Annotated in this window: 50 protein-coding genes (1 of these 50 running past the window's edge); 29 read left to right on the top strand and 21 right to left on the bottom strand. The window is 43.8% G+C overall.

Features of this window, described 5'->3' with window-relative positions; genetic code table 11:
- Both yidC and QUF07_RS01495 read left to right on the top strand, forming a co-directional pair.
- Nucleotides 1–766: the 3' portion of a membrane protein insertase YidC gene (gene yidC, locus QUF07_RS01500; RefSeq protein ID WP_054748995.1), read on the top strand. 71 nt of this gene lie to the left of the window's left edge; the window shows 766 of its 837 coding nt (coding positions 72–837); its start codon lies off the left edge, out of view; the stop codon is at nucleotides 764–766.
- A 169-nt stretch (nucleotides 767–935) separates the two neighbouring features.
- Nucleotides 936–2,267 carry an enolase C-terminal domain-like protein gene (locus QUF07_RS01495; protein ID WP_289426648.1) on the top strand — a complete coding sequence of 444 codons (1,332 nt, stop codon included), beginning with the start codon at nucleotides 936–938 and terminating at the stop codon, nucleotides 2,265–2,267.
- 105 nt (nucleotides 2,268–2,372) lie between these two features.
- Here the strand turns inward: QUF07_RS01495 and QUF07_RS01490 are convergent, their stop codons facing one another.
- The gene (locus QUF07_RS01490) at nucleotides 2,373–3,335 is read right to left on the bottom strand and encodes a cation diffusion facilitator family transporter (RefSeq protein ID WP_217162232.1); all 963 of its coding nucleotides are present in this window, start codon (nucleotides 3,333–3,335) and stop codon (nucleotides 2,373–2,375) included.
- 233 nt (nucleotides 3,336–3,568) lie between these two features.
- On the opposite strand from QUF07_RS01490, the gene jag reads away from it, so the two are divergent.
- The 4 genes from jag (at nucleotide 3,569) to QUF07_RS01470 (ending at nucleotide 8,917) form a co-directional block, all read left to right on the top strand.
- Nucleotides 3,569–4,279 carry an RNA-binding cell elongation regulator Jag/EloR gene (jag, locus tag QUF07_RS01485; protein ID WP_217162207.1) on the top strand — a complete coding sequence of 237 codons (711 nt, stop codon included), beginning with the start codon at nucleotides 3,569–3,571 and terminating at the stop codon, nucleotides 4,277–4,279.
- Between the two features lie 218 nt (nucleotides 4,280–4,497).
- Nucleotides 4,498–5,892, top strand: a complete 1,395-nt coding sequence (gene mnmE / locus QUF07_RS01480) for a tRNA uridine-5-carboxymethylaminomethyl(34) synthesis GTPase MnmE (RefSeq protein WP_217162209.1) — start codon at nucleotides 4,498–4,500, stop codon at nucleotides 5,890–5,892.
- A 33-nt stretch (nucleotides 5,893–5,925) separates the two neighbouring features.
- A complete protein-coding gene (gene mnmG, locus QUF07_RS01475; RefSeq protein ID WP_217162211.1) occupies nucleotides 5,926–7,857 on the top strand; it encodes a tRNA uridine-5-carboxymethylaminomethyl(34) synthesis enzyme MnmG in 1,932 nt (643 codons plus the stop codon).
- Nucleotides 7,858–8,269: 412 nt separating this feature from the next.
- Complete coding sequence (locus QUF07_RS01470; RefSeq protein WP_217162213.1) at nucleotides 8,270–8,917, top strand: SDR family NAD(P)-dependent oxidoreductase; 648 nt, start codon at nucleotides 8,270–8,272, stop codon at nucleotides 8,915–8,917.
- A 78-nt stretch (nucleotides 8,918–8,995) separates the two neighbouring features.
- Here QUF07_RS01470 and QUF07_RS01465 read toward each other — a convergent pair whose 3' ends face one another.
- Nucleotides 8,996–10,207 carry a multidrug effflux MFS transporter gene (locus tag QUF07_RS01465; protein ID WP_289426647.1) on the bottom strand — a complete coding sequence of 404 codons (1,212 nt, stop codon included), beginning with the start codon at nucleotides 10,205–10,207 and terminating at the stop codon, nucleotides 8,996–8,998.
- Between the two features lie 179 nt (nucleotides 10,208–10,386).
- Between QUF07_RS01465 and lepB the strand changes: the two genes are divergently transcribed.
- Nucleotides 10,387–10,974: a signal peptidase I gene (gene lepB / locus QUF07_RS01460; protein WP_289426646.1), complete on the top strand. Its 588-nt coding sequence runs from the start codon at nucleotides 10,387–10,389 to the stop codon at nucleotides 10,972–10,974.
- A gap of 243 nt (nucleotides 10,975–11,217) precedes the next feature.
- Here lepB and QUF07_RS01455 read toward each other — a convergent pair whose 3' ends face one another.
- On the bottom strand, nucleotides 11,218–11,856 hold the full coding sequence (locus tag QUF07_RS01455; protein ID WP_289426645.1) for a histidine phosphatase family protein: 639 nt from the start codon (nucleotides 11,854–11,856) through the stop codon (nucleotides 11,218–11,220).
- Nucleotides 11,857–12,185: 329 nt separating this feature from the next.
- Here QUF07_RS01455 and QUF07_RS01450 point away from each other — a divergent pair, with 329 nt between their 5' ends.
- The 3 genes from QUF07_RS01450 (at nucleotide 12,186) to QUF07_RS01440 (ending at nucleotide 14,103) form a co-directional block, all read left to right on the top strand.
- Entirely contained in the window at nucleotides 12,186–12,734 is a 549-nt protein-coding gene (locus tag QUF07_RS01450; RefSeq protein ID WP_289426644.1) for an RNA 2'-phosphotransferase, read from the top strand.
- An 854-nt stretch (nucleotides 12,735–13,588) separates the two neighbouring features.
- Nucleotides 13,589–13,843 (top strand): type II toxin-antitoxin system Phd/YefM family antitoxin, encoded by a 255-nt coding sequence (locus tag QUF07_RS01445; RefSeq protein ID WP_217162223.1) that lies wholly within the window; start codon nucleotides 13,589–13,591, stop codon nucleotides 13,841–13,843.
- Nucleotides 13,840–14,103, top strand: a complete 264-nt coding sequence (locus QUF07_RS01440; protein ID WP_217162225.1) for a Txe/YoeB family addiction module toxin — start codon at nucleotides 13,840–13,842, stop codon at nucleotides 14,101–14,103. Before QUF07_RS01445 ends, QUF07_RS01440 begins: the two co-directional genes overlap by 4 nt.
- 113 nt (nucleotides 14,104–14,216) lie before the next feature.
- Here QUF07_RS01440 and QUF07_RS01435 read toward each other — a convergent pair whose 3' ends face one another.
- The 3 genes from QUF07_RS01435 to QUF07_RS01425 all read right to left on the bottom strand — a co-directional run bounded on the left by QUF07_RS01435 (nucleotide 14,217) and on the right by QUF07_RS01425 (nucleotide 16,711).
- On the bottom strand, nucleotides 14,217–14,828 hold the full coding sequence (locus QUF07_RS01435) for an anthranilate synthase component II (RefSeq protein ID WP_217162228.1): 612 nt from the start codon (nucleotides 14,826–14,828) through the stop codon (nucleotides 14,217–14,219).
- Nucleotides 14,812–16,290 carry an anthranilate synthase component I family protein gene (locus tag QUF07_RS01430; RefSeq protein ID WP_217162230.1) on the bottom strand — a complete coding sequence of 493 codons (1,479 nt, stop codon included), beginning with the start codon at nucleotides 16,288–16,290 and terminating at the stop codon, nucleotides 14,812–14,814. Before QUF07_RS01430 ends, QUF07_RS01435 begins: the two co-directional genes overlap by 17 nt.
- Before the next feature lie 274 nt (nucleotides 16,291–16,564).
- A complete protein-coding gene (locus QUF07_RS01425; RefSeq protein ID WP_217165386.1) occupies nucleotides 16,565–16,711 on the bottom strand; it encodes a hypothetical protein in 147 nt (48 codons plus the stop codon).
- Nucleotides 16,712–17,466: 755 nt separating this feature from the next.
- Here QUF07_RS01425 and aroF point away from each other — a divergent pair.
- Both aroF and aroB read left to right on the top strand, forming a co-directional pair.
- A complete protein-coding gene (aroF, locus tag QUF07_RS01420) occupies nucleotides 17,467–18,483 on the top strand; it encodes a 3-deoxy-7-phosphoheptulonate synthase (protein WP_217165388.1) in 1,017 nt (338 codons plus the stop codon).
- Nucleotides 18,480–19,559, top strand: a complete 1,080-nt coding sequence (gene aroB / locus QUF07_RS01415) for a 3-dehydroquinate synthase (protein WP_289426643.1) — start codon at nucleotides 18,480–18,482, stop codon at nucleotides 19,557–19,559. The genes aroF and aroB overlap by 4 nt, the downstream gene beginning before the upstream one ends.
- A gap of 78 nt (nucleotides 19,560–19,637) precedes the next feature.
- Here aroB and QUF07_RS01410 read toward each other — a convergent pair whose 3' ends face one another.
- The 9 genes from QUF07_RS01410 to QUF07_RS01380 all read right to left on the bottom strand — a co-directional run bounded on the left by QUF07_RS01410 (nucleotide 19,638) and on the right by QUF07_RS01380 (nucleotide 25,643).
- Nucleotides 19,638–20,051 carry a protein-export chaperone SecB gene (locus QUF07_RS01410; protein WP_217165392.1) on the bottom strand — a complete coding sequence of 138 codons (414 nt, stop codon included), beginning with the start codon at nucleotides 20,049–20,051 and terminating at the stop codon, nucleotides 19,638–19,640.
- A complete protein-coding gene (locus tag QUF07_RS01405) occupies nucleotides 20,051–20,611 on the bottom strand; it encodes a transcriptional regulator (RefSeq protein WP_217341718.1) in 561 nt (186 codons plus the stop codon). The genes QUF07_RS01410 and QUF07_RS01405 overlap by 1 nt, the downstream gene beginning before the upstream one ends.
- 696 nt (nucleotides 20,612–21,307) lie before the next feature.
- Nucleotides 21,308–21,397 carry a putative holin-like toxin gene (locus QUF07_RS14095; protein WP_347339397.1) on the bottom strand — a complete coding sequence of 30 codons (90 nt, stop codon included), beginning with the start codon at nucleotides 21,395–21,397 and terminating at the stop codon, nucleotides 21,308–21,310.
- Between the two features lie 348 nt (nucleotides 21,398–21,745).
- A complete protein-coding gene (locus QUF07_RS01400; RefSeq protein WP_217341719.1) occupies nucleotides 21,746–22,087 on the bottom strand; it encodes a type II toxin-antitoxin system RelE family toxin in 342 nt (113 codons plus the stop codon).
- The gene (locus QUF07_RS01395) at nucleotides 22,084–22,395 is read right to left on the bottom strand and encodes a type II toxin-antitoxin system Phd/YefM family antitoxin (RefSeq protein WP_217341720.1); all 312 of its coding nucleotides are present in this window, start codon (nucleotides 22,393–22,395) and stop codon (nucleotides 22,084–22,086) included. Before QUF07_RS01395 ends, QUF07_RS01400 begins: the two co-directional genes overlap by 4 nt.
- Nucleotides 22,396–22,757: 362 nt before the next feature.
- Nucleotides 22,758–22,862, bottom strand: a complete 105-nt coding sequence (locus QUF07_RS14090; protein WP_217341721.1) for a putative holin-like toxin — start codon at nucleotides 22,860–22,862, stop codon at nucleotides 22,758–22,760.
- A 288-nt stretch (nucleotides 22,863–23,150) separates the two neighbouring features.
- Nucleotides 23,151–23,255: a putative holin-like toxin gene (locus tag QUF07_RS01390; protein WP_217341722.1), complete on the bottom strand. Its 105-nt coding sequence runs from the start codon at nucleotides 23,253–23,255 to the stop codon at nucleotides 23,151–23,153.
- Between the two features lie 266 nt (nucleotides 23,256–23,521).
- Entirely contained in the window at nucleotides 23,522–24,397 is an 876-nt protein-coding gene (locus QUF07_RS01385; RefSeq protein ID WP_289426642.1) for a DUF5776 domain-containing protein, read from the bottom strand.
- Nucleotides 24,321–25,643, bottom strand: coding sequence for a leucine-rich repeat domain-containing protein (locus tag QUF07_RS01380; RefSeq protein ID WP_289426641.1), 1,323 nt, complete (start codon nucleotides 25,641–25,643; stop codon nucleotides 24,321–24,323). Before QUF07_RS01380 ends, QUF07_RS01385 begins: the two co-directional genes overlap by 77 nt.
- A gap of 309 nt (nucleotides 25,644–25,952) precedes the next feature.
- On the opposite strand from QUF07_RS01380, the gene QUF07_RS01375 reads away from it, so the two are divergent.
- Nucleotides 25,953–26,234, top strand: coding sequence for a type II toxin-antitoxin system Phd/YefM family antitoxin (locus QUF07_RS01375; protein ID WP_289426640.1), 282 nt, complete (start codon nucleotides 25,953–25,955; stop codon nucleotides 26,232–26,234).
- Nucleotides 26,235–26,406: 172 nt separating this feature from the next.
- Nucleotides 26,407–26,733: a hypothetical protein gene (locus tag QUF07_RS01370; RefSeq protein ID WP_217342251.1), complete on the top strand. Its 327-nt coding sequence runs from the start codon at nucleotides 26,407–26,409 to the stop codon at nucleotides 26,731–26,733.
- Between the two features lie 197 nt (nucleotides 26,734–26,930).
- Here the strand turns inward: QUF07_RS01370 and QUF07_RS01365 are convergent, their stop codons facing one another.
- Nucleotides 26,931–27,227, bottom strand: a complete 297-nt coding sequence (locus QUF07_RS01365) for a type II toxin-antitoxin system RelB/DinJ family antitoxin (RefSeq protein ID WP_249778638.1) — start codon at nucleotides 27,225–27,227, stop codon at nucleotides 26,931–26,933.
- Nucleotides 27,228–27,672: 445 nt separating this feature from the next.
- Between QUF07_RS01365 and QUF07_RS01360 the strand changes: the two genes are divergently transcribed.
- The 10 genes from QUF07_RS01360 (at nucleotide 27,673) to QUF07_RS01315 (ending at nucleotide 44,058) form a co-directional block, all read left to right on the top strand.
- Nucleotides 27,673–28,674: a hypothetical protein gene (locus tag QUF07_RS01360; RefSeq protein ID WP_217342253.1), complete on the top strand. Its 1,002-nt coding sequence runs from the start codon at nucleotides 27,673–27,675 to the stop codon at nucleotides 28,672–28,674.
- 38 nt (nucleotides 28,675–28,712) lie between these two features.
- Nucleotides 28,713–28,901: a hypothetical protein gene (locus tag QUF07_RS01355; protein ID WP_217342254.1), complete on the top strand. Its 189-nt coding sequence runs from the start codon at nucleotides 28,713–28,715 to the stop codon at nucleotides 28,899–28,901.
- 30 nt (nucleotides 28,902–28,931) lie between these two features.
- Nucleotides 28,932–29,792 carry an SseB family protein gene (locus QUF07_RS01350; protein WP_217342255.1) on the top strand — a complete coding sequence of 287 codons (861 nt, stop codon included), beginning with the start codon at nucleotides 28,932–28,934 and terminating at the stop codon, nucleotides 29,790–29,792.
- A 20-nt stretch (nucleotides 29,793–29,812) separates the two neighbouring features.
- Nucleotides 29,813–30,001, top strand: coding sequence for a hypothetical protein (locus tag QUF07_RS01345; RefSeq protein WP_217342256.1), 189 nt, complete (start codon nucleotides 29,813–29,815; stop codon nucleotides 29,999–30,001).
- A 22-nt stretch (nucleotides 30,002–30,023) separates the two neighbouring features.
- Nucleotides 30,024–36,329: a MucBP domain-containing protein gene (locus QUF07_RS01340; protein ID WP_289426639.1), complete on the top strand. Its 6,306-nt coding sequence runs from the start codon at nucleotides 30,024–30,026 to the stop codon at nucleotides 36,327–36,329.
- A 270-nt stretch (nucleotides 36,330–36,599) separates the two neighbouring features.
- Entirely contained in the window at nucleotides 36,600–41,330 is a 4,731-nt protein-coding gene (locus tag QUF07_RS01335; protein ID WP_289426638.1) for an MBG domain-containing protein, read from the top strand.
- Between the two features lie 201 nt (nucleotides 41,331–41,531).
- Entirely contained in the window at nucleotides 41,532–42,923 is a 1,392-nt protein-coding gene (locus tag QUF07_RS01330; RefSeq protein WP_289426637.1) for a hypothetical protein, read from the top strand.
- Between the two features lie 59 nt (nucleotides 42,924–42,982).
- On the top strand, nucleotides 42,983–43,282 hold the full coding sequence (locus tag QUF07_RS01325; RefSeq protein WP_289426636.1) for a hypothetical protein: 300 nt from the start codon (nucleotides 42,983–42,985) through the stop codon (nucleotides 43,280–43,282).
- Complete coding sequence (locus QUF07_RS01320; RefSeq protein WP_289426635.1) at nucleotides 43,261–43,581, top strand: hypothetical protein; 321 nt, start codon at nucleotides 43,261–43,263, stop codon at nucleotides 43,579–43,581. Before QUF07_RS01325 ends, QUF07_RS01320 begins: the two co-directional genes overlap by 22 nt.
- Nucleotides 43,582–43,752: 171 nt before the next feature.
- Nucleotides 43,753–44,058, top strand: coding sequence for a RelB (locus tag QUF07_RS01315; protein ID WP_217341863.1), 306 nt, complete (start codon nucleotides 43,753–43,755; stop codon nucleotides 44,056–44,058).
- Between the two features lie 97 nt (nucleotides 44,059–44,155).
- Here QUF07_RS01315 and QUF07_RS01310 read toward each other — a convergent pair whose 3' ends face one another.
- The 4 genes from QUF07_RS01310 to QUF07_RS01295 all read right to left on the bottom strand — a co-directional run bounded on the left by QUF07_RS01310 (nucleotide 44,156) and on the right by QUF07_RS01295 (nucleotide 49,477).
- Nucleotides 44,156–44,416: a type II toxin-antitoxin system RelB/DinJ family antitoxin gene (locus QUF07_RS01310; RefSeq protein ID WP_217341864.1), complete on the bottom strand. Its 261-nt coding sequence runs from the start codon at nucleotides 44,414–44,416 to the stop codon at nucleotides 44,156–44,158.
- 262 nt (nucleotides 44,417–44,678) lie between these two features.
- Nucleotides 44,679–46,163 (bottom strand): glycosyltransferase, encoded by a 1,485-nt coding sequence (locus tag QUF07_RS01305; protein ID WP_217341865.1) that lies wholly within the window; start codon nucleotides 46,161–46,163, stop codon nucleotides 44,679–44,681.
- A 103-nt stretch (nucleotides 46,164–46,266) separates the two neighbouring features.
- A complete protein-coding gene (locus tag QUF07_RS01300; RefSeq protein WP_289426634.1) occupies nucleotides 46,267–47,976 on the bottom strand; it encodes a hypothetical protein in 1,710 nt (569 codons plus the stop codon).
- Nucleotides 47,951–49,477, bottom strand: a complete 1,527-nt coding sequence (locus QUF07_RS01295; protein ID WP_289426633.1) for a helix-turn-helix domain-containing protein — start codon at nucleotides 49,475–49,477, stop codon at nucleotides 47,951–47,953. The genes QUF07_RS01300 and QUF07_RS01295 overlap by 26 nt, the downstream gene beginning before the upstream one ends.
- A 667-nt stretch (nucleotides 49,478–50,144) precedes the next feature.
- On the opposite strand from QUF07_RS01295, the gene QUF07_RS01290 reads away from it, so the two are divergent.
- Nucleotides 50,145–50,387, top strand: a complete 243-nt coding sequence (locus tag QUF07_RS01290) for a hypothetical protein (RefSeq protein WP_289426632.1) — start codon at nucleotides 50,145–50,147, stop codon at nucleotides 50,385–50,387.
- Between the two features lie 286 nt (nucleotides 50,388–50,673).
- On the opposite strand, the gene QUF07_RS01285 is transcribed toward QUF07_RS01290, so the two are convergent.
- The gene (locus tag QUF07_RS01285) at nucleotides 50,674–51,261 is read right to left on the bottom strand and encodes a type IV toxin-antitoxin system AbiEi family antitoxin domain-containing protein (protein WP_289426631.1); all 588 of its coding nucleotides are present in this window, start codon (nucleotides 51,259–51,261) and stop codon (nucleotides 50,674–50,676) included.
- A gap of 317 nt (nucleotides 51,262–51,578) precedes the next feature.
- Between QUF07_RS01285 and QUF07_RS01280 the strand changes: the two genes are divergently transcribed.
- The 4 genes from QUF07_RS01280 (at nucleotide 51,579) to QUF07_RS01265 (ending at nucleotide 57,065) form a co-directional block, all read left to right on the top strand.
- Nucleotides 51,579–53,006 carry an APC family permease gene (locus QUF07_RS01280; RefSeq protein ID WP_217341870.1) on the top strand — a complete coding sequence of 476 codons (1,428 nt, stop codon included), beginning with the start codon at nucleotides 51,579–51,581 and terminating at the stop codon, nucleotides 53,004–53,006.
- A gap of 528 nt (nucleotides 53,007–53,534) precedes the next feature.
- Nucleotides 53,535–54,989: an NADP-dependent glyceraldehyde-3-phosphate dehydrogenase gene (locus tag QUF07_RS01275; protein WP_289426630.1), complete on the top strand. Its 1,455-nt coding sequence runs from the start codon at nucleotides 53,535–53,537 to the stop codon at nucleotides 54,987–54,989.
- Between the two features lie 388 nt (nucleotides 54,990–55,377).
- Nucleotides 55,378–56,136, top strand: coding sequence for an NADP-dependent (R)-specific alcohol dehydrogenase (locus tag QUF07_RS01270; protein ID WP_217341872.1), 759 nt, complete (start codon nucleotides 55,378–55,380; stop codon nucleotides 56,134–56,136).
- 158 nt (nucleotides 56,137–56,294) lie between these two features.
- Nucleotides 56,295–57,065, top strand: a complete 771-nt coding sequence (locus tag QUF07_RS01265) for a hypothetical protein (protein WP_289426629.1) — start codon at nucleotides 56,295–56,297, stop codon at nucleotides 57,063–57,065.
- Nucleotides 57,066–57,671 lie beyond the last annotated feature (606 nt).

Genomic DNA, 57,671 nt, shown 5'->3' with positions numbered 1-57,671 from the left:
TAGCAATGCACCAATCACCAATCACAGTACTGGTATTTGGGATGGTTGGGTTGTTCTAAACTTCTCACGGGCAATTATTTGGTTGTCCAAGTTCTTTAGTGATAACTATGGAATGGGAATTATTATCTTTACCATTCTGGTCCGAATTGTCATCTTGCCACTGATGGTTTACCAAACCAGAAGTATGCGAAAGACCCAGGAAGTTCAGCCGCAACTGAAAGCTTTGCAGAAGAAATATTCTTCCCGTGATGCTGAAACGATGCAAAAGCTTCAGGCTGAGCAGAAGAAACTTTATGCCGAAGCTGGGATCAACCCAATTGCTGGTTGTTTGCCACTGATTGTGCAGATGCCAATCCTGTTTGCTTTGTATCAAGCAATCTGGCGAACCCATATTTTGAGAAGTGGGACGTTCTTATGGCTGCAACTTGGTCATCCAGATCCATACTTCATTTTACCAATCCTGGCGGCGGTCTTTACGTTCATTTCATCCTGGTTGGCGATGAAGGGTCAACCGGAATCAAATTCGATGACCACGATGATGACGGTCGGAATGCCGTTCTTTATTTTGATTATGGCCGTTAGCTTGCCATCCGCCTTATCACTCTACTGGGTGATCACCAACGCCTTCCAAGTAGGGCAAACGCTGGTTATTCAAAACCCATGGAAGATTCGCCGTGAGCGTGAACAAAAACAACGTGAAGAACGTAATCGTCAGCGAGCAGTTCGAAAGGCGATTAGAAGAGCAAAGAAGAGTAAGAAGAAGTAGACTGACTCATTTAAATGAATCGATTCAATTAAACACAAATCCCGTCTTGGCGCATGGCCTTGGTGGGATTTTTTAAGTGGCATTCAATTAACCGGTTACATTTTCCGGTCGAACGGGTAAACTGAACTTATTAATGTGAGTGATTGTATTGATCAAAGGAGTGAAATCAATGACGGTTCCAATTATTCGGAAGATGGACGTGTATCCAGTTGCTGGTTATGACAGTATGTTACTAAACTTGAGTGGTGCTCACGGACCGTTTTTTACCAGAAACATTGTGATTTTAACGACTGATAGAGGCGTGCTGGGCGTTGGCGAAGTTCCTGGTGGCGAAAAGATTACCCAGGTATTAATCGAATCGAAATCATTAGTGATCGGTAAAAGCCTCGGTGAGTATAAGCAAGTGCTGCAAATGATGCGAAAGAAATTCAGTAAGCTGGACGCTGGTGGCCGCGGTAATCAGACGTTTGATCAGCGGATCATGATTCATGCGGTTACGGCGGTGGAGACAGCTTTCTTGGACTTGCTTGGAAAATATCTGCACGTTCCCGTTGCTGCATTGCTGGGGGATGGCCAGGTTCGCGAAAAAGTGGCCGTACTCGGTTATTTATTTTATGTCGGTGATCGAACCAAGACAGATTTACCATATTTGCATGACGATCAAAATGATGATTGGGGCAAGATTCGGCGGCAACCAGCGATGACGCCCCAGGCAATTGTTCGCCAAGCTCAGGCTGCCTATGATCGGTATGGGTTTAAGACCTTTAAGCTAAAGGGTGGCGTGTTTGAAGGCACAAAAGAGGTTGAAACCATTAAAGCTCTGCACGAAGCCTTTCCTGAGGCTAAATTAGATCTTGATCCAAATGGCGGCTGGTCTCTGAAGCAGGCGTTGACCTACGCCAAAGAGTTGAAAGGAATTTTGACCTACATCGAGGACCCTTGTGGGGCAGAAGCTGGTTTTTCTGGTCGAGAAATTTTAGCTGAATTTCAAAAGACCACTTTTTTGCCGACTGCAACGAACATGGTTGATACGGATTGGCGACAAATGCGCCATGCCATCACGTTGAACAGCATTTCAATTCCGTTGGCTGATCCCCATTTTTGGACGATGGCCGGGTCAGTTCGAGTGGCCCAACTATGTGATGAGTTTGGGCTTCATTGGGGGATTCATTCCAATAATCACTTTGATATCTCATTGGCGATGGCTGCCAATGCCGCTGCAGCTGCAGCCGCTCCTGGTGACATCTATGCAATCGACACGCACTGGATTTGGCAAGATGGGCAATATCTGACAAAGAATCCGTATCAAATTAAAGATGGTCAATTAACGGTTCCAGCGACTAATGAAGGGTTGGGGGTGGCAATCGACCTTGAGGCTGTTCGGAAGGCGAATCAGCTGTACGAGGATCATCATCTTGGGGCCAGGGATGACGCGGCAGCGATGCAGTATTTGATTCCTGGCTGGCAATTTGATCCACATCGACCGGCGTTCGTCCGATAGAAACGTAAAACCAAGAAACGATCAAGCACCTACCCAGAGCTTTCAACTGCTGGATAGGTGCTTGTTTGTATTTAAATTAAACGATCGATGAAATCATGCTCATTTCTAATCCACGTTGGCTGGATTATCTCGCAAACTCACAGGATAGGCCATGACATCGGCGTCCAAAATATCGTATTGCGCCATCAGGGCATGTTCGACTTTTTCGCCGATCATAAACGCCGTCTTTAAGTTTGTGTCGTCATCTAGGTAAACGCCGATCTTCATGACAACTTGGTCCCCAAGCCACCGGGGTTCAATTCCTTGAACGGCGATCACACCGGGAACTTCACTAATGGTTTTGCTATACGTTTCGATTGACGACGGGTCAAATCCTTCTGTAAGCCGCATAATGGTTGTCTTGAAAATTAAGATTGACGCGTGCAAAATCAAGAAACCAACGACAATTGTGGCGACCCCATCAAGCCAATGCGCCCCTAAATACGCACCACCGATGGAAAGAAAAGTACCCAAACTTGTCCAAGCATCACTCTTTAAATCTTGGCCAGAAGCTTTTAGGGCTTGATTATTAAGTTGAGCACCTTTCAATGAGTTGTACTTGGCCAAAATTGAAATGACGATGGCGGATAGCAAACTGATCCCCAACGACCAACTATTTGGCTGAACGGAATGTCCCTCAAGGAAATTGCGAATGGCGAACCCGCCATCGACTAAAATTTGAAGGCTGACCGCAAACATAATTGTGGCAGATAATAGGGCGGCAATATTTTCGTATTGCCAGTGGCCTAGCACGTGGTTGGAGTCCGGTGGCCGTCTGGAAACCCGTAAGCCAATAATTAAGATGGCGGCACCACAAACGCCAGTGAGGTTATTTAATCCATCGGCAATCAAAACGGTAATATGGTTCCAATACCCAATGATTAATTCAGCGGTCATGATAACTGAGTAGGCGGTCAAATTTGCCAAAGTGATCTGTTGGGCTTCTTCAAGTTTACTAAGCCGGTGCTGTCGATCTATTTGAATGTTTCGTCCTGCATCATACTGATTGATATTTGCCAATATTGACACTCCCCAAAACGAAAACCAATCGATTGTTCTCTCTTTCATTAAATTCTCAAGTAGAGGTGATTACAGTCTATTATACCGACTTCATGAAGATTTGGTTAAATGGCGATTGCAAACATATCAATTATTTTAAAGTTTCCGATTAGTTTGCGTTTTTTATCGGAAACCATTTATAAACGTTGACTTTTATGCTAGTATTAATTGGTTAAATCCATTCAAATAAAAGGGAGTTTATTATGTCAATTTACTCTGGAAAAAACATCCAAGACGCCGTAGAACAAGGACTCAATGCATTATCACTCACTCAGGACCAAGTTGAAGTAACTGTTGTTCAACAACCTAAAAAAGGATTTTTAGGATTCGGTCGCAAACCAGCTCAAGTGCAAATTACTAAAAAAAGTCTTTTTAACCCTGGTAATAAAGGGATGAACGTTCAATCAGAAACCAAACAACATCATTCTGAATCAAGTGAACCAGCTGAAAAAGTCATTGATTTAGAGGATGTTTCGCAACAACTTGCCAATTATTTAAGTGATGTCATCAAGGCAATGGGATTTTCGTTCAAATTAAAGTTGGATATTCAAAATAAACATTCAATCTACATCGATATTGATACTGACCAGGAGAGCCGTTTAATCGGGCGTCATGGTCGGACGATTAATGCGCTCCAAAACTTGTCCCAAATTTTCATTAACCGACTCGGCGCCAACAACGTTGATGTCGAGTTAGATACCGCAAATTATCGTTCCAGAAGAAGCGATGCCCTCAAACAATTGGCTGAAAAAACAGCTCGAAATGCGATTGCAAATGGCAAGCCGGTTTACTTAAACCCGATGCCTTCTTTTGAGCGCAAACAAATCCACAATGCGTTAGCTGACAATGAGTATGTCATGACGTACTCTACTGGCAAAGAACCTCACCGAGTGATCGTTGTAGCGCCAAAGTAAGCAGTTTTGTTACAAGTCCAAATTTCGATTGACAAATCACTCACTTTAAAATATCATGAAGTTAATCATTCTTATCTTAACTAGGTAAAGTAGTCAAAGTGCTTTATCCATGCTAGTTCTTTTTAGTGTGGAGTGGCGCTTTTTTTGTGCGCTGATAGTTATTTTGTGGTTTAATATCTTACTATTAGCATTGTTTTGATGCGGGAGGAAGCTTAATCATGGTTTTAACAACAACAGAATTTGATACGATTGCGGCTATTTCGACACCGCCTGGTGAAGGTGGCATTTCAATCATCCGGATTAGTGGTGAAGAGGCGTTTGACGTTGCTAAAAAAATCTATCGGGGAAAGAATCTTGATAAAGTTGCCAGCAATACGATTAATTACGGGCACATTGTTGATCCGCAAACCAACGAGGAAATTGATGAGGTAATGCTCTCTGTCATGAGAGCTCCGCACACTTATACCGAAGAAGATATTGTCGAAATTAACTGTCATGGCGGGATTGTGGCAACTAACCGCATCCTCCAGCTGGTTTTGAGTACCGGAGCCAGGATGGCTGAACCAGGGGAATTTACGAAGCGGGCCTTTTTAAATGGCCGAATTGACTTGTCTCAGTCTGAGGCGGTGATGGATTTGATCGAGGCTAAAACCGATCGGTCCATGAAGGCCGCTATTAGCCAGCTGGACGGTAATTTATCCCATTTGATTAAACACTTACGGAAAGACATTCTGGACGTGCTGGCTCAAGTTGAAGTGAACATTGATTATCCAGAGTACGATGATGTGGAAACGATGACCAGCAAGCTCTTACGAGAAAAAGCCAATGACGTCCATGCCAGAATTGTTCAGTTATTAAGTACTGCCAAACAGGGAAAAATCCTCAGGGAAGGATTGGCGACTTCGATTATTGGCCGGCCTAACGTTGGGAAATCCAGCCTGTTGAACAATTTATTACACGAAGATAAAGCGATTGTGACGGATGTTCCGGGAACGACGCGGGATGTGTTGGAAGAATACGTCAATGTTCGTGGTGTGCCATTGAAGCTCGTCGATACGGCTGGAATTCGTGATACGAAAGACAAGGTCGAAAAAATTGGGGTTGATCGTTCTCGAAAAGCGATTGACAGTGCTGATTTGGTGTTGCTGGTTTTAAACGCCAGCGAAGCCCTTACCGACGAAGATAAAAAATTATTGGCGGCGACAAAAGACAAACAACGCATCATTGTGTTAAATAAAACTGATTTACCCGTTAAATTAGATTTACAAGAAATCAAGGCAATGGCGAATGGCAAGAATGTCATTTCAACATCAGCCATTAAAGCTAATGGACTAGACCGATTAGAAGAATTGATTGCCAATATGTTCTTCAATGAGGGCATCGAAAGCAGCCAAAATGACATCATGGTGACTAATGCCCGCCATATTGGCTTGTTAAATCAGGCAAAGGGTGCCCTGGAAGATGTAATCAAGGGACTCGATGCTGGGATGCCGGTTGATTTGGTTCAGATTGATATGACCCGTTGCTGGGATTTCTTAGGTGAGATCACTGGAGACAGTTATCAAGATGAACTTATTGATCAATTATTTAGCCAGTTCTGTTTAGGAAAATAACGTGTTTCATGTGAAACATATGGAGGAATTCTGTTGAAAAGTTTACGAGTAAGCGATGTTAAACAAAAATATCGCGCAGAAGATTATGACGTGATCGTCGTCGGAGCTGGCCATGCAGGTTGTGAGGCCGCTTTGGCTGCTGCCCGGATGGGGAATAAAACGTTGCTGCTGACAATTAACTTGGACATGGTGGCATTCATGCCATGTAACCCATCTGTCGGGGGACCTGCAAAGGGAACGGTTGTCCGGGAAGTTGATGCATTGGGTGGCGAAATGGGCCGTAACATCGATAAGACCTACATTCAGATGCGGATGCTCAATACCGGTAAGGGGCCGGCCGTTCAGGCATTACGGGCCCAAGCAGATAAGCATGCCTATCATGCTGAGATGAAGCATACGATTGAAAAAGAACCCAACTTAACTTTGCGTCAGGGAATTGTTGATTCCTTAATTGTTGAAGACGGGGTCTGCAAGGGCGTCGTGACCAATACTGGTGCAAAATATCAAGCCAAGGCAGTTGTGATTGCTGCAGGGACTGCTGCCCGTGGCAAGATTATCATCGGTGAATTGATGTATGCATCAGGTCCCAATAATTCCCAACCGGCTGAAAAATTATCCGGCAACCTCGAAGAATTGGGATTTGATCTGGAACGATTCAAAACTGGGACCCCACCACGAGTTGATGGGACGACCATTGATTATTCCAAGACCGAGGAACAACCTGGAGACGAGAAACCTCATCATTTCAGTTTTGAATCAGCCGATGAGGACTACTTAGCAGTTAAGGACCAACTATCATGCTGGTTAACTTATACGAACGAAACCACTCATAAGATTATTCGCGATAATCTTGACCGCGCCCCAATGTTTACTGGCGTGATTGAAGGCGTTGGCCCTCGTTACTGCCCATCGATTGAAGATAAAATTGTCCGGTTTGCGGATAAGAGTCGCCATCAATTGTTCTTGGAACCTGAAGGCCGTAAAACGGAAGAGTGGTACGTTGACGGTTTATCTACTTCAATGCCTGAAGAGGTTCAGCAACAGATGATTCATACAATTGCTGGTTTGGAAAATGCACAAATGATGCGGCCAGGCTATGCCATTGAATATGACGTTGTTGCCCCTTATCAGTTGAAGCCGACTTTGGAAACCAAAGTGGTTAAAAATCTATTTACGGCTGGTCAAACCAATGGCACTTCTGGTTATGAAGAAGCCGCCGGCCAAGGGTTGATTGCTGGCATTAACGCTGGCCGAAGAGCTTTGGGTAAGGGACCTTTCGTTCTGAAACGAAACGAAGCTTACATCGGGGTGATGATTGACGACTTGGTCACCAAAGGAACTAAGGAACCCTATCGGTTATTGACTAGTAGAGCTGAGTATCGGTTGTTGTTACGAACAGATAACGCTGATATGCGATTAACTGAGAAGGGCCATGAAATTGGCTTGATTTCAAATGACCGTTACCAAAAATTCTTAGTCAAAAAGCGGGCAATCGAAGCTGAATTAGATCGACTAAGCCAAATTCGGATTAAGCCATCTGATGAAGTCAATGCTTTTGTTCAGGAGCATGGCGACAAGCCGTTGCAGGATGGCGTTATTGCTGCGATCTTTTTGCGACGACCATACGTGGATTATCAAACGTTGCTCAGATTTATCCCAGCAGCGGATCAACCCTTGGATCGCCACGTGATTGAACAAGTTGAAATTCGGACAAAATATGCGGGTTATATCAAGAAGGCTGAACAAAGCGTTGCCAAAATGAAGAAGATGGAAGCTAAAAAGATCCCTGATCGAATTGATTACGATGCAATCGACGGTATCGCAACAGAGGCACGCCAAAAGTTGCAGAAAATTCACCCAGAAACCATCGCTCAAGCTTCAAGAATTAGTGGGGTTAATCCTGCTGATATTGCAATTTTGAGTGTTTATATCCAACAGGGAAAGATTACAAAATTGGCTGAGTAAGCCAAGGGGTAAGATTGGGACGAAAGGCGCTTTGACCCAGAATTTAAGTGAAAAAAGTAATGCATTCTGGTTTTGGAATGCATTACTTTTTTTTGCTTAAATTCTGGGATCAGCCGTTTGTCGCAAGTTTTATCAATATAAAAAGGGAAACCAAGTTGTATTTATAAGCACACTGCCGACTAACGTTAGATTGTTTTTGTATCTTTTAAAATCTTTCATTCGCTTACTTTTTAAAGGACATTTACGAACCGACGCCACCAAATAAAAGTCGAAATAGAAACTTCTGCTTCGAATGATGACCCTTATTCTCGCATTCTCACTTAATTTGCAAATCAAAATTTCCCCTCACTAATAACAATAGAGTTATTATAAAAATGCAGGTCAGGACATAGTACCATAGGGGGAAATGATGATGAGTGATAAAGTTGCAATTGTGACCAATGCGACCAGTGACATTGGTTGGGCAATTTCAAAACAATTAATGGCAAATAAAATTCGGGTGATTGGTGCTGGTGATAATGAAGCTGTTTTGGGGGACGCCAGTAAACACTATGAGTTGTTTGATGGGCAAGTTGTTGATCCAATCGAAGAAGACGCCGTTGAAAAATTTGTAAAGCAGGCCACTGATAAATACGGGGAGATCGATTACTCTTTTCAAATTGCGGTTCCCTATCAAGCGGGGCTCATTATTGATGAGCAATTGACCGATTGGAATTTCATGATTGATTTGGCGTTAAATGGTGTTTTTTTATTCATCAAGAACGTTGGTCGCCAAATGAAGAAACAAGGAAGCGGCCAGATTGTTAACATTGCGTCGATGGACGCGCACGTTCAGTCGTATTGCAGTGAAGATTATGCGGCGATCAAATCAGCCATCAATATTTTTACAAAAAGTGCCGCGTTAGAGTTGGTGCCCGCCAATGTACAGGTGAATTCGATTCTTCCAGGAATTGTTGACAGCTATCCAGCGATCGATGAACATTCATTGGATCAAGCAGAAACACTGTCGGTGAAACGACCGGCCAGACCGGAGGAAATTGCGGGCCCAGCGATTTTTTGACCAGCGAGGAAGCCAGCTATATCAATGGCACCACCTTAGTCGTTGATGGTGGCTGGGAGATCACTGGATATCCGGATGTCAGGATGTAAAATGATGATTTTGAGATTCGCCATGAATTGAAAAGAACAATATCATACTGAATAACATGCAGCCCATGATTGCTAAAGCCATCGGCAGGTAGGTGTGACTACCCATCACGCCAACCAGTGGTGACATAATGCCGCCAATTGCGTTTTGGGACAAGCCCAGTAATGCGGATAGGCCGCCATTGTTTCGTAACGATAGGTTCATAATAATTGAGGTGGTGAGGGTGAAAAGCATCCCGAACTGGGTAACCGTGAGAAAGATGAGGACGATGACTACCAGCAAATTGTTAAAGAATAGGGCACTCAGAGTGAGTAAGATGGTCGTTAATACGGTTGTTGCCAGAACGAATTTTGCCTGGATTATTTCTGGGAATCGCGCCGCCAATCCGCCGGGGATTATTGAGCCGATGGCGATACCAATACCATTCAAAGCATAAAGAAGACTGAAGTTTTGAACGGACATATGAAAGAAATTTTGGAAAACGAAAGAAGAGGCCGAAATATAACTAAATAAACCGCCAGATACTAAACCGGTTGCCAGAATCAAACGCACAAATTTAGAATTCTTAAGAAAACCAAACATCTTGACAACCGATTCCAGGGGATGACCAGTAATTCGTTTTTCAACCGGTAAGGTTTCTTTGATTCCGAGCCAAAGTGCGATTACTAAGATAAAACCAATTGCGGCTAATAGAATGAAAATACCTTGCCAGCTGACAAATTGAATCATGAAACCGCCAATTACAGGTGAAATGACCGGGAAAATTCCGTTGACAGCTGAGAGCATGGAATAAAACTTGGTTAACAAAGAACCAGAAAACATATCCGAAGCAATTGCTCGGGAAAGGACCTGGCCGCTAGCACCCGCAAGTCCCTGGATAAATCGCAACAGGATGAGTAAATAGACCGAATTGCTCATTGCAATCAGGAGTGAAACCAGCCCGAAAATGAAGAAGCCTACCATGAGTGGCTTCTTGCGACCATATTTGTCACTTAACGGTCCTGAAATTAGTTGTCCCAGCGCCAACCCCAGTAGACAGGCACTTAAACTCATTTGAATGAGGGATGCTGGTGCTGCTAGATCATGGGTCATTTCTGGTAGGGCGGGTAAATAAAGATCGATTGATAATGGCCCGGATGCACTAATTGTCCCTAAAATGAAAATGAGCCAGATCCGTTTTCCTAAAGTTGATTTTGTTTTCATAACATCACCTCATTTATCACAATACAGATTTAATTGAGCGAAAATTTTTAAATTTGTGGTTACTAATCCGTTAATTATTGCCTAAAATGTTGTCATGATAGGAAAGTATGCTAAAATTAATGTCGACTGCATTCTAGTAAAAATATTCGAATTACTGTAGTCCTTAAAGGAGCCTTTTGATGAAAGTAATCAGAGAAATTGCAAGTTGGGTCATTCCAATTGTTGTCGGCCTGGCAATTGCCTACGTTGTTCAATTATACGTATTCACAATGGCGCGAGTCGATGGGCCATCAATGGAACCCAACCTTATTAATAATGAACGATTGGTCGTTTGGAAGCAAGCCAAGATTAAACATCTGAGTGTCATCGTGTTTGATGCTTATGGCGAAGATCCAACGGCAACCAAACCCAAGACTGACTACGTAAAGCGGGTAATCGGGCTACCAGGTGATACAGTTTCCAGCAAAGACGGTAACATTTACGTAAATGGCAAGGTTGTTCCCCAGAAGTTTATCAGCATGAAGGAACGGACGGCCGGAACCGGTAACTGGAGCTTAAAGACCTTATCCAAGAGTTGGGATAAGAATACGCATGCTACTAAGGTGCCAAAGGGTGAATACTTCGTCTTAGGAGATCATAGAAGTGTTTCAAACGATGGTCGTTACTGGGGCTTTGTCCCTAAGAAGAAGATTGTCGGCGTTGCTAAGACCCTCTTCTGGGAAACCAATAAAACTAAACGAACCAATGTGAATAATTTGGGCTATTAAACAGTGACAGGGTGATGAGCTCTGGGCGATCCTCAAACCTAAAGGAAGCAGCCAATGATGAACATTTTTTGTTCATGGTTGGCTGTTTTTTTAGAAATTAGGGTAAAGAAACGAAAGCACATTTTTAAGATCATATCTAAAAATGCTCCCCAACTCATTTAAAAATTCTTCAAACAAATAGCTGAACACTCTCTATCAAATACATAGGGATGCCCAGCTACTTTAGTTAGATGTTAGAAATCCTTATTTAATATCATCGATAACAACTGGCTCATGAGTCACATCCAAAACCGTGATGCTGCCATTTTTTGGCTGATCCGCCACAGCCCCGTTCGCAGCGTAAATTGTCGCTAAGTTACGCAAATACGTTCCGTGGGTGACAACAACTGCATTTTCGCCATCATCAAGTTCTTCAGCGAGTCGGGCCACTGCAGATTTGATTCGAGCTTCAATGTGGGCGGCTGTTTCTGCTTCGTGAAATGGATCAGCATCATGCATAAAATCGCGGACTTTCAACAAGCTATAGTGTTTGATTAGTTCTTCTTGATTCGAATAGCCAAGTGGCCGGGCGATCACATTCCACGTCTGGACGCTATCAACGCCTTCAAATGAGCCAAAATAGATCTCGCGCACATCTTCATGAACTTCGCGAGTAATGCCATTAGCGTGTTTATTTTGGGCTAGAATGCGGTCTAACGTGTGGATTGCGCGTAACATGTCGGAACTGACCGCTAACTGAAAGCGGATGTCGGCGAGCCGGTTACCGGCAGCCGTTGCCTGGGCTTCGCCTTTTTCGGTTAAGGGCGAGTCCACCCAGCCCTGCATTCTGCGAAACCTGTTTAAAAGCGTCTGCCCATGGCGAACAAAATAAATTCTTTTCATGATGTATCCTCTCAAAATCAGCTTTAATAATTCGATTTTATCATATCTAAATCAAAAAAATTCGAATTTTAAGTTCCGTTTAAGGTAGGGAAGATATAGTATAGACAATCAAATATGACGAACAGTCATATTGGTTACAAGCTCACTGCACCCCCTCAGGCAGTGACTTGCCCAAAGTTTTACTAACTAACCCCTCAACATAGAATCACCCCTCAATATATGCGATTACTTGACACACGGAATCCCAAATTTCCGTGTGTTTTTGGGTTGCAGGTCAATTAGGCATATAATGTCACTAGTTAATTGCACAAGATTGAAGGTTCTTACATATGGATCATCACTTAACCAGAATTAGTAAACGAATTTCATTCACCCTACGTCACCATCCCGATAAGATTGGGATTAACTTGGATCAATATGGTCGAGTTGACTCTGATTCGTTCATTCGCCACTTTAATCAGCACTACGGCACACCAATTAGCGAAGCCCTCATTCGAAAGATTATGCGCCAAAGCGACAAACAGCGCTATGCGATCGAAGGTGGTACAATTAGGGCATTATATGGGCACAGTATCCCCGTCAAACCACTGACGCCACCCAAAACGCCTCCGGAAGTTTTGTATCATGGAACCACTCACGTCGCGGCAAGGTTGATTGTTGACGAAGGATTGAAAAAAATGGATCGTGACTTCGTGCACCTTTCCGCTAATTGGCGAATGGCCCTTCAGGTGGGAAAACGCCGAGATCCAAAGCCAGTCATTTTTCAAGTAGCTGCTCAAAAAGCTACCAAGGACGGCATTTTGTTCTACCCAACCGAAAGTGGTGTCTGGCTGGTGGCTGCGATGCCTGCAACATATTTAAAAATCATTCATCAGTAAATGACCGGTTAATCCGGTGGAGGAAACTATGGCAGACCAATCAGAAGGACCCAAAAAAGTAACCAAAATTCCTAGATCAGTTCAAGGCAATTGCCCGAAGTGCCACCGGCCAATGCAAATTAGTTATGGCTTGAATCGCTGTCCGTCATGTGGGTTTATTTTTAAGTCGAACTTTAAAGTAAAGTGAGCGGAGCAAAGCGGTTAGAGATCGGAGTGTAAGTCTCCTCGAACGAAAATTCCGGGTTTGGGAATTTTTGTTCGAGGTGCTTACATGCAGATCTCTGCTTTGAGTAGCTGTCCTAAAGTACAGTGAGCGCAGCAAAGCGGTTAGGGATCGGAGCATAAGTCGCCACATCTGAAAATCCTGGTTTTGGATTTACAGATGTGGTGATTATGTGCAGATCCCTGCTTTGCGAAGCTGTCCTAAGATAAGTGAGCGACAAGCAACGGGTGATGCGGTATCTAAAGGGCTTTGGGCTTAAACCCCGGTTTTGGGTTTGAGTTCAAAGTCCTTTAGATGTTAGCATCAGTTGCGTCGGAGCGGTCCTGGGAAGTGAGCGCAGCAAAGCGGTTAATAACCGGAGCATAAGTCTCCGCAAGCAGAAATCCTGGTTCTGGATTTTTGCTTGTGGTGCCTTATGTGCAGGTTATTGCTTTGCGAAGCTGTCCTAGTCTGTGTAGCGGCTTTTAATTCAGGTAGAGTGAAACTTGTTGTAAAGCAAAGAATTCAGACATTCAAAAGAGCTGAGATATTAGTCGGCAAATGATTTATCATTTTAAAAGACAATGAGCTTAATGTGCGGTATAATGTACATGTACATTAATACGTACATTATAGGGATGGAGGGATTTAGATGAAGGATATATACACACCTACTAAGGCGAGACAAAATCTCTTTAAATTAATTAAAGAAGCTAACGAGCAAAAACGACCAATTCATATTTCACCTACAAAGAAAGATGAAAAGGGAGCCGTCCTCATAGGTGAAGATGACTGGGATTCCTTACAGGAGACCTTGTATCTTGTTGCGACAGGAACGATTGATCAAGTTAAGTCTCGAGAGAATGATCCAGAAGAAGATTTCGATGATGCATGGAAATCGCTATGACCTATCAGATTCGGGTAAAAAAAGGCGCTAAAAAAGGAATGAAAAAGATCAAAGGTTCTCCGTTAGAATCAAATTTTCTTCAAATTATTAAAACTTTGCGTGAAAATCCTTATGAGCCTATTCAATCATTTGAGAAATTAGTCCCCCCTGCAGCTGGATACTACTCAAGAAGAATTAATAGTCAACATCGAGTAGTGTACCGGGTTGATGAAGAAAACAAAACTGTTATTATCTATGCTGTATACACACATTATGAATAGATACATGATTGATTTTTCAAGATAAATGCATAATTCGTGAGATTAAAATAGACGAACAAATAACTGAGATGACTATCTCGGATGTTTGTTCGTCATTTAATTTTCTCTCTGTTTCACAGAGCATGCGCCATCATCTGCTGGTGCTCCCGGACAATTGCCAAGAAGTTGGCGACAATCTGCTTGCCGACTTCCGGATCAGTCATGATTGACTCGGGGTGGAATTGGACACCATAAACGTGATTGGTGGCGTCAGCAAGTGCCATAATTTCGCTATCGGCAGTTTGAGCAGTGACTTTCAGATTAGCCGGCACCGTTTTAGGATCAACGATTAAGGAATGGTATCTGGCTGCTTGAAATTGACGCGGGCAGTCTTTGAACAAACTGCTCGGTTCAGAAATTTCTACTTCCGACGGCTTGCCATGCATTAATTTTGGCGCGTGGACCACCTTTGCTCCGTAAGCTTCAGCAATTGCCTGGTGTCCTAGGCAGACACCGAGAATTGGGACTTTGCCCAGAAATTCTTTTAAGATCGCCGGCATGTTCCCAGCATCTTCTGGGCGGCCTGGTCCCGGTGACAAAATCACGCTTTCTGGATGGCGTGCTTGTAATTCTTCGGCGGTAATTGCGTCATTTTTGATGACGGTAATTGGTTCATCCGTCAAGCTGCCGATCAGTTGGTATAAGTTGTAGGTAAAGCTATCATAGTTATCAATCAGATAATGCATTGAGGACATCTCCCTTCACACTGGTCTCTTTCAGTGCATTGACGACGGCACTGGCCTTGTTATTAAACTCTTGGTATTCATATTTGGCGACACTGTCGGCGACAATTCCCGCTCCCGAATGAACCACCAGCTGATTGCCTTTGCGATAGGCGAGGCGGATGCCAATACATAGATCCAGATCCCCATCAAAGCCTAAATAGCCGATACAGCCGCCATAGACGCCCCGTTTGCGATTTTCAAGTTGGCCAATAATCTTCATAGCTGAAATCTTCGGTGCGCCTGATAATGTTCCGGCGGGTAAAACCGCATTGATGATGTCAATTGCGGAGACGCCTTTTTTGGCCGTGCTTTCGACAACTGACCCCATGTGCATCACGTTTGCGAATCGTAACAATTTGCGGTAGGCGGTCACGTTGACACTGCCGAATTCACTGACGGCGCCCAAGTCGTTTCGCCCAAGGTCAATCAACATGTTGTGCTCAGATAATTCCTTGGGGCTATGCTGGAGTTCATAGGCGAATTTGGCATCCTCTGCTTTATCGTGACCCCGGCGACGGGTGCCAGCAAGCGGATACGTAAATAACGTTTGGTCTCGCTTCGTAATCAAGGTTTCTGGGGAGGCACCGATCGTTTCAAAATCACCATGCCGGAAATAGAATTGATAGGGTGAGGGACTTTCCCTAAAGAGCGTCGGGGCCGCCGCAAACAGGGAACCTCGCATGGTGGCTTGCTGTGGATTTGATAAAATGAGTTGGAAAATGTCGCCATCAATGATGTGCTGCTTGGTTTCAGCGACTTTTTCATCAAATTCCTGTAAGGAGAATTGCATTTTCAGCGGGGTCATGGAAAACGCCGGTAGTGGCTGTTCCCCATTAATTGATAATAATTGTTGCTTGAGGGCAGTCAGCTCAGCCATGACTGAATCATAGGTGCTGAGCAGCTCATTGGCAGGCACGATTTTGCTTAAAGTGACCGTTTGGGTGGCGTGGTTATAAGCAATCACTTCGTCGACTAATATCAAGTCGGCATCATTTAAACCCATTGGATCTTTCACCGCGGGGAGTGTGGCTGTGGTCGCGTATTTCTCATAGTCATAGCTGAAGTAGCCGGCAAGGCCTCCTAAGAAGGGTGGTAGGCCAGGGATGCGTGGTGTTTGATTTTCTTTGAGGATTTTTTCGATGACCGGTTTGAGTTCAACGGTTTCTGTTGATTCGTTGTGTCCTTGTTCTTTAGTTGTGAGTCGGCCATTTCGATAAGTGAACGACTTAGATGGGTTGACGCCAATGAAGCTGAACCCATCCTCAGTTTTCTTCGGCTTACCGGTTAGGAGAAAGCACGGTGAATCTGGTTGGTCAAGTGCCTGGGTAATGGCAATTGGGTCAAATGAGGGTAATTGGAATTGCAGCGTGACGGGAACTGCTGGAAAATGGGTGGCAAATTTTTGTAATTGTTCGATATTCATATTGATGGCCTCCAAGTTGAATTTGTGTTAATGAACTGGTTGGGGTTGCCATCGTTTGGCGATAAGCTTGATCATAACTGAAACCTCCGGAATTATAGGATGAATGACACGTAGAATAATTTTGGACACAAAAAATCCGTCCTGACTCAAACCATTAACTGGTTCTTTAAGGACGGATTATGCCGCGGTGCCACCTTAATTTGAGATTAACTGAAAGAACAGTCATTTGGAATTAAAATCGGCCAAATAACGAATCCATTCAATTAGCTCACGCTTAGCGAAGTGCCAACACACTCCCGGCAAATGACGTCTGCCTGAACGTTTCTTCGTACTCGCGTACTTTCGGAAGAACCCTCTGCGGTCCATTTAATTGCTTGTATCCGGTCGCACTCTCAGCAGCGGCGGCTCTCTTTACGGGCATGACAATCTTGATCTCCACATCAACGGTTTTTGTAGGACGGATATTTAATTGTTATCAGGTTAAGACGATTATGAGAATTTGTCAAGCAAAATGAGAGTGAGCGGAGCAAAGTGGTTAGAAACGGGAGCCTAAGTCTCCTCAACCATAAATCCTGGTTTTGGGGATTTATGGTTGAGGTGCTTATGTGGAAATTTCTGCTTAGTGGAGCTGTCCTAAGATAAGTGAGCGACAAGCAACGGGTGATGCGGTATCTAAAGGGCTTTGGGCTTAAACCCTGGCTTTGGGTTTGAGTTCAAAGTCCTTTAGATGTTAGCATCAGTTGCGTCGGAGCTGTCCTATTCAACATAAAAGGACAAATCCCCCAGTCTCATTCGCATTTTATCCCCCGATTTCAACTTTTCAAAATTTAACCCTTGACACAACTCCAAATTCATAATATGATAACTGCAATTAAAATTTAACTTTATTAGGAGATTCTAATTATGATGAAATTAAACGCAAATCTTAATCGATTTAGTTACTATTGGCCATTGTAGTGTTCACACCGTACAGGTTGTGGGCACATTCCTACAACTTGTGCGACCAATAGTATTTCAGCATGATTACTCCGGTCACACAGTAAATTTTCAAAATACTGCGGGACCAATTTTTTTACCCTAAACCAGACAACTCCCGTGGTGTTCTAGATAGATAGACGCTGCGGGAGTTTTATTTTAACCAAAAATACATTAGACAATAGAAATGGAGATTATATTATGATAGTTATCGTTAAAGCAGGACATGCAGACATTATTGATGAAATTAAGAACCGGTTCGATGGTACCAACGAAGTATTTGTCCATCATAATCGCGTTGCAATTCAAGGCATCACCGAAAAGGACTTAAATGCCGAAGAAAAGAATGCGATCGATTTAATTATTGATAATGTTCCAGCAGCCGTGCAGGGCAGCCGGTTATTTCACCCAGAAGATACAGTGGTGACAACCGCGCACAGTAAAATTGGTGGCGATCACTTCACCATGATGGCGGGTCCATGCTCCGTAGAATCTACAGAGCATGTGATGAAGATGGCGAAGGTTGCTAAGAGTGGTGGCGCAACGATTCTTCGAGGCGGCGCATTCAAGCCCCGGACATCGCCATACTCCTTCCAGGGACTCGGCGAAGACGGCTTGAAGTTCTTGCGAGCAGCCGCTGACGCATACGATATGGACGTCTTAACTGAAGTGATGGACCAAGACCACGTGGACATGATTGCTAAATACACCGACATTTTCCAAATCGGTGCCCGGAATATGCAAAACTTCTCTTTGTTGAAAGCAGTCGGTCGGACGAACATTCCAGTTATGTTAAAACGCGGGATGTCAGCAACCATTGACGATATCTTGAACGCGGCTGAATACATCGCAGCCGGTGGTAACCACCAGATTATCATCACGGAACGGGGAATTCGGACGTTTGATAACAAATACACCCGAAACACATTGGACCTCGGCGCCGTTCCTGTTTTGCAAAAGTTAACGCATTACCCAGTGATTGTTGATCCTAGTCATGCCGCTGGTCATACCGAATTTGTGACCCCCGAAGCATTGGCCGGAGTTGCCGTTGGGGCGAGTGGTTTGGTTGTTGAAATTCATGACGATCCCGCCCACGCATTCTCCGATGGTGCCCAAGCATTGAAGCCAAACGAATACCGTGAAATGGCTGCTAAAGCCTTCGCAATCCGCAAGACCCTGGTTGCTCCCGTCGAAGAAAAAAGTGAGGTTAGTTTATGAAAATAATTAAAGTTGATTTACCAGATCATTCATACAACGTGGAAATTGAAAATGGTGTTTTGAACTGTACCGGTCAGTTGGTTTCCAGTATTTGGTCAAAACGAAAAATTGCTCTGGTCAGTGATAGTAACGTTGCACCACTCTACCAAGATCGGGTTGCTGACGCGTTGGAAAGTGTTGGTTTCACCGTTCACAATTACCAATTCCCAGCTGGCGAGGCCTCTAAATCACTCGAGGTTCTTGGGGATTTAACCCGCGAAATGGCGGCTGATGGCTTCAATCGCGATGATGGGGTGATTGCGTTGGGTGGCGGCGTTACGGGTGATCTGGCAGGGTTCCTGGCCGCAACTTACATGCGCGGCATTAGCTTGATTCAGATCCCAACGTCATTGCTGGCACAGGTCGACAGTTCAGTTGGTGGTAAGACTGCTGTGGACTTAGATAACACGAAGAACATCATTGGGGCGTTCTACCAACCTGATTTGGTGATCATTGACCCAGAAACCTTGCAGACGTTAACAACCCGCGACCTGGTTGAAGGTTACGGAGAAATCGTTAAGGTGGCTGCCTTATCAGACGGTGATCTTTGGAAATTGGTTCAGTCAATCAATTCACCGGCAGACATTCTCGCCAATGCCAAGGAGCTCAGTATTCATTCAGTTCAATACAAAGCCAACGTGGTTATGGGAGATGAAAAAGAAGGCGGCTTGCGGCAACTACTCAACTTCGGTCATACGATCGGTCATGCCGTTGAAGCCTTGGCTGATGGCGATCTGCGTCATGGCGAAGCAGTTAGCATCGGGATGGTTGCGATCACCCGAATCTTCGAAGAAAAGGGCTTATCTCGTGAGGGCTTAACTCAAACCTTGATTGACCGCCTAGAAGCAGTTGGCTTGCCGGTCACTACACCACTCTTAGAATCCCAAGCAGTTTTCGATAAGATTAAGAACGATAAAAAGAATCGCGATGGTCATCTGAACTTGATTTACGTTCATCAAATTGGTGGGCCGGCAATCAAATCGATCCCTAGCGATAATATCCAGGACTTTTTAGATATTAAGACTATTAAGGCGTAATTGTTTCATGTGGAACATTTATACAAAGTAAAGGGAGCACTTCATTTTTGGAGTGCCCCTTTAGCATGGTAAGTGTTTCTAATTTGAATTATCCTGAGTTAATAATTTAGCAACGTTAATAGTTGGCATATTATATCCAGGAAATTCGTTAGACGTCGTTGTTAGTGTTGCAATGATTGCACGAGCGTAAGGGTAAAGAATTGCCACTGCATTGTGACGCACGAAAGTGTCGATACCAATATTAGTATTATCCTCATCTGGGTTGTAGGTAAAATTGCCAATGATCGAACAGCTGACTTGAAATGGCATGGAACCTTTTTCCAAAGAACCGATCATAACAGTTAGTGTAATATTGATGTCATTATCAGTTATGTCGATTTTTGTCGTGATCTTCGGATCTAATTCGATTTGCTTATTGGCTGGTTGATAGTGGGCATTTCTTTTGTATGCCATCTCCTGAACTTTATAACCATTGAATCGTAGAATACTCATTAAGCAGCACTTCCTAACTCTCTTGATTTACCAAAGGATTGGGGATCAGCGTCCAGAGATTTAGTGGTATACAAATCGTTAGTTGGAGAATATGTGGGTGAATTATCAAACGCACTTGTCAGTGGCTTCTCAAAATCATTTCGCCAATTATCGGGTAGCTGGTGATGACTCTTGTAGTCATCTCGAGCAGCTTCAAAAAGTATTTCTTGATATTTTGCCTGAACCCGTTGATTATTTTCGATTTGGGTTAATGATGACGAACCGATCCCCAAGATATATGCAAATTCTCTTACAGACAATCCTAAATTGTGACGTAATTCTCTAATTTCTCCGGAAGTCATATAATTCTTACGTTTTCGGTAGGCGGTAAAACTGTTCCTAACGTTTTCCATCGGATCGGAAAAATCTCCCCATAACTCTCCGTTAGCATCTTGCCAGTAATGATTTATAACTAACAAGTCGTTTATATCTCTGACCTTCACAATCTCAGGCTTCCAAACTTCGGTGTATATTTCGGTGGTATCCAATTCCGGATTATAAAATGCTTTTTTAAGATTCATTTTGTTACCTCGCTTTATATTAAGATGAATGATTTTCAAGTTAGCGATACGGAAAATGGAGTGGGTAGTCAGCTATATGAAATGAAATCCACATTACGATGCCATTAGGCCTATCCTGAAACTTTAAGTAACAAGGATGATCGTTAATTGTAAGTCCAAATACCCAAATATTTCCCGGTATGGCATGATCATCTAATTGAGGCCCAGAAACATAATCCCGCCACTCTATGTGATTATAAATCAAGTCGAACGCAATGCTTTGAGTGATTCCTAATTCTGTTAATGTTAATAGATTTTTACGACGAGTACTAAGTTTCCAATAGTTGCGCCTTTTTTGAATATCTATAATTATTTTTTTAATGTCATTGATATTGGTCAATGGCTTCCACATCCAAACTACATTATCTCTCGTTATTATAACATGCTTGTATCTCCTGAGATACAAACATGTTATGAAACTTTTTCTATAAATCAAACATACCATATCAATGGTAGATATTTAAATTGTGACAGAGGCTGTCTTCAAAACCATTAATTTATTAGTAAGCAGCCAATGGTCATGTTATAATGTGGTTATGAAAAAGAAGCCCTGTGGTAACAGGACTTCTCATGCAAGCCGCTTTAAAGACGGTGGCATTAGTTAAAGAATGATTTTAGGTCACCCTGTAACCGGCCAAAGTTACGCAGGGCGGCTTTTTATTTTTGGTGCTTGTCGATATAACTGAGCAGCGTGATTAAGAACGTGCCGAACAGAAATACCAACGAGAGTGCCTGAAAGACGCTCATTGACTGTGAAACCTTCCTGAAGATTACTCCATGTTCCCATAGACCTCACCTCGTAAGGGAGAAGACAGCCACCGCCCATAAAACTTCTTGCTTGATTTATGATACAGGGGAACAAGAGTGCTAGCCAAGTACTAAAGTCAACCACTCCTGAATTTATTCAGGAGTGGTTGACAATAACCGCTAGCTGACCTATACCCCCAAAGTTAAAGTAACAACTTTAGCTTTGGAGGTATTTTTGATGACTAAAATTTCAAAAGAAACTAAATTACGTGCGTTAACTGAATATTTTGCTGGTCAAGGAAGTTCACTTGGCATTGCCCTTAAAACTTCCTGCCTAAATTATATTAATCAATGAGAATCATCAACATCTGAGGTTGGGCTATGGTGGTCAATTCGATGACGAGCCTCTTTATAAACAATCTTATCTTCTCGCTTCCCAATTCCAACAATATCAATTACTTTGTTAAGACTGGGATCTTTGCGGAAAATGATTCTGATACCTAAATCACGATGTTTAATTTCTCGACAGCCCGCCAAATTTCCGGTTAGCGGTTTGCCAGCTTGCATGCCCTGAACTTTGATCCGTTTTAAACCTTTATTAACAACTTTAAGCTGAGAACCATCAAGATGCTGCTTTTCTTTTGCAGCTTGCCGGAAATACTTGAGGTGGTGTTCACGCGGCGTACTCATTCCCACCCGTCGTTTTCATTAAAGTCAATCTTATCAAGGGTGTCACCGTCAACTTCCTGTTCATCAACTAAGCCAGGATTTTTTTCAGTTAAACGCTTTTGAATTTCTAAATCATATAGTTTATCTTGCAGTGCCTGATTATCATTAACAAGTTGTTCGTAATCTTCAACAGACAATACCACTCCAGCTGGTGTATCTCGATTAAAAACATAGAGTCCGGTTTTTTTGTTTTTTGCTTCTTCGAAAGCTCTGGCTGGTGATTTCTTTAGGCTGGTCATATTTGTAGTCGGAACATTTAAAGTTTTCATGACAACTCCTCCAATCTTTTATGTTATTATAACACTTATAAGCATACTTTTAAATGATTTAATAGGCATCTTTTAATAGCCCGTTATAGAAACTTATAGATGATCGTTTAAATAATCGGGTCATCAAAAGATAGCAAAATCTGAAAAAATCAAGGATTCATGACTAAAACAACTCATGAATAATGATTACTACATCTCGGGATCTAGGAAGATGTCTTTCTGTCCAACTTCTCCTAACCGTGATATAATGTAAACACAAAAAGGAAGTTCCGCACTAACAGAACTTCCCGTGTAGAGCCGTATAAGACGGTGGCATATTAATTAGTTATAAAATAACCGCTAGCTTGCCGGAGCTAAGGCGGCTATTTTTTTTGCTGACTTTTGATCAGCTCAACAACTAGGACAATTAGGTTAATGATCAATAGACCAGTCCCAATCGCTAGTTGTAAAGCGTCCGAAACGGACACTTAGGCTATTCCTTTCCCAGAATGTGAGCTTATTGTTTTCCACCATAAGCACCACCTCCTCTTTAAGGAAATAGTCACCGCCTTAACTTCTTTACAGACTCATATTATACAGGATAAGCTGTTAAAATATACATGAAGACGATCTTTCTGTCCCAATTATCTTAACCATGATATAATATAAACACAAAAAGGAAGTTCTGCACCAACAGAACTTCCCGTGTAGAGCCGCTTAAGACGGTGGCAATTAACGTTGATTAAATAACCGCTAGCTTGCCAGAGCTAAGGCGGCTATTTTTTTTGCTGACTTTTGATCAGCTCAACAACTAAGACAATTAGGTTAATGATCAATAGACCAGTCCCAATTGCTAGTTGTAAAGCGTCCGAAATGGACATTGAGGCTACTCCTTTCATCAGGATTTGTGTGCGTTATCGGCTTAACACCATAAGCACCACCCCTTTACCAGGAAATAGCCACCGCCTTAACTTCTCTACGAATTAATATTATACAGGATAAACTGCGACAACCCAGACTTTCAATCTAATTATTTTATGGGTAAGTGTCCACTTGTCATATTACAATGTCGATAGAAAAAGGAGCCCTGCTGGAACAGGACTCCCCGGAACTTCCCCTAGGATTATCAGCTTCCAAGTTTCTAGCTTTATCGATTGATTACTTTAACATATTTGGTATTGCCAGTAATGTAACCACCAGCAATGTGATATCTTAATGAGCCCGTCTTGGTGATGCTATTAGCGTGTGAGAAATCGTAATTCTTAATTCGAATCCTAGTGCCACGCTTGATATGCTTGTTACGTTTGGTTAAATTAACGGTCTTATAACGGTTAATGTTCTTCTTGGTCTTGATATAACGAGGCATCTTATGTTTGCCCATCTTAACCAACTTGCGATTGCCAGTAATGTAGTTTCCGTTACTCAATACATAACGAGTGGTTAAGTTATGGTGGACAAACTTAGTCACATGCAGGACAGTACCTTGCTTGTAGTTGCGAACTTTCTTGGTTAAGTTGGCCTTCTTATAAGCGTTAACGCCCCTGGGATTAATGACGGTGAGTGTCTTGTGGTTACTTTGATAGTACACAGGGCGGACATAATTCCAACTAGCGGTGATGTAACCAACTAAGCCATCTGTTTTGCTGGCGTGATTCACATCGCGGACTTTATATCTTAATTTACCAGTTGCTGATCTCCGGTAACCTGTGACCACAAACATTGGCCGGTAAGGACGAGGCTTCTTTGAGTAATTGGCTTTTCGAGCAGCCTTCGTGAAATTGGCGTTTTTATAGAGGTACATTTTTCGTAATGAATAAACGGCTTGGCCCACAAAACTTTCTTTGGTAGGAGTTGCTGGCTGCGATTCGGTTTTTGATGGGACTGTTGACTCACTGCTTGGCGTAACAACCGGGTTTGTGTCAGGCGTAACGCTTGGGGTATCGGGATTAACCGGCGTGGCATTCTTCTTGTAAACGACGGTAATTGTCCCACCAGCCTCTGGGATGACAATTACCGTCGACAACTTTACGATCGTTGACGGTATAGCCCGGAATGGTTGGGACTTTGACCTTGTCGCCCGCATAGCCTTTACCACTCGAATCTTTGTTCAACGATTGACCATTTTCATCAACTGGATGAATGGTGTAATTGATTTCGGAGGCGATGGTATAGGGGAGGAAATAATCGATGACATCAAGGTTTGATCTTCCATACCGAGCGAGCATATAATACGAATACGTATTAGGACCGTTGTTAATAACCGGAAGGTCAAGATTCCATGGTTTCGATGTAGCGTTACTGGGCACCACTTGTTCGGCGAGCCCAGTAAACGTTATATCATCACCCATTATCGTTTGGGTTCCAGTCGGTGCAGCTGGGCCCTGAGCACCGTTTTGCCAAACTTCTAATTGCCGGTAGGTTCCACCACCGGGAATGGGATAACCCAATGCGGTGCGTGCCAACATAATATTTTTAGCATCATAGGGGGCACCAACGGCAGAATTTGTGGAATTCTTAGGCAATGCATCAGTAAAAATATTTTTCCAGGTGTAAGAATTACCATGCAGCGTTATAGCTGGAAGAACGATCCTCTGATCGGACCAAGCAAAATTTTGTGTATAATTATTAGCATCAAGCACATTTAGGTTGGCAATACAGTTACCACTAACGTCCAACCAGGTTACATTTGGAAGATGTTGATGGTCAATGGGTGAAACATCTGTAATTCGATTGCCAGATAAATTAATGTACTCTAAATGAGTCAAGCCCTCTAGGGGGGTTAAATCAGTGATATCACCCCGGTAAAATTTTGACCCATAACTTAAATTGGCTGCAAGTTTTATTTTTTTTAAGTTAGTAGCAAGTTCCAGTCCTTGCAAAGAATAATTGCCTGGATTGACCTCTGGCTCGATGGCACCGTTGCTATTTTCGGCGACAGTGTCCAAGTTGTTATAGGTTTGGTCCTTGCCGGAGGTGCCGGGATCCCAAGTCAACGAGGTCAATTGACCCAGCGCAGTTGTAAAATCCGCTGTACTAATAGTATCTAGCGTGGCACTATTACTCACCAAACCCTGCTCCTTCATATTATACAGAACAAGTTCCTGTAATTTCTGATTTGGCATAATATCAGAAATGCTCTGGTTAGCTGTTGAATCAGCCTGAGCGACGACTGTAACTGGCGTATTTGTAACCTGGGTGACAGTCGTTGTTAATAAAATAGTTGAGCACATTAAGATAAGTGCCGCCAACAAATGCTTTTGTGATCTCATTGTCATTCTCCCCCTCAAGAAACGTTAGCTCTGTCTGACTCAGTTCTATATTTCCAAGCTGACCACTTCTAGTTAACATAGTTATTATAATTTTATTATCCTTCAATTGTCAATTCGGTGAACTGCGAGCTAATCTAATGAGTTGATTAGTTAACAGACAATCGACATGTTGGGGTGCAATAAGGTGAACTGCTCTGTTATTCGTGGCAGAGTAGTTCACAACAGAGCAAGTTACAATCATAAGCTGGTAATTAATTACGCTTAGACATTTAATAAGGTAAAATATTAAGCACAGAAAGGGTGATTCAAATGACAGTTGTTTTAACCCAAGGTGATTTCCGCTCACACTTAAAAAAGTATCTTGACCAAGTCAATGATGATGACGAAACCGTCTACATTGTTCGCTCGAACAATCGGTCAGTTGCCGTTATTTCTCAGGAAAAAATGGATTGGTATGAACGTGCTTTGCGGGCCAAAGAAGGGTCGCTGGAGCATGCCATTGCTCGAGATCAGCTGATTAATCGGCATGTCTTGCCGGATGATGAAATTGTCGAATCCGATGACCATTATTGGGATCGGTTCAAGTCATGAAAACCCATTATTCTGCGGTAGTTGATTGTGTGCCTTATCTAATATGATTCTTGAGTCACTGATTAGATTCAAATAACTAAGGGTACCCATAGACGTACATATATAGGTACGCTATAATTTGGGTGAGTTAGAGATATCTATTGGAACCTAATCCTCAAAAGGAGATGTTTTTATGGCGATTTATACACCAAGCTCATTCAGGAAGAACTTATTTCAAGTTCTTAAATCAGTTTTAGACACTAATAATGAAGTTGAGATTGCAGTCCAGGAAAAAGATCAGCCTGTTCGCAAAAGTGTGGTGTTGATTGATAAGGAACGACTGGATCAATTAAAAAAAGAAGCAGAAGTGGATAAGCAAAGTTTTTATGATACAGCCGATGCTAAGGAAGCTTTACGGGAAGCTTTAAGTGGTGAGGTAAAGACCATTGGCGATGGCAGTCTCCATGATTTTGAAAAATGGATTAATCAATTAGAAGATGAGGCTAAGCAGAACCGCTAAATTTGATCGACAGCTTGAGAATGATTTTTTGAAATCTAACCTTCATAATTATAGATAATACAAAGCCGTCGAGCTCTCGTTCGACGGCTTTGTATTATCCTCACATATACGGATAGCACGCGATACTGGTGATTAGTATTAAGAATTAATGGTGCTAATTGCTGACTAATTGGAAGATTTTAAAGCTTTTTCGATACTTAATTTGGTTTGTCATCATCTGATAGCAACATTTCTAATAATTTTTTGGGGTCGTCGGTTCCCGGGAGGTTTGTTTTTCCTTGAATTGCCTCAATTGCTTCTTTAATTCCAGCCATTGTGTCTTGGTTTGGAATCATGAAGTGTTCTGGCAAGCCTTCGTTAGCGACTGAAGTCAAGGTTGCTCTTACAAATTCGGAAATGGTCAATCCTTGCTTCTTAAGCTGGGACTCGGCCTTTTCCTTAATATCAGGATCGATTCGGACGTTGATGCGTGGTTTAGTTTTAGCAGATGCCATTAATATCACCTCGTTGTCTAAATTGTATGACATTTGGTGCACGTGGTCAAACATGATGAACGATTACAAAAATGATTTCCCACTTACAAAAAATCACCAACAAATAAATACAATTATCCAAATTAACTTCTTAATAATATCTTAATAACAGGTTGAGCCTTGCCACAGCACGGTTCTCAAATCAGGCCTCACAAAAATGGATGCTAATAGTCAAAAATTAGCATCCATTTTTATATTTTTTATTTTCGCAAAAAAGTGCGGACAAAACGCGTCTGATACATATAGATATATATAATCGTTTATTTAGAATTAAAAGTGTAAATAAATAACCGTTAATTCATATTGAGGAGATACCTATTCTAGGTCATCAAGATGGCGGGGTAAGTTCCGGACGGTTTTTCATCTATTTATAGCAACTATTTTATTTGGATGGGAGGAATTAATGATGTCAGAAGCTGAGGGAGCGGCACGGCAAGTTCAAAACTACGCTGAAGTCCACTTTGAGAACCTGGACGGCGATCAATTGATGGAACCGCAAAAAATCTTCCGCGCCATTAGTGAGGAATACCGGATCGCGCTCCCAATATTAAATGGCTACGTGCTTGTCAACAAGCCACAACGCCTTTCACGGCTGATGGGAACTGAACCGGCGATCATCAAGCTGGTCTATGGCAAGATTGGCTCACTTCACGTTTATCATGGCCTAACCGATATGACCGGGGAATTGGTGCCGTTAAAAAATGGTGATCAACCAGATGAGGTCGCGCCAGTTCAATTACCGGCTGTCGATGATCAGCATCACTATTACGTGTTGGACGACGAGGGGCTTGGCGAGCGGATTGATGACGTGAACCATTATCAACCGAACAGCCCAACTGCCAAAACGAGTCTGGTGAGCTTAACCGATGAAGAAAAGCAAAAGGTTGACCGGATGGAGCACGAGTTAAGCGAAGGTAATAATGAAAGCATTCTCAACATTGAGGATCTTAAGAGTGAGCTAGAGAAGCCAATGACAGAATCGATGAGTGCTGACGAGCAGCAAGCACAACCTGATGATCAGCCAGCGCGATCTTCTGCGAGTGATTTGCAAGCGAGCCAGCCAAAACAACCGGAATCAAAACAAGCAACGAGTGAAGCAAGACGGCCAGTCCACTTGCAGCCACAGTATCCAACTGATAATCAACCAGCAGCTCATGAACCAAACCAACCGCAAGTTGACGAACCACAAAGCCAGCAATCAAGTGAAGCACCAGCAACTAAATCCCAAGCAGCCACGGCAATTCACCAAGCTCATCAAGCGACGCCGATCACGCTATTGGCCCAGGCGCTCGGCCTCATCTGCCAGAGCTTGGAAGCAACCAGTGACCAACAAGAAATTGCTGATCTGGCGCAATCCGCTGGCCAGATGTTAACCGCAATTCGCACGTTAACGAAGCTGAACAATTAATGACTTTAATCTAAATAAAGGAAAATGGGGGAACTGATATGAATACAGAAACAGATAACATCGACACCTTGACCCGCATGACGCCCGTTAAAGTGTTAAGTCAAAATATGAGCACGATTGCCCAAGCAATTGATGATGCCGCTACCGATGGTAATCAGCAACAGGTGCTCCAATTGGTTGATAGTGCCGAATCATTACTGAAAGCAATCTCGAAGTTGAACCAATAATGGCTCGGCTTAAAGAGAAGAGGGATGAATATGATGGAAACTGATTCAGTGAAGCAAACCGAACCGGAGAACGCGCCAGCTCAAAGCGAGTCCCAATCGGAAGGGATTATGTCGTTTAAGACTTCCGGCTTCAACCAGCGGCTGCAGTCGTTCATGGATCAACCGATGGATCCGGCGCTTGAACATCGTTTCGCGGCCTCGCTGCTCGAAATGAAATTCTACGCCCCGGTTCAAACTGGCCGCCGAGCTGCTTCATCCAGGCAGCCTAAGCCGGCGTTCACCTTGTCGGTGGCTGTGACCACCTACTTGGCGGACGGCCAAAAGTATATTCCAGTGTTCACTGACCTAGCCAAAATGCAAAAATTCCTTGCCGGCACGCCCAATTTGGATCCATTCCGATCCTTTGAGTTCACCAGCAAGGAATTGATGGCTGAAGCCAAACAGTTCAGCCTGCAGGGAATCTTGATTAACCCAGGCGTTCAGAGCTTCCCATTAACTCAGGAGTACTGGGATTACATTCACAAGGTCGCCCCGGTCGTCGTCACCCACAAGCAAGATGACGACTTCAAGTTCAAGTTGATTAACCCAACGCCGACTAAGCTTCAAGAGGCACTGCGCCGGCCATTGACGCATATCCATAAAGCAGAAGCGGCCTGGCTGATCAAATTAAAGCCTAAAAACGACAGCACGTATCAATTTGCGGTCTTAGTTGACTACCGGGGCAAGCCCGAAACATTTGAAGCCAAGGTGTCCCGCAAGTTAGCCGTTGCCGCGCACCGCTACCTCCCATATGGGTCTGACATTATTGTCGGCCAGCTGGAAGGCGAACTGGGTGATGAGGTGAAACACGATGTCGATGCGTTCTATAAACGCAGTGGTTGGTTGTTGTAGGGAAGAGGGATGAGTTTCTCATGGAAAAATATGGCCGCGAAGTTCCCAGCCGGCGCCAAATCAAAAAGCAACGCGCATTAGTTGCTAAGTCGGTATCACACGCCAAGCAGCAGTCGGCAATTAGAATTCACGAACTAAAAACAACGGTTGAAATTGATGGGGTTGTTGACGTGGGAACCTATCCACGAATTAAGAAAATCGCAGAATAAGAATGTCCGAGGGGGTATTAAAATGAATCGATACAATTACAATTCAAGACTATACAAAGATAGCTTGGAGAAACAGGAACATTACAAGTTATACAAGAAGGGTAAATTATGGTTAGTTGCCGGCATCTCAGTCTTCACCTCTGGGTTGTCATATACCATGTTGTCCTCACATCCGGTGCACGCTGACACCACCGCCACTTATAATGGCGATGATGCTCAAGCTGCCAGTGATTCCGGTACAGCAACGGCGACCGCAACCAAGCCAGTGACCGCCACTGCCACCAGTGAAAGTAATGATAGCACTCAAAGCAGCACAACAGCCACAACGCCAGCTGCCAATAGCTCAAGTACCACGACTGGCGACCAAGCTTCATCAACCAATTCAGCCGCAACCACTGGTTCAACTGACAGCACCAACAGCTCAACCACTGGCACCACAGATCAAACCAATGCCGCAACCACTGGTACTACTGACAATTCAACTAAGGTAACTTCTCAAAAGAAAACCACCAAGGTAAATAAAAAGGTCAATAGTCAGCTCAAAGTTAAAAAAGTCACTTATAAGAAGTTAACTAAATACAACAAAAAGTCAGCCCAATCAATTGTCAATCGAGCTAACAAGATTATGAAAGCGACCCAAACGCAAATCAACAAGGGCAATCAATTAGCCAACGCCAAAGAAAATGACAACATTCCTCAAGACGAAGCCTTAACCGCGATTGGTACCCATCAAAAGGCTCAACAAGCTCAAGTCTTGAAGACCATTAAGGCGGCCCAAAAGATCGCTGTTAAGAACCAAAAACAAGCAACGACCAAGTTGAATTCAGCCTTAACGGTGGTCGCTAACATGCACACTGAATTGAATCAAGCCACTGCCTTGGTCTCAGCTGATAAGAAGGGGGTTAAGGCCCACGTGGTTGCTAACGCCAAAGCAGCTTACAACGATGTCAGCGTCCCCAATGGAACTTCCGCCAAAGTCGATGATTACGGGGATTTAATCATCACCACTGGCAACACCAAGAGCTACAACAAAGTACTAGCCAACTTACATAAACAGGGGTTGACGAAGAGTTTCAGACAGGTAGTGGATCCGGCGCAGGCGGCTAGTTTGACGTTTACGAATTCCAATTGGCCAGACGGCACACCGATGGTAAAAGTAAATGCAGATGGTTCAGCGACGTTTGTTATGGATCGCCAACCTTCATTTTATCAAAATGTTTCTGTAAAGTTTTCTTATACTGGGAATAAAGGAGATACATTTCATGTTACTCTTCCCGCCTCTTTAGCTGGAAGTCAAGGGTACGCCGCCCAGTCACAAGCTACTGGGAATCCTGTGCGAACAACTAATAAGGATGGTTCTGTTAATTATACTTGGACCGTGAACTCGGATGGTGAAACATCGTCGCAAACAATCAGCTCAAACTTGGTTGGATTTGCTAATTATGATTATCCGACTGAATCCGAAATGGGAAACTATACACCCGCAACGGGAGCAATTGGTGGGCCTACCGGTTCTGTTGCAGATCAAACGTTACTTCCATTTACGTATGGCGGGACTAATCTTGATGATAAAGTAACTAGTATTACGCTTCAAAATGCCACTAAAATTACTAAATTATCACTAACTGAAGCAGTAACGGATAGTACACAACCCAAAGTAAAGAATGTGGATTATATTTACGCACTAACTCCCACACTTAATGGGGGTGGTATGTCCCTACAATTAAACTTTAATGACGTTAATATTGCTGTGAATGTTCCGTCAACATTTACTTTAAATGTTGAAAAGACTCAACAGTATATGGCGCATTATTCCGGACTTAATTCAGCGGCTGTCCAAGTTGCACAGCCGGGTGGGGTAGGAACGCCTATTATTTTTTCAACTAAAGATGGTAAAAGTTATAGTGCAAGTAGTAGTTTATGGTTTATAGGATCATACGGAAAGTCAACAACTAATGGCCCCCAGGCCTTTAGCCTTGGAAAGGTTACTTACTCAAAAAATTTCGGGGATGTTACAGCCCCAATTGCAGCCGATAATGGCGGGGAAAGTAAGTTAACCGCAAAAACATCGTCGTTAAATGGATTGGTTACATTTGACGGCGCAAGTAATAAGTTGAGTGAAAATGTGGCAGATACAGCTACAAAAGCAGTATCAAGTACAATCTATTTAGCTAATAATCAAAGTAAGTTGATTATTGGAAATAAAATATCAAATGTTTTAAATAATTTTGGAATAACGGTGACTGGACATGAACCTTTAAATGCAACCATGGAAATGGCGGTCCCTGATAGCGTTGAATCAACTGGTTTGTATGTCCCACTATTAACCAAAGCTTACAGATCATGGGCTTCTGGTGATAGTTATGATGTCAAGATAAACTTTACAAATGGGACATCAAAAGAATTCAAAGATGTCAAGGAAGGAACAACCCTCTCAACACTTCCCCAAACAGGTTCGGTCAATACAACAACAATGTTTAATTTACCAGTGGGTGCTTCAGTAAAGAGCTATGACATTACGCCTAATTTCACGCTGAATCCTGGAGATATGTTGTATTCAAAAAGGAATGCTGGCGGTGAGTTGGACAATGCACTGCCAACTGAGAACGACGTTCAAGCCACTTCATTTTCGACACTAGGTTATGTTAAGGACGGAGTAGCAGATCAATCTAAAGTACCGTTTGTTTTAACAACAACGGATAATGACACAGGGAAGGTGGTAGACTCTATTACCCAGTCTGCCACTGCACTTGCATCGGCGCCAATTTCTTTAGATGTAACGCCTAATAATTCAGCCCCATTGACTCCATCTTCTCAGTTTAATGTTTTGATCGGTGATGGAACTAAAGCAGCGTATACTAACCCTAATCTGAACGCAAATGGATTCTTTGTTAATAACCAACCAAATGCTTATTATGATTCTACTGTCATAAACAACCCTTCTCCCAAAGATGAAAATGATATGCCAGGGTACAATGGAGTGGCTTTAACAAAAAAGGATCCAGTATTTTATGTTACGGTACCAAAACAAACACAAGTTGTTCCTCAAACTAATGGACAAATATTTGCTCAAAAAGGTGCTGGCTGGAGTGGTGTTACTGTTACCCCCAAGGTTACTAAACTTGCAAATGCGGATGGGCAGACCGTCTATAAAATTGATTACACTGGTACAGGGATTGAGTGGAATCCTAGCAGTATGGCTTTAAGCATTCAATTTCAAGTTAATGCAGATGCGCTAACTGGCCTACAGTCGTTTCAAAATACCGAATCCGTTACAGATACCTATAACGGTATATCATATGATGTTCCATCTGCGACTAAAGGTGGTAAAGACGGGGAGTCAAACAGTGTTGTGATGCTTGCTGGTGATGACACTGATAGTAATAGAAGTTCGTATAGTAATCTATTCAATCAAAGTAACGCTCAAGACTTATTTACTACTTTAACGGACTCAGAAGGAAATACGACCAAAGTATCTGGACTTAGTTCTTTCAACGGCTGGGGAAGTAATGGCCTTGGTGCTGCTTTAGGAAGCAATTTTGGGGATTTACTATTAATTAGTGCTCCCCAATCCATGATCCTCAGCGGAGCCATTCAAGATAACCAAAGCTTTGGCTCGACGTACAGCACTAACGGTGTTAATAACCCGATGAAGAACGACGCCCAATCGATCCGATTACGGTTAGCAAACAACATGTCCGACACTAAGACTAATATTGGTGGGATTATTAATCTACCTACTGAAGTCACCGCTAATAAGGGAGATACGCCAGGTAAGTTTGCGCTTCAATTAACTGGTGCTGCCACTGAGGGTAAGAGCGCCGCAGGTGATACCACCACGACATTATATTCAACTAGTCCATTGGAACTAACTGATGGCGGAAAGAGTGTCACCTTAACTAGTAATGGGCACAAATACTACTTCAACACTAAGGATGGAACCAACACAACTACTGCGGATGATTTGATGACTGCTGATAAGGTTGGTACAAAGTGGAGTAGTATTGTTGGAATTGTCACTTCGATTTCTAAGCTAGCTTCTCAAGATATGGCTAATGTCATCTTGCCAGTTAAAGATCCGGATAGTTTGAACGATCGTGGTAAGCAAGTAACTATTCCAACTTACTTCCGAGTTGATGGTCTGGGTAATGTCAACGGTTCAATCACTGATTCATTTACAACAACTGCTCACATTAAGAACGTTGATCAGGACGGTAAGGTCATCAATGGTTTCCCTGGTTCAGATGGTGGCTATACTGATGACGGAACTGCCACACCACCAGTCGGAGTTGCTGGTTCTAAGATTTTGAATAACATTCCCACCATTCCGGGGTACGTCCTCACGACAACCGATGGCGATACCACGATTAAGCTGGATGGATCATCAACGTTAGTCAACCACTTCCAAGTAGACAAAGCGAACTTGGTAACTCAAGGTCCTGGAACGGCTGCTGCTAAGGTGATCGATACAGCCTTAGGTAATGATGATACTAAGAACCCTAATACGGGTGCCAAGACAGCAACGGGGACCAACGACATTACGTTCAAGACAACGGATACTGATTTAGCTAAGACTGGTACTTATAAGGTTACTGGTCCAGATGGCAAGACTTACGATACTTTAGCTGCCGCATTAACCGCCAATCCAGCGTTCGATCTGAACTCTGATGCTAAGGGTGCCACCCAGACATTCACGGTAACTTATACTCAGACCCCAGTCGATAAGGATGCTGTCGTTCTACAACCTAAGCATAAATTTTATGATGGCGATGCTTCGACTGATCCAACGATTTTTGATGTTAAGTTGAATGACGATTTAGTTGCGCCAACCGATGGTTGGACTGCCGATGACTTTGATACAACTGGCATTGATAGCCAGAATGTTGATAGTTACGACATTAAGTTGAGTACCAAGGGATTAAGTGATCTGCAAGCTGCTAACACAGCTAAGACGATTACGATGGACGATGTGACGAATACGCAGTTCACGATCAATAAGCGACCAATCACAATTACTGGTCCAACGGTAAGCAAAGCATACGATGGTCAGCCATATACAGATAAACTGACGGCGACAATTGACGGTATGCCAACTAAAGATACGGCAAAGCCGGATGCCCCTAAATATCAGTTTGGAGATATTAGTCAGGATATTAAGGTTGGTGAGTACGCAATTGAAGTTACCGGTAAGGATACCGATAATCCAAATTATGATATTACGTATAAGCCAGGTAAGTTGACAATTACTGATGCCCAAACTTACAAGTTAATCGTGAAGTACGTTGATGAAAAGGGTGAAGACGTTGCCCCATCAACCACAACAGCGGACTTAAAAGATGGCGATAAGTATACATCTAAAGCACTTGTCGTTCAGAAGTACTACCTGATCAAGACGCCAACTGATGCGAATGGGACAATGACCAACGGTGACAAGACGGTTACCTACGTTTACAGATTGATTGGTAAGTATATTGCCGAGTTACCAACTGGTGGTGATCAGGACATTTCGATTTATCCAAATGATCCTGATGATCCAGCCAAGATCACGACGCCAACGACGGGGATCATTCCTTATATTGATGGTTACAAGGCAGTGGATGCCGATGGGAACGACTTAGTTCAGGCTGATAAGGCTGACGCAACTAAGGGTTACTTACCACCAACAGCGCCTTATGCAACGCCTGATAAGAACACGTATATTCACTATGTAAAGGCTAGTCAACCGACGCAACCGACTCAGCCGACTCAGCCAACACAACCAACGCAACCGACCCAGCCAACACAGCCGACGCAACCAACTAGTCAGCCAACACAACCAACGCAACCGACTCAGCCAACACAACCAACTAGTCAGCCAACACAACCAACACAGCCGACTCAACCAACGCAACCGACCCAGCCAACACAGCCGACCCAGCCAACACAGCCGACGCAACCAACTAGTCAGCCAACACAACCGACGCAGCCGACTACGCCAACACCAAACCAGCCAACGACTGTTACTAATCAGCCGGCTAAGCCAGGAAATGGTCGTAACAACAGTAGCAGTAATGAGCCAGCTAAGCTTGGTAATGCCCGAGTTAACACCAACACTCAGCCAAAGCGGTTGTCGAATGAGCCTGTTAAGGTTGCTGGTGCATATGGTCCAGCGAAGGTTGCTGCACAACCAGCTGATAATCTGAATAAACAAGCTTCAAGTCAACAATTAGCCCAGAAACGATTGCCACAAACTGGTGACGATCAAAATGAAGGGGCTGTAATCTTGGGTGTCGTGGGAATGTTAAGCACGATTGGCTTGGCGGCATTGCGGAGAAAGCGACACAACTAGTTTCTTTCGAAGCAATGCAGCTAGTGAATCATTCCGTTCCCCCTCATAACGGTAATGGTTCACAATGCCGATGAATCGCGCCGTTTCCCCTGATGGGGCGATCCGTTAACCCAAATTACTGAGCAGGTGGTAATGCCACCTGCTAATACATAGAATGCTTTAGATAGAATTTTCCTACTATTATAAATGTTAGGTAGGAGCACATAGAACACTAATCCAATATTACTGAGGGGTAATTTTGAAAATCGATGAAATAGAGGGTGTCACGATATGAGACGGTATCAATATGATCAAATTACAAATACAGAACCTAGTGTGACCAGGTATAAGCTCTATAAGGCCAAGAAGCAATGGGTCGTTCAGGGGATGACGACCGTTGCCTTACTACTGGGGGTGCATGAAGCTCAGGTTCACGGGGTTCCTGGCTTGATAGCGCCAGATATCACAACAGCGCATGCAGATACGCTTACTGATCAAGCGGAGCCAACGAATGATTCTCCTACAACAACCACTCAAAATGGCCAGCAGGATGAGCAAAATAATGATCAAGCAACCAGTACCCCAACCGCAACAGTTGCAACTAAAACTGTTGTGAATACACAAGACGAGTCTGAAACTGATCAGGAAACTGTTAATAATCCGGCAACTGCTTCAACGACTACGACTAACAATAACAATGCACCCCAAGCAGTGCAGGCAACGACGGGTTCGGTCACTCCGGCTACTTCGGTAAATACTGAAAGCACGAATAATGAGGCTGCTGCAAGTCAAAAAACATCTAAAAAGAATGTCACTGCGGTCAAGGCAACGGTTCAAAAAGTTGCGACACCTAAAGTAAAGCGTGCAACGGACTTTAATAAGCAGGCTGCAAAGATGACGGCGCAGGCTCAAAAAGTCGCTGATAACGTTAAGGCTGTGGTTAAGGCAGATACTCAACAAGCCAACGCTAAGAGCGACGATAATGTGGTTCACGATTCTGGTTTAGATGCGATTCAAGCCCACGTCAATAGTGAATTAAAGCAAGTAAAGGCAACGACTTCAATGAAGTTGCCAAAGAACTTAGCTCAGATGCAGACAACCTTAGATCAAGCCAATGAAGTGCTCCAGAGCATGCGCACAGAGTTGGATGTTGCCAATAAGATGCTCCTCGAAGACAAGCGTGGGGTCAACACCCAGCAAGTATCAGATTCTGAGCAAGCCTTGAATAAGATTGTCTTACCAGCAGATACGACCGCTAAGATTGATGAATATGGTGATCTGGTGGTTTCAACCAATAATCATGCGAGTTACCAATCAGTCCTCAATCAGATGGATTCTAAGGGATTGACCAAGGTATTTCGGAACGTGGTTGATCCAGTGCAACTGTACTATGGAATAAGTGGTTATACCGATGCAGAATTATTAACTGCGGCAAAAACCAATATTAAATCTAAGTTGGGGTCACTAGATATCACGCAAGATGTTACAACCATTAAGAGTCTCCCATTCTTTGCTGCGACTAATAAAACTTACTACAACAGCTTGGCACCATATTGGCGACAATTACAAAAAGAATATAATTCAGGAAATGCTGCTGATCTGATGTTGGCGGCGGCTGAATACTTTGGTGCGGTTGCGGCAATCGGAAACATTAGTTCAACTAGTATGAATGCCAATACCGATCAAGAGCAGTCAACGGACGGCACTTCGTTTGCCATCATTATTAATGTCGATGAGTACAATAATCCGATTTTTACAGATAATATGGGACCGAAAATCAAGCCTGGTGATTTGCTGAACCATGCAGGGGTCGTGATTGACCCGACTAATCCTGCCAATGAGAGTGGTGCTAATCTTAATAACCTACTTTCGCCAACTGGATATTCGGATACGACCTATTTCACTGGCAAGATTGGGACTGAGATTGCTAATCCAACTGTTAAAGACACCGTGCCTAACTTTACATATGTCAGTACTGACGGTCCATCGAAGTTAAGCAGTATTCTGGACGGTAAGACGATGCAAGTCGTTGTTAACCACTGGAAGAGTGCTGTAACCGCGCTGAAAGCTCACGTTGGTGATGTTTCCAAGGTGGAAGATGGGACGACTACTTTCAAGGACGTGCCAACCGTCACTTTGAGTGGTGAAGCAGGCGTGAAGACCCCAACATTTACGGCTGACGATTTTGATTGGAGTAAGGTTCAAGCTACGCCGGGCAGCTATTCAGTTACTTTGAATGATAAGGGAATCTCGAAGATTACGGCTTTGAATGCTAATACCACATTGGCTACTACAGATGTTACAGCTGGTCAGGCAATCATCACCACTAAGACGCCAACCACGGTGGCAATTAAAGCCAAGGTTGGAGATGTTACTAAAGTAGAAGATGGGACGGCCACATTTAAGGCTGTTCCGACCGTCACTTTGAGCGGCAAGTCTGATTTAAAGACGCCAACTGATTTTACGGCTGATGACTTTGATTGGAGTAAGGTTCAAGCAACGCCTGGTAGCTATGCAATTACTCTGAATGATAAGGGAATCGCGAAGGTATTGGCTTTAAATGCCAATACAACATTAGCTACCGCAGATATCACGGCAGGTCAAGCAACCATCACGGCCAAGACGCCAACCACGGTAGCAATTAAAGCCAAGGTGGGAGATGTCACCAAGGTAGAAGATGGGACAACCACATTTAAGGATGTGCCAACCGTTACTTTGAGTGGTAAGTCTGATTTAAAGACGCCAACTGATTTTACGGCTGATGATTTTGATTGGAGTAAGGTTCAAGCGACTCCGGGCAGCTATGCAATTACTTTGAATGATAAGGGAATCGCGAAGATTACGGCTTTGAATGCTAATACCACATTGGCTACTACAGATGTTACAGCTGGTCAGGCAACCATCACCGCTAAGACGCCAACCACGGTGGCAATTAAAGCTCAGGTTGGAGATGTTACCAAGGTAGAAGACGGGACAACTGCTTTTAAGGATGTGCCGACCGTTACTTTGAGTGGCAAGTCTGATTTAAAGACGCCAACTAATTTTACGGCCGATGATTTTGATTGGAGTAAGGTTCAAGCGACGCCAGGTAGCTATGCAATTACTTTGAATGATAAGGGAATTGCGAAGATTACGGCCGCTAATGCTAACACGACATTAGCTACTGCAGATATCACAGCAGGACAGGCAACCATTACTGCTAAGACGCCAACCACGGTGGCGATTAAAGCCGCAGTTGGAGATGTTACTAAAGTAGAAGATGGAACAACTACCTTCGAAAATGTGCCAACCGTCACTTTGAGTGGCAAGTCTGATTTAAAGACCCCAACATTTACGGCTGATGATTTTGATTGGAGTAAGGTTCAAGCGACTCCGGGCAGCTATTCAGTTACTTTGAATGCTAAGGGAATTGCCAAGATTTTGGCCGCCAATGCTAACACGACATTAGCTACTGCAGATATCACAGCAGGACAGGCAACCATCACGGCTAAGACACCAACCACTGTTGCAATTAAAGCTAAGGTTGGAGATGTTACCAAGACTTATGATGGTACAACTACCTTTAAAGACGTGCCAACCGTTACTTTGAGTGGTAAATCCGTGTTGGCAACCCCAACCTTCACGGCTGCTGACTTCGACTGGAGTCAAGTGAAGGCTGATGCTGGCCAATACACAGTGACTTTGAACGCTGCCGGCATTAAGAAGATTACCGATGCCAATGATGGCACGACTTTAGCAACGAGTGACGTGACTGGTGGCAAGGTTACCATCAATAAGGCAGCGATTACGATTACCGCCAACGATGCAAGTAAGGTTCAAGGCCAAGCTGATCCAACCTTCACAGCAATGGTCATTGGTTTGCCAACGGCTGGGGTAAAGCCCGTTTATACGGTGACCCGGGCAGCTGGTGAAACGCCGGACACTTACGCCATTACCGTCACGGCAACTGATGCGGCCAATCCGAACTACATGATTACGGTGAAGGCTGGTCAATTCAAGATTGTTGCCAATGATTTCTCATGGCAGGCAATTTATGTCGATGAGGCGGGTAAGCAACTCGCCGATCCAGTTTCTGGTGATCATTTGAAGACTGATGACAGTTACACCACCACTGCTAAATATATTGACGGCTACTACTTAACCGCGATGCCAACGAACGCCACTGGCAAGATCGGCAACGCCAACGTGACTGTAAAATACGTTTATAACAAGGTCGGCAGCTACGCCATCGTTTCGCCAACTGGTCAGGTGACCAACGTGACCTATGTAGTGGACCACACCGACCCAACCAAGGTCAGTGCGCCAACCAATCAAGTTGTTCCATATATTAGCGGCTACTACGCCGTCGGTCCGAACGGCAATTTAACGCTGGTGGACAGTCAGAATCCGTCACGCGGCTATGTCTTGCCAGCCATTACCAACCCCGGGGCTGTTAGTTCAATCCGGTATGTCGCTGTCAATAACGGTGGCGGCAACGGTGGTAATGGTGGTAACGGCGGTGGCTCGGTCACCCCAAGTAACAACACCAACAATAGTAGCAACTCCAACTCGACAACCACCAACGGCACAACCATTTCTGGGAATAACGACCAGAATACGACTAATAGCGGCGATCAGAAGGCTAAGTCGACGACAACGAAGAAGCAGGGGGCCAAGAAATCCGCCAAAAAGACTGCTAAGAATGGCAAAACGACCAAGAAGGCGACTCAGAATAATAACAAGCTGGGTGCTTCTCAGAGGGTTACGAAGCCAAATGGTAATCAGACTCGCGGTGCTGGTAATCGCGGCGCTGGCTACACCAAGAACGGCACTGGCGTCACCAAGTTAAATTCAACAGTGACTGGCAATGGGCAAACTGGCCAGAATCGCAAGTTTCCGCAAAACCAACAGATCGAAAAAGCCACAACCTTACCACAAACTGGTGACAGTCATTCGGCAATCGCTTCGTTGATTGGTGTCGCATTGGCTGGATTGATGGGATTGTTTGGAATTAAGAAATGGAAAAAAGAAATTAAGTTTTAAATGAATTCGTGGAGTGATGAGGGAGCGCTCCCTTTGGAGCACCACTGATACATTGATTAAACGTGGTTCAGACGGCTGATCCCGGCCGCGTAAGGCAAACAGCTATCATTCCCAAAATCAGGAATAATAGCTGTTTGCCTTACACTCTGGGATCAAAACGCCTACCTCACCACTCTTATTTTTTAGAAAGAAGTTGACCCTATGTTTATCGATATGTTGCTAACCAACCCTGAGCGCCGGCAACTTCAATTAATCGAAGCGATTCGGTCGCAACGCCGGGTTGAATTTACCGAATTGTCCAAGCTATTAAAATGGCCTTACGTCTCAACGCAACAAGTCTATCGTCGGCTGGTCACCAACTATCAAGCCATTACTGGCAAGAAAATTTCCAAGCAGGCGCTGGTTGATCAGTGTGACTGGATCGATCGGGTCTTGACCCAGACGTTGGTTCGCAATTCAGTGGCGTACAGGTGCCTGTTAGCAGCGATCCGCGAGCAGCCCAAGCCATTATTGCCGGTTGGGAACACCACGATTTTGACCCGGCTGACCCCCTTTGTGAAGTGGTTAGCCGATCACAACCTGACTTATAACATGCGGACCAACGAGATTCAGGGGGATGAACGACTCATTCGAATCTTCGGCTGGCAGCTTTGTGAGTTGGGTAATGAAGATCTGAAGTTAACCGCCGATGAAGACAATTATTTGCAGGCCTTGGCCAAATCGGTGCCAGCCAAAGTGAAACAATCCCACGCGGTGACGCGCTTTTTACAAGTGACCGCCATTCGATTGAGCAAGTACAAGTATTTGACCCAGGAATCCCAACCGTCACCGAAGTCAAATCGCAACGAACTGATGCGATTTACCAGCCTGCCGGCTAAATCTCGGAACATTCAGTTTAATTTGGCCGAGGTCTACTGGCTGCAATACATGGTCACTTACAGTCCCTATTTTGTGGATACTCACATCACCAAGCTGGTGCGGCCCAAGGAGCGAGCGGTGTTACCATACTTGATTCAACTGGTGGTCAAAACCGTTATCACGCGGCTGCAGGTGTATCGATCACCACTGTATTTTGAAGAACTCGATGAATATTTAATGGGATCGATTCAATTTGCGATTCTGTTAAAGCAGCCGCCGATTAAGCTCAATGAGCCTGATGAGGTCGAAGCCATTCCGGAGTTGAAGCACATCGTTGCGGTTTTGACCAAGGACATTCCGGAGTTAACCCAATTCGCTGACGAGATGACGCAGGTATTGAGCCGGTACTTGGCACCCTTTATCTCGCAAAAACACGTTGAAGTCAGTTATCCGAACAAATTGGACGATTACGTGATCGGCGTGCTGCAGCAGCGTTTGATGACTCGTTTCATGAGTATTGACTGGCAATTGCGGCGGCTGCCGATTTCAACCGAAGTCACCACGCCCTTATTTCAGATCGTCGTGAGTCCGGCGAATCCTGCCAAGAACCAGTATTACTGGCTGCCGTGGTTAAGCATCGAGAACAACGTCAAGTTACTACTTGAAAAGATTGGCCGCTGGCTGCAAAGCGTCGTTTGGGTCACAAGTTCAGCGAAGGTACCAGTGGTAAAGTGAGGGGGAGTTTAGATGTTCAATTTTGAGGGAATTCGTTATTGTGATTGGGGTGACGACCGATGATTGTCACCATTATTGCAATTGTGTTCGCAATTTTAACCCTGATCGGCATCGGTGCTTGGATTTGGGCCGGGACGCATGATGGCCCGACTGGCTTGATGGCATTCTGGACGATTGTTGCCGCGGGTTGCTTGATTGTGAGTGTGGCCTACGGGGTTCATGCATACAATAACCGGTCGATTGCCCAGAGTAAGGTCACCCAAACTTCAGGTAAATTAAAAGGGACGACCTATTTTAATGCCCGGGCCAAACAAAAAGCGCCCAGCAAAAACAGGCGTTGCGCGAAAAGGGGATTCTAAAGGAATTAAGGAACACGTATCGCGACGACATCGGCACGGTTACATTTGACGCGGCCAATAAAACCTACGTGGTCCAAGTAAAAAAGCATGACTACCATCAAGCACTGAAGATCGTGCGCAAACACCCCAAGCAAAACAAAAAGGCCCTGAAAACAATCAGGGCAAGCTTTACCGATGCTTCCAAGGCCATTGACAAAGCCCTCAAGCAGAAAGGGTATCGCCTCGTTTTGAAGGATGGCAATCGCGTGGTGTTGGCAGTTCGTGATGGGGTGATTGTGAGGGATGGATTGGTGAAGTAAGATATTGATGGATAATTTTAGAGATGTGTGATGGAGGCTGAGGTAACCTGGATGGTGCCTGGAGCCTCTTTTTTGTTGGTAGGTCGGGAGGCAGTTGCTTGACCCCACATCGCAAATCAAATATATTAATGATAATTTATGGGTGATATAGGTATGACGGGAGGTTTCTGTATGTCAAAAATGAAACAAAAAGTTGATAGAATCAGTGTCCGAATTTCTCCGGTCGTCAAGAAAAAGGCGCAGGAAAGATTGGAAGAAGTTGGGCTTAATTTGTCTGATTATGTTCAATATGCCCTTGCGAATATCGCCGAGGGTGAGAATGATTACTTAAATTCTCCTAGTGCTTTAGAAGCCAAGTACGAAGTAGAACATGGACAAGCAAAAACCATTGGAGATGGATCCGCGAAGGATTTCAAAAAATATATCAAAGATTTAGAAAGTGAAGTTGCTGATGGTCATGATCGGGAGACAGAATAGGTGTTTTGAGCGGTCTTTAAACAAAAAATCGTCAGCTTTTTTCAGCTAACGGCTTTGTTGGGTTTTTAAACACTGCGGTAAATCTGACTTCATTCATTTAATCGCCTAACTGCCGCTCCAATTCATCTGAGTTGGTAGCGCCTGGTAACTTCTTTTTGCCTTTAATATCATCAGCAATCTCTTGAATTGCCTTATTTTGTTCGACATTTGGCATTGAATAGTAACGAGGAAGCCCATCTGTTGCCACAGTAGCCACCTGGGCTTTCACAAAGGCTGACAGTGTAATCTGATGTTTGGTTAATTCTGCAACTGCTTTTTCTTTGACATCGTCATCAATTCTAACTTCAATTCTTGCCATAGTAATCACCTCTACGTTGTATTGTACTACGTATGACGTACATTGGAAACAATCTAGCTCTTAAATAGTTGTTAATGTCTGGCGGTGTTCTTTACATCCCACAGGGGTATCATGTTGATCGCATGAGTGTTGAGCTGCATCAAAACCAGCAAAAAAATAACCACCTCATCATCAGCAAGCGGTTATCAAACAACGTTAAATTACCGTTCTATTAGATAGGAAGTTCTGTTTACGCGGAGCTTCTTTTTTGTGTTTTCATCCGTCACTTTTCATTAATCACTTTCAACCAATCCTGTTTAACGGCGTCTTCCGAAAACTTGTGCAGTGGCGCCATTGCCTGTTCACTATACGTTTTCAGCAAATCGCGGTTCATCAAGAGGTGCTTGATGGTTTCAAACAGTGCCTTGGTGTCGTCAGGCTTGATTAGCTGGCCGTTGACGCCATTTTTGACCATTTCAGAAGGGCCATAGTTGATATCGTAACTGACAACCGGGCAGCCGTGACCGAGCGCTTCTAAAACGGCCATCGAAAAGCCCTCGTACTGGCTGGTTAATACCAATAGGTCGGCGGTTTCGTACACGGCCGTTAAGTCCTGGAGATAACCGCAAAAATGGATAAAGGAGTCGGCGTGATTGTCGATGACCGAGCGATGAAGCTGGTTGACGGTTGTCGGATCGCTAGTAGAATCCTCGTATCCATAAATTTTGAGGTCAACGTATGGCAAGATCTCATGCAGCGATCGCGTGATATCAATAATATGATCTAGTTGCTTTAATTTGGTGACCCGTGCCACTGCAATAAGCTGGTAAGGTTTGCGGTTACTAAAGTCAAAGTGGGCATTGAACCGCTTGTTTGGCAGATAGCTGACCGGCACCGTGTAAGCGTTGGTGCCTGGGATTCGGGCATGGACGTCAGCGGTTTCGTTAATCGTTGATGAAATAATGCCGGTTAACTTATTAGTCATTGTTGAGATGATTTTGACGTACGGGTAAAATTTCCCGTTCCGTTGGGCATTTTCAGTGAAGATGGAATGAAGGATCACATAACGTTTGGCGGGCCGCTGCATTAACTTGAATGGCTTGACCGCAATGTCCTCACGGTCGCAATAGAAACGGGGGTCATCGTCTGAGACGGCCAGACAATCCAAAAAGTAGGCCATCAAGTGATCGAGGTCGTCGAATTGCAAGTGGCGACCATCGTGGGTCAACATGATCAAGCTCAGGACGGGCTGGTTGTTGGCGCCACCGTGGTAGCGCAAGACAATTACCGCTTTGCCGGCTTGATCGTAATAGGCGCGGCTATTGAGCTTACCGCCGTCATCGAAATATTCTGAGTAGGACAGCCGGTTGCCCTCATAAAAATCGCGGCGGTCAGTAAAGCCCCACTGATCAATGTAATCGACGTAATCAATTTCAGAATTAGCCAGCGTAATTTTGACTCGGACTTTGCCGTCAACCAGCCCCACGTTGTCGTGGATCGGCAGATTGGTGAGCTGCTTGATCAAAGTGGCCGTGTCAGCGCTGGGTTCCATACTTGGCTGACCTCCTTGAAAATACTGAAACAGGTTGATGACTCGACCGGCAATTCCTAATTTTTGCCAAGTTCTGGCAGCGTTTCTGACATCATTCTTGGTGACAATATAGGCTGGCTGACCCAGATCGTCAAACAAATGCAGGCGCTGGATCTCCGCGATTTCAATTGCGGAGGTGTAATCGTCAATTTGAGAAGTAATAAAATAATGGGTCATAAGTCACCATCCAAAGTTAATTTTATGAGAAGGGTTCCCGCCAATTGCTTCTGTCCTTGTTAGCGGTGCCAAAATTAATCGTGCCACTCAACACGGCGAAAAACTAGCCCAGTTGAGTATGAGCGGGATTGCCACCAGGAAGCTGTTTGACAACTTGATGAGGTTGGAGAACAGGATTGGTTATTTTGGCGGGGTTGGGTTGTTGTAATTCCGATAATTTAAGGTTAGCTGCGAGTTCCTTCATTGGATTAGGCACATTAGTGTCCAGAACCGGGGTGATTCGCTTGACTCGGGCCTTTTGCGGCTTGCTTTTTAGCGATCGCTGCGGGGCTTGGGTCGTCTGTGTCGGCGCTAGCGTTGGTGAGGCAACAGTTATCGGCAAAGTGTATTTCGCAATCAAAGTGAAGGGGTCTGATTGCGTGACCTTTTCGGCAGTGGCGACCGCGATCCCGGCTTCAGGAGCCATCGTTGCGGAGGCTGGCTTAGTTCTTGTTTTACCCAGCTTTTTAGCTGGTCTGAAAGTCGTCTTAGGTACCTCGATGAGCCGTGGTGAATTATTTTGCCGTTCGTTAGTCACCGTTGGCGTGATGGTCGTAGGTTCGATGACTGCCGGTTGTTGGTCAACGGTTGTGGGCGCCGTTGGTTGTGGATTAGGCGTAATGGGCTGGCTAGGTGTCGGTTCTGGATTAACGGGCGTGATCGGTGTAACCGGAGTCACTGGTGGGGTAACGGGCGTTTTCTTGTAGACGTACTTAAGGATTAGTTGCCCCTTATCATTGAGCAAGCCATAGTCAAAGGAACTGTCCCATTTGCCACTTAAGCTCGTTGGGGAACTCACCAACTGATAGCCAGCAAGGTCTGTCGATTGAGTGGTCCAACTGCCGCCGTATTCCAGGCCAGCGTTATCGGCTGCATTCACTGGAATCGGGTCGCCAATTTGGTTGCCAGCTTCATCAGTGTTCACAATGTACACGGGGATGGTTAAGATCTTGCCGTAATTGGTGAAGGTATGATTTTTGGTCGTTAAATTAAAGGAAATATCGACCCCCTGATAATTTTTAAGCAGGTAAATTCGGTTGTCGTTGGTAAAATCGGTCAGTAATTTTCGGAGGTTAGCCAACAAACTATTGCCGTCAGTCACGTCAGTTGTTGGCTCAATCAGCTCATTTTCGATGCTGCTTGTGAACCGATAACTTTTTAGCAGTTGATAATCAGCTTGGTTGGCGGCGTTGAATTTGGTTAAATATTGGTTGAGCATCGTGTTCAACTCAGTGACCTTATCTTCAGTGATGGGAATTGAAACGTTACGATTGGGATTGCTGATGCTGTCGGTCGAGACAGTTGATGGGTCAGTCGTGGATTTTGCTGCCCTGGCGGCGCTTGATTGATTTGAAGCTACTGAACTCGCTGTTGAAGCGGAAGTTGCTGTCGAAGTCGAAGTGGCCTGAGCTTCAGATGATACAGCGGCCGGCTGAGAGGTCGGTTGAGGGGTGGTGCCTTTATCAGCAGTTATCGGTTGGGATGCCAAAGTGGTACTGGTTGGGGCTGCTGCATCGCTGGTGGTATTTGAGTCAACCGTTGCTGTTGGGGTGGCGGTGGCCCCACTGTCAGTGGAACTGGTTTCAGCTGCTGCAGTTTGAGTTGAATCAGGGCTTGTTGCGGTTGCAGAAGTGCCAGCATCCCCCGTTGTTTGCGAGGTAGTTGTGAAGTCATCAGCTGAAACATTGACTGGTGCTGCATTGATGACGCTCCAGAGTAAGGGCAGCATCCCCAGCCAAACGACTTTTTTATAAGTGCGGATTTGGTGTTCCATCGTCAGGATCCTCCCTGGATAATGGTGAATTTTGATCGGTCAGGTTGTTAACTTTAGCCTGTTTAAGACGCACGATGCTATCCCCGAGGTCAGCCCAGTCATCCGGTGAGGGTGGGTCCCGCCAAATGGTTTGGGATTTGTTGACACTAGTGGAATAGAAGTCTGATAAATAGATGTCGGTGGTTCTGGAAAGGTTGGATTCAATCACAATGTTGGCATTCGCGAACCCTTCCAAGGTACTCATGATGTAGTTGTTATAAATGCTGCCTTGAGAGAAATCGACACAGATATGCACCTTATCCAGCAGCAAGTCCTTTGGAATGGTGGTAATGAAGGCAAACATATAGTCGAAATAAAGGTTGGCGGATTCGCGCTGATTGAGCCGCATCAGTTTCTTACTTTTGATGTCGTTGATGTAACGATTAATAATTGTGTGGAAAATCGGATAAGTTTGCTGGAAAAAGCTGACTTGTTCCAGTGAAATGAATGTGGTTGGTTCAATGTATAGCGTAATAAACCGCAAGTGGATGCAGGTCAGCGCGGAATATAAATCGGTTGGGTCAAACTTGGTTGGGTCATTGAGCATCCCGACCGCTCGTATCTGATCCACCAAGTCGTTAGTCAGTTTGTAAGCCAAGGGATAATCGTCCTTGGTTAATACGCGTTGGATGCCGTTAACATATTCTTGGGTTAGCAAAAAGGTATACAGGTAATTTAACTCTTCCTTTTTGACATCAACGTTAAACTGTTCCTGAATGAATGTTTGAATGCTGGTGAGCTTTTCCGTCACATCCGGCATAATGTTTGCTGGCGAAATGAGCTTGTCAGTGAGGTTATTCCCGTTTTGCATTCGGAGAATCCAGATTTTAAGAAAGATTTCCAATTTGCTTTTTTGAATGGGTTTGAGAATAAAGGAAAATTGCGCTTGGATCCGAATAATGAGGTTATTGATTTTGACATTCATGTCCTCAAACGGACTGTCGATGCCATTAAAGGCGGTGTAGAAGAACTCAAAAATGTGTAGTCTAAGCACATATTCAGGATTTTTAATGATATTTGGCGACTGATAAAAGTCGGAGTCCTTTAGAATTTGTTTGAGTTCCACGCCGGACGCGTAAAATTTAGTTTTACTAATGAAATTTTGCTTCATGAAAGTGGCTTTGGACACCGTCTTAGTTTGTAAGAAGTTATATTGGAATAAGGCAAAAAGAACAGACCGATTCAGATACAAGAGCCGGATCTCATTCATGACCGTTGTGGTAATATTTTCGCCTTTTAGGATGTTTTTATCGGGTGAGGTAATTTTGGGACTTTTGCTGTAGTGAACCTGAGCGAGATCATTGTTAATGGTTGTGAGCAGTTGATTAAGCTTGTATTCTGATATCGGTAAAGTGTCAAGAATTGATGACACTGTCACAATCATATTTCTCCGGACGAAGAATTTCTGCAGCAGTGAAAAAGCCAACTGATCATTTTTTTCGAAGAATAATGTATAGTCCATCATAACTCACCCCTATTTCTGTCAATTGAGTTTGTGAAATGGATGAGATTTCACAATGAAATGATCCAAAGGGGTAATCCCAAATCTTTGTAATCATAAACCCTAGCAACTAAATTATCAGCTATTTAATAAGGTGGGTCAAATTAGTTCTAGACCTTAAGGAAATGGATCCATCGCCTGCTATATAAGCGATTACGCATCTTTTACAAACCAACACTGTTAAATGTGGTTTCCGTACTTTTTGAGTTTTAAAAGAAAGACTAGGAATAATATTTTTGGGGCATCAATTTAAAAAAATGACGTCAACGATTACAATTCGTTTAAATTAATTACGATTGTGATGATAATTGTATTAATATAATGCCTTCAATTCCCTGATATGAAGCGGTTAAGCGCCACAAATGTATCTGCATTTTAACATATATTTCTTGATAACAAATGATTATGACTATAAGGAATTTGGTCTGGAATTGAACATCTTTCAAATTTGGGCTTAACAAGTCACTTTGCTTATAATGAGAGTGTCTTTAGGCCAGCTTCGTTAAGTAGAAACTGTTCATAAGCAACTCAACCGCAACTCCCTCAAACCTGAGCTGACGATTAGGGGGGCTGCTGGCCAGGCTCTGGCGGTTTAGCGAGGCTGACACTATTTTTTGGAGGGGATTTTATGGATTACGATTTGATTGATCTTGGGGGATTTACTCGCAAGAACACCAAAATTTTAATGGATACACCAGATATTCAACGAACCAGAAGTGAATTCGACCATCGCTTGATTTTGATTACCGAAGTGGATAAGAAGAACAAGCAAATTAAGGTCAGTTCAAACTTTCAGTGGGAACAAATTGGCAAGAAGTGGCGGCCAAATGTGTCGTTACATAATGATCACTTTGAGGATGAGCGGGCCTAGCAAAGCGCTTAGAAGCCGGAGCCTAAGTCTCCACCACCAGAAATCCTGGTTTTGGGATTTTTGGTGGTGGTGCTTAGGTGTCGACTTCTGCTTTGCGGAGCACCACTCGGCTATATAATGGCGACCAAAGCTGATACCCAAACGATTGCTGTTTTCACAGTAGAACCAAGAACAGGCACGACCAAATCCGAGAAGGGAAGCCTTCCTGAATTTGGTCGTGTCTGTTTTTGTTTAGCGAGATTTCGAACCTTCGCTTTGAATTGTTGGCTATTCGTAAAGGCTAACTTCATAGCAGCACTTCCATATAAGAATTAATTTTGGCCCTCACGTGAAATAAATCAGCGTACTGAATCAAGCGGCCAATGTCCTTTTGTTTGAGTTGCACGTAGCGCACCATCGCCTGCCGAATCGTCTCTGAGTCTGAAGCATCGCGGGTTCGTAAAATATCGCATAAGGTGCGTTCAATATTATAAACGCGGACCTGATGTTGTCCTGGCGTCAGTACCTCTTCGATTCCCAAGGAGTACCATTCTGGTTTCTGGTAATAAGCTTTAACCGGGTATTGTTTGATTGCCGGGGCATGGTACCGAGACGGAAAGTTCAGCTGGTAGTGATCGGGGGTCCGATCAATCAGGTGATGCAAAAATAGCGCGGTGTCCTTAAAAAAGATACCGCGTTTAAACCGATATTGAAGAATATACAGATCATCTTCAAACATCGCTGGATCAATATAAACTCCCCGATCAACTCGTTCTAGTTGGCCGCGGTTAGCTAGATCAATCAATAGGTTCGGGTTTAACCCTAACTTCTTAACGTCGTCAACAGTTATCTGACCATTGTTCTGCCGCATAAACGAATCAATGATTGATCCCATATTAATCACCTCACGTAACACACGTTATTATACCATAAAAGGACGTGTACTACGTGAATTGATGTATTCCCAACTGATTCCATACTTAGTCACAACCGATCTTTTTACATACTTAACAGACATTAACCCCACGGCGGATACCTCTCTGGTGTCTCCACTTATAAGCTAGCAATTAGTTCATTTGACTGACTGGATCAAAATAGTACCGAAAATATGCTTGATCAGATTGATTTTAGTTAACTAAACTAGCAATCCTTTGTTAAAATAACGGTGCAACATTTATTCGCAATTTATTGGTCATGATGGAGGATTCGTTCATGGATGGATCATTGAAACGCAATATTAGTTTTTTTGGCTTAGTGTCGCTTGGTGCTGGCGGTGTTATTGGGAGTAGTTGGATCTACACCAATAGCCAATTTTTCAAAGTTTATGGTGCCGGTGGTGAAATCTTCGGCTTGCTGGTTGCGTCTGCTTTGGCCGTATTGGTCTCATTGTCGTTTGCCGAATTGTCGACTATCTTTTCCCGTTCTGGCGGCGAAGTGGTGTACGGGTATGCCGCCTTTGGTAAGAAAGGGGCATTGTTTGCCGGCTGGGCGCTGCTTGGGGCGTATCTGAGCATCTTGGCGTTCTTTGTGACGGCATCCAGTTTACTGATTTCGACGATTTTCCCCCAAATTGCAGTGGGACCGTATTATACATTTGCGGGTGTGCGGGTGCACTTAACCGAACTGGCGATTGGGGTCGGCTTTACATTGCTCATTTTCCTGGTGAATTATTTGGGCGCTAGATTGACTGGTTACGTACAAATCATTTTGTTCCTATTGCTGGTTGGGTTAGGCTTATCGCTGGTTGTCGTGGGCTTTGTCCGTGGGCGTGCCAGCAATTTCATGCCAGCGTTTTCGAATGGACAGAATCAGGTATCTTCGGTATTCCGCTTTATTTTACCGGCGATGACGTTTTTGACCGGTTGGGAGTCGGTCGCGGTGATGGCCGAGGAAACCAACATTCCCCGCAGACGCATCGGCTTGGTGGTTGTCTTATCAATCGTGATTGCAGCGATCTATTACTGCTCCGTGCTCCTTTCCTCGGCGTGGGTCTACCCATGGGAAAAAACCGCCAATATGCAAATGGGGACCATCGATGCGTTCAAAGCAGCCGGTTTTCCAATTCTGAGTATCTTTGCCTACCTGATTTCATTCTTGGGGTTAGCTACCAGTTTCTTGTCGCTATTTGCAGCGGCGCCCAGATTGATTTTCGCTTTGGCGCGGGGGAATATTCTCCCTAAGGCTTTTGCTAAAGTTCACCCAAAGTATGGCACCCCGACAAATGCTTTGTGGTTAGTACTGGCATTGGTTTTGGGTGTCGGCTGGTTAGGAAAAGGGGCTCTGGTCTATTTCCTTGATATGGGCGGTTTCCTAATTGCACTGGCTTGGTCATTCAGTACATTTTGTTTGCTCAAGATTCGCCGAAAGTATCCGACATTAAAGGGCGGCTTTCGCAATCAACATTTAATTGCCCCAACAATTGGTGGGGTCGTAGCGCTGGGAGTGGCCTTATTGACGCTGATTCCCGGGACACCGGTCTCATTAGTGTGGCCGGCTGAATACGTGATCCTCGCAATTTGGGTGGTATTTGGCCTGGCCAGCTACCTGATCAAGCGCAAGGATAAAACCGTGTCCAGCGACTTTTTGGGGAAGCACTTTGAATCGATTATTGATGAGCAGATTGACGATCGAAAATCGTGAGTGGTAACCCAATGCTGCGGGACGATCCTCGTATTGAAGTGCTGATTGAACAGTATTAATTCCAATCTAACTGGCTCGGGTAAAAATCAATTTGCCTGAGCCTTTTAATTACACCACAAATGTTCATAAACGAGCTAATCGTTTGTTGGAAGCATCCATTCAGCTTTAAAATCAAAATCAAAACGAGTTTTCAAAGAATGAAAGTTTGAGAAATTAATCTGAATTGGTTTTTCATAAAAACAAGTAAAATAAAGTAAAGATCATTATTTGAATTCACGAGATCTGTCTAAATTGATATATCAGTCACTTGTCACAATCCGATATCATTCAAGGCTTTACGAAAATTAGCGATCCCTACAACCGCAACATTGTAACCGATATCACTTGAAATAGATGTGAAAACTATTGGAAGTTAATGAAAAAATATTGTAAAATCTACTTTAATGAACATAATTCACTTTCACAATTAAGAGGCATGAAGGCGGATTTTGATGTCATCAATATTGAATGACGGAGAGGAGAATCGATTTGGATAGCGTAAAAAATGAAGTTAAAACTTATCCAGCTTACCTCACAGGAGAATGGCGAGAAAGTCAATCTCAAAAAACAATTGCGATTAAGTCACCTTGGAAACATGAGGTGATCGGCAACGTGCAGGCCGTCACTCAGCCAGAAGTTGATGAGAGTATTCAAGCAGCCAAAGAAGCCCAACATTCATGGGCGAAGCTCTCACTTGGCGACCGTGGTCAGTATCTCAACCGCTGGGCGGACGAACTCGAAGAAGCAAAGGACGATATCGCAACCTCATTAATGAACGAGGTTGGTAAAAATTTCAAGAGCGCTGAAGGTGAAGTGCAACGAACCATTGATTTGGTCCGTTACACCGTTCAAGAAGCTTTGCATATGCATGGCCAAAGTGTTCGTGGCGACGGTTTTCCCGGCGGTTCCAAGAATAAATTAGGAATCATTGAACGGGTACCGCTTGGAGTGGTGCTTGCAATTTCACCATTCAATTACCCCGTTAATTTAGCAGCATCTAAAATTGCCCCCGCTTTAATGGCCGGTAACGCGGTTATTTTCAAGCCGGCAACTCAGGGTTCCATTACTGGTATTAAGATGATTCAGGCATTAGATCGAGCTGGTTTTCCTAAGGGCATTTTAAGCTTGATAACAGGCCATGGATCTGAAATCGGCGATTATTTAACCGAACACCCCGGCATTAATATGATTAGTTTTACCGGCAGTACCCAAACTGGTAAACATTTATCACAGAAGTCAATTATGATTCCGCTGGTTCTTGAATTAGGTGGGAAGGACCCCGCAATCGTCTGCGACGACGCTGATTTGGATAAGACGGCTGATAACATTGTCAAAGGCGCTTATTCATATTCAGGCCAACGTTGTACCGCCGTTAAACGGGTGCTGGTTGACGACAAAGTTGCTGATGAACTTGTTGCCAAGTTAAAAGAAAAGGTCGAAAACCTGTCAGTTGGCTCACCAGTTAACGACAGTGCGATTGTCCCATTGATTGATGATAAGGCTGCTGACTTTGTTCAGGGATTGATTGACGATGCCTTGGATAAAGGGGCCACTTTAGTGAGTGGTAACAAACGGGATGGCAACTTGCTTCAACCAACGTTGCTGGACAATGTGACCGAGGACATGGATATTGCTTGGATTGAACCATTTGGCCCAGTCTTACCAGTTATTCGGGTTCACTCAGTTGATCAAGCGGTTGAAATTGCCAACAAATCAAACTTTGGTTTACAAGCCAGTGTCTTCACTCAGGATATTGACAAAGCCCTTGAAATTGCCGGTGCTGTTGAGGTTGGAACCGTTCAAGTTAATGGTCGCCCACAACGGGGGCCTGACAACTTCCCATTCTTAGGCGTTAAGGCGTCAGGAATGGGAACCCAAGGTGTTCATAACAGTATTCTTTCAATGTCACGAGAGAAATTAACCGTTATTAATTTAAAACCATAAACGAAGAATTCCACATAGAGATAGATTGATGTTTCATGTGAAACATTAAGAAAGCCACGGATTCAGGATTATTCCATTGATAAGCGGAATAATGGTGCCTGATAATCCATGGCTTTTTGTTTAAAAGAGCTTCATTTTAGTACATTAGCTGTTAATCGTGAGGGTAAGGATTGGCATCTCTCAGAATTTCCATTGAGGTGTGAAACTTAGCTATGGGGTAACTACTTCAGATTAGGTTACCAAATTAATTGGTCTGTTTGATGCTACAAGTGTTGCCAATTAAACAAAGAAGTGAAAATAATTTACAAATCAAAGCAAACCAGGTATGCTATATTTGTGAACTAAGTAACTATAGCAGGTCAATTATGGCCATATCGGAGGTAGTCAAATGACAGATAGATTAAAAGGAAAAGTTGCGATTGTAACCGGCGGGACTCTAGGGATTGGCTTGGCCATCGCGGACAAGTTCGTTGAGGAAGGCGCTAAAGTTGTGATCACTGGCCGGCATGCTGATGTTGGCGAGAAAGCTGCCAAATCGATTGGCGGTCAGGATGTGATTCGGTTCATGCAACACGATGCCTCCGACGAAGCTGGTTGGACAAAATTATTTGATGATACTGAAAAAGCATTTGGTCAAGTGACCACCATCGTTAATAATGCCGGTATTGCTGTTAGTAAGAGTGTTGAAAACACGACTACTGAAGAATGGCGAAAATTACTTTCAGTTAACTTAGATGGAGTCTTCTTTGGGACTCGTTTAGGTATTCAGCGAATGAAGAACAAACACTTGGGGGCATCGATTATTAACATGTCTTCAATTGAAGGATTTGTTGGCGATCCAACTTTGGGTGCTTACAATGCATCTAAAGGGGCGGTTCGAATTATGTCCAAATCAGCTGCTCTGGATTGTGCTTTGAAAGATTACGATGTCCGGGTTAACACGGTTCATCCAGGTTACATCAAGACACCACTAGTTGATGACTTGGAAGGTGCCGAAGAAATGATGTCCCAACGTAGCAAAACGCCAATGGGCCATATTGGCGAACCAAACGATATTGCTTGGATCTGCGTTTATTTGGCCTCAAACGAGTCGAAGTTTGCAACCGGAGCAGAATTCGTTGTGGATGGTGGTTATACGGCTCAATAAACTGTAAATATTAGCTGGTTGATTTGAACTCCCCTAGGGGCTAAAATCAACCAGCTTTTTGTTTCGGAACAAATGTTTACAAGAGTCACAAAAAACAAATGCCCTACGCAATTCCGTGCTACAATCGACATGAAAATAATGGTATAAGAAGGTGGGTCATGACAAAATTAAGGTCGAATAATGACGGATTTCCATTCACTGCCCGAACAGATTATCGCCAGCACTTGCAACAACTTGTAGCAAGTGCGCTGCCCGCTGATTTTGAATTGGCGGCTGCTAATTTTGCCCGGTCGACCGCGATTTCTTACTGGCTGATTAAGAAATCAAATGCCAAGCATAGTCATGATTGGATCACGCTGCGGGTTGCAACGCATCCTCTGTGGTTAGCGCATGCCCAACAGATTGAAATTTTGTGGCAGCACCCCGGTGATTTTACTGAGTTGGCTAGTACAATTAAACAAGCATTGAATCCTGTAGCTATTTCTGATAATCAGTTCCAATTAAGCCAACTGGATATCGCGCTGCTAAGATTATTGACGGCTTTGGAACGGCACAAATTAATCTGGTTTATCCGGATGGCACCAGCAATGGCAGCGGCCCATAAAGCCGTTTCGTTTGATCTGAAGACTGATTTCTTGGCTGCCCAACTCTACTTGGGTGATCGAAATAATGCCAATAATCTGTTAGTGCCAGTGGCGGTACCTGATTTTCAGCAACGGCTGGCCACCTTCTATGGTAGGAATTTGTTGTTCTCACAATTCACAAAGCATTCATTGATGAAACTATTGCCGACTAATCAATGGCTTCAACCGATCTTAGGGGAGCTGGAAGCGCCAACGGATTGGCAACGATTATTAGTGGCGGCGTTTGGAGAAGGCTTTATTAAAGTGTGTTTGAAGCTGATGGATCAGGAGAATGATCATGATTAGGCTGGGATACTAGTCGACAAATTATTTATAAATGCCACCCAGGTCACCATTTTACATTGATAAAACTTGCGAAAAACGGCTGATCCCCATATTTCGATAAATATGGGGTCCATTTGGTGAATAAGCTTCATCATGTAACGACACCTATAGTAAAATAAAAAGATAGTTGTTTTTATGTGATTCAGTTGAAAGTAGCCCTAGTTATCATCATTTTTCCAGTGATTCGTTGAACTGTTTTGATCCGGGAATAACCGGTTGTGTGAATCAATTCGAATCCTGATGTGATTACCCTGTCTTTACGATATAGTATAATAAAGATAAATAACAGGAAGTGTTTTTATGAAATGGAGCAGAATCGGTCTATTAGTACTTACGGTATCTTTACTTTTTGCGATTACAAACTATCACAATGTACAGGCCAGCAGTGATTACCAAATTGTGAAAACGAAATATTATACTAGCAGTACGCCATTCCACGCAAAAAATCCTAAGCAAAATACTTATCTTTGGAATGCTAAGCATACAAAACCCTGAATTATTCATAGTTCATTAAAAGCCCGTCAGTTTTCGTGTTTTTTCGAAAACTGACGGGTATGTTTTTATCTT

The sequence above is a fragment of the Lentilactobacillus sp. TOM.63 genome (genome assembly GCF_030361045.1).
GTDB lineage: Bacteria > Bacillota > Bacilli > Lactobacillales > Lactobacillaceae > Lentilactobacillus > Lentilactobacillus dabitei.
Note: the sequence above shows the minus strand (reverse complement) of the source record. Positions and strands in the feature narration are given on the sequence as shown.

Bases quoted from the DNA above. Each gene is read 5' to 3' on its own strand.
- QUF07_RS01495 (WP_289426648.1), top strand. From the start codon at position 936: ATGACGGTTCCAATTATTCGGAAGATGGACGTGTATCCAGTTGCTGGT.
- jag (WP_217162207.1), top strand. From the start codon at position 3,569: ATGTCAATTTACTCTGGAAAAAACATCCAAGACGCCGTAGAACAAGGA.
- mnmE (WP_217162209.1), top strand. From the start codon at position 4,498: ATGGTTTTAACAACAACAGAATTTGATACGATTGCGGCTATTTCGACA.
- QUF07_RS01470 (WP_217162213.1), top strand. From the start codon at position 8,270: ATGAGTGATAAAGTTGCAATTGTGACCAATGCGACCAGTGACATTGGT.
- QUF07_RS01465 (WP_289426647.1), bottom strand. From the start codon at position 10,207: ATGAAAACAAAATCAACTTTAGGAAAACGGATCTGGCTCATTTTCATT.
- lepB (WP_289426646.1), top strand. From the start codon at position 10,387: ATGAAAGTAATCAGAGAAATTGCAAGTTGGGTCATTCCAATTGTTGTC.
- QUF07_RS01455 (WP_289426645.1), bottom strand. From the start codon at position 11,856: ATGAAAAGAATTTATTTTGTTCGCCATGGGCAGACGCTTTTAAACAGG.
- QUF07_RS01450 (WP_289426644.1), top strand. From the start codon at position 12,186: ATGGATCATCACTTAACCAGAATTAGTAAACGAATTTCATTCACCCTA.
- QUF07_RS01445 (WP_217162223.1), top strand. From the start codon at position 13,589: ATGAAGGATATATACACACCTACTAAGGCGAGACAAAATCTCTTTAAA.
- QUF07_RS01440 (WP_217162225.1), top strand. From the start codon at position 13,840: ATGACCTATCAGATTCGGGTAAAAAAAGGCGCTAAAAAAGGAATGAAA.
- QUF07_RS01435 (WP_217162228.1), bottom strand. From the start codon at position 14,828: ATGCATTATCTGATTGATAACTATGATAGCTTTACCTACAACTTATAC.
- QUF07_RS01430 (WP_217162230.1), bottom strand. From the start codon at position 16,290: ATGAATATCGAACAATTACAAAAATTTGCCACCCATTTTCCAGCAGTT.
- QUF07_RS01425 (WP_217165386.1), bottom strand. From the start codon at position 16,711: ATGCCCGTAAAGAGAGCCGCCGCTGCTGAGAGTGCGACCGGATACAAG.
- aroF (WP_217165388.1), top strand. From the start codon at position 17,467: ATGATAGTTATCGTTAAAGCAGGACATGCAGACATTATTGATGAAATT.
- aroB (WP_289426643.1), top strand. From the start codon at position 18,480: ATGAAAATAATTAAAGTTGATTTACCAGATCATTCATACAACGTGGAA.
- QUF07_RS01410 (WP_217165392.1), bottom strand. From the start codon at position 20,051: ATGAGTATTCTACGATTCAATGGTTATAAAGTTCAGGAGATGGCATAC.
- QUF07_RS01405 (WP_217341718.1), bottom strand. From the start codon at position 20,611: ATGAATCTTAAAAAAGCATTTTATAATCCGGAATTGGATACCACCGAA.
- QUF07_RS14095 (WP_347339397.1), bottom strand. From the start codon at position 21,397: ATGAGCGTCTTTCAGGCACTCTCGTTGGTATTTCTGTTCGGCACGTTC.
- QUF07_RS01400 (WP_217341719.1), bottom strand. From the start codon at position 22,087: ATGAGTACGCCGCGTGAACACCACCTCAAGTATTTCCGGCAAGCTGCA.
- QUF07_RS01395 (WP_217341720.1), bottom strand. From the start codon at position 22,395: ATGAAAACTTTAAATGTTCCGACTACAAATATGACCAGCCTAAAGAAA.
- QUF07_RS01390 (WP_217341722.1), bottom strand. From the start codon at position 23,255: ATGTCCATTTCGGACGCTTTACAACTAGCAATTGGGACTGGTCTATTG.
- QUF07_RS01380 (WP_289426641.1), bottom strand. From the start codon at position 25,643: ATGAGATCACAAAAGCATTTGTTGGCGGCACTTATCTTAATGTGCTCA.
- QUF07_RS01375 (WP_289426640.1), top strand. From the start codon at position 25,953: ATGACAGTTGTTTTAACCCAAGGTGATTTCCGCTCACACTTAAAAAAG.
- QUF07_RS01370 (WP_217342251.1), top strand. From the start codon at position 26,407: ATGGCGATTTATACACCAAGCTCATTCAGGAAGAACTTATTTCAAGTT.
- QUF07_RS01365 (WP_249778638.1), bottom strand. From the start codon at position 27,227: ATGGCATCTGCTAAAACTAAACCACGCATCAACGTCCGAATCGATCCT.
- QUF07_RS01360 (WP_217342253.1), top strand. From the start codon at position 27,673: ATGTCAGAAGCTGAGGGAGCGGCACGGCAAGTTCAAAACTACGCTGAA.
- QUF07_RS01355 (WP_217342254.1), top strand. From the start codon at position 28,713: ATGAATACAGAAACAGATAACATCGACACCTTGACCCGCATGACGCCC.
- QUF07_RS01350 (WP_217342255.1), top strand. From the start codon at position 28,932: ATGATGGAAACTGATTCAGTGAAGCAAACCGAACCGGAGAACGCGCCA.
- QUF07_RS01345 (WP_217342256.1), top strand. From the start codon at position 29,813: ATGGAAAAATATGGCCGCGAAGTTCCCAGCCGGCGCCAAATCAAAAAG.
- QUF07_RS01340 (WP_289426639.1), top strand. From the start codon at position 30,024: ATGAATCGATACAATTACAATTCAAGACTATACAAAGATAGCTTGGAG.
- QUF07_RS01335 (WP_289426638.1), top strand. From the start codon at position 36,600: ATGAGACGGTATCAATATGATCAAATTACAAATACAGAACCTAGTGTG.
- QUF07_RS01330 (WP_289426637.1), top strand. From the start codon at position 41,532: ATGTTTATCGATATGTTGCTAACCAACCCTGAGCGCCGGCAACTTCAA.
- QUF07_RS01325 (WP_289426636.1), top strand. From the start codon at position 42,983: ATGATTGTCACCATTATTGCAATTGTGTTCGCAATTTTAACCCTGATC.
- QUF07_RS01315 (WP_217341863.1), top strand. From the start codon at position 43,753: ATGTCAAAAATGAAACAAAAAGTTGATAGAATCAGTGTCCGAATTTCT.
- QUF07_RS01310 (WP_217341864.1), bottom strand. From the start codon at position 44,416: ATGGCAAGAATTGAAGTTAGAATTGATGACGATGTCAAAGAAAAAGCA.
- QUF07_RS01305 (WP_217341865.1), bottom strand. From the start codon at position 46,163: ATGACCCATTATTTTATTACTTCTCAAATTGACGATTACACCTCCGCA.
- QUF07_RS01300 (WP_289426634.1), bottom strand. From the start codon at position 47,976: ATGGAACACCAAATCCGCACTTATAAAAAAGTCGTTTGGCTGGGGATG.
- QUF07_RS01295 (WP_289426633.1), bottom strand. From the start codon at position 49,477: ATGGACTATACATTATTCTTCGAAAAAAATGATCAGTTGGCTTTTTCA.
- QUF07_RS01290 (WP_289426632.1), top strand. From the start codon at position 50,145: ATGGATTACGATTTGATTGATCTTGGGGGATTTACTCGCAAGAACACC.
- QUF07_RS01285 (WP_289426631.1), bottom strand. From the start codon at position 51,261: ATGGGATCAATCATTGATTCGTTTATGCGGCAGAACAATGGTCAGATA.
- QUF07_RS01280 (WP_217341870.1), top strand. From the start codon at position 51,579: ATGGATGGATCATTGAAACGCAATATTAGTTTTTTTGGCTTAGTGTCG.
- QUF07_RS01270 (WP_217341872.1), top strand. From the start codon at position 55,378: ATGACAGATAGATTAAAAGGAAAAGTTGCGATTGTAACCGGCGGGACT.
- QUF07_RS01265 (WP_289426629.1), top strand. From the start codon at position 56,295: ATGACAAAATTAAGGTCGAATAATGACGGATTTCCATTCACTGCCCGA.